General features: G+C 71.8%; 54 protein-coding genes (2 of these 54 only partly in view). 19 read left to right on the top strand and 35 right to left on the bottom strand.

Annotation, left to right across the window (positions count from 1 at the left end):
* Both ACFPZN_RS20170 and ACFPZN_RS20165 read right to left on the bottom strand, forming a co-directional pair.
* On the bottom strand, positions 1-719 hold the 5' portion of the coding sequence (locus tag ACFPZN_RS20170) for a cytochrome P450 (RefSeq protein ID WP_378283581.1). The gene continues 532 nt to the left of window position 1, outside the view; only the first 719 of its 1251 coding nucleotides appear in the window; it begins with the start codon at positions 717-719; the stop codon falls past the left edge of the window.
* Positions 720-757: 38 nt separating this feature from the next.
* Positions 758-2170: an aldehyde dehydrogenase family protein gene (locus tag ACFPZN_RS20165; RefSeq protein WP_378283580.1), complete on the bottom strand. Its 1413-nt coding sequence runs from the start codon at positions 2168-2170 to the stop codon at positions 758-760.
* Between the two features lie 223 nt (positions 2171-2393).
* Here ACFPZN_RS20165 and ACFPZN_RS20160 point away from each other — a divergent pair, with 223 nt between their 5' ends.
* Positions 2394-3626 carry a TetR/AcrR family transcriptional regulator gene (locus ACFPZN_RS20160; protein ID WP_378283579.1) on the top strand — a complete coding sequence of 411 codons (1233 nt, stop codon included), beginning with the start codon at positions 2394-2396 and terminating at the stop codon, positions 3624-3626.
* A gap of 58 nt (positions 3627-3684) precedes the next feature.
* Here ACFPZN_RS20160 and ACFPZN_RS20155 read toward each other — a convergent pair whose 3' ends face one another.
* Together ACFPZN_RS20155 and ACFPZN_RS20150 are read right to left on the bottom strand one after the other, a co-directional pair.
* Positions 3685-4902: an amidohydrolase family protein gene (locus ACFPZN_RS20155; protein ID WP_378283578.1), complete on the bottom strand. Its 1218-nt coding sequence runs from the start codon at positions 4900-4902 to the stop codon at positions 3685-3687.
* Positions 4903-4920: 18 nt separating this feature from the next.
* On the bottom strand, positions 4921-6648 hold the full coding sequence (locus ACFPZN_RS20150) for an N-acyl-D-amino-acid deacylase family protein (protein ID WP_378283577.1): 1728 nt from the start codon (positions 6646-6648) through the stop codon (positions 4921-4923).
* 136 nt (positions 6649-6784) lie between these two features.
* Between ACFPZN_RS20150 and ACFPZN_RS20145 the strand changes: the two genes are divergently transcribed.
* Positions 6785-7468 (top strand): TetR/AcrR family transcriptional regulator, encoded by a 684-nt coding sequence (locus ACFPZN_RS20145; protein ID WP_378283576.1) that lies wholly within the window; start codon positions 6785-6787, stop codon positions 7466-7468.
* Between the two features lie 65 nt (positions 7469-7533).
* Here ACFPZN_RS20145 and ACFPZN_RS20140 read toward each other — a convergent pair whose 3' ends face one another.
* The 3 genes from ACFPZN_RS20140 to ACFPZN_RS20130 form a co-directional block, all read right to left on the bottom strand.
* Complete coding sequence (locus tag ACFPZN_RS20140) at positions 7534-8034, bottom strand: hypothetical protein (protein ID WP_378283575.1); 501 nt, start codon at positions 8032-8034, stop codon at positions 7534-7536.
* A 158-nt stretch (positions 8035-8192) separates the two neighbouring features.
* Positions 8193-8624 carry a DUF3237 family protein gene (locus ACFPZN_RS20135; protein WP_378283574.1) on the bottom strand — a complete coding sequence of 144 codons (432 nt, stop codon included), beginning with the start codon at positions 8622-8624 and terminating at the stop codon, positions 8193-8195.
* A gap of 14 nt (positions 8625-8638) precedes the next feature.
* Positions 8639-10288, bottom strand: a complete 1650-nt coding sequence (locus ACFPZN_RS20130; protein WP_378283573.1) for a CocE/NonD family hydrolase — start codon at positions 10286-10288, stop codon at positions 8639-8641.
* A 90-nt stretch (positions 10289-10378) separates the two neighbouring features.
* Between ACFPZN_RS20130 and ACFPZN_RS20125 the strand changes: the two genes are divergently transcribed.
* Complete coding sequence (locus ACFPZN_RS20125; RefSeq protein ID WP_378283572.1) at positions 10379-11032, top strand: TetR/AcrR family transcriptional regulator; 654 nt, start codon at positions 10379-10381, stop codon at positions 11030-11032.
* 110 nt (positions 11033-11142) lie between these two features.
* On the opposite strand, the gene ACFPZN_RS20120 is transcribed toward ACFPZN_RS20125, so the two are convergent.
* The 6 genes from ACFPZN_RS20120 to ACFPZN_RS20095 all read right to left on the bottom strand — a co-directional run bounded on the left by ACFPZN_RS20120 (position 11143) and on the right by ACFPZN_RS20095 (position 16978).
* On the bottom strand, positions 11143-12027 hold the full coding sequence (locus tag ACFPZN_RS20120) for an SDR family NAD(P)-dependent oxidoreductase (protein ID WP_378283571.1): 885 nt from the start codon (positions 12025-12027) through the stop codon (positions 11143-11145).
* Positions 12028-12055: 28 nt separating this feature from the next.
* A complete protein-coding gene (locus ACFPZN_RS20115; RefSeq protein WP_378283570.1) occupies positions 12056-13246 on the bottom strand; it encodes a cytochrome P450 in 1191 nt (396 codons plus the stop codon).
* Complete coding sequence (locus tag ACFPZN_RS20110; RefSeq protein ID WP_378283568.1) at positions 13243-13455, bottom strand: ferredoxin; 213 nt, start codon at positions 13453-13455, stop codon at positions 13243-13245. The genes ACFPZN_RS20115 and ACFPZN_RS20110 overlap by 4 nt, the downstream gene beginning before the upstream one ends.
* A gap of 158 nt (positions 13456-13613) precedes the next feature.
* A complete protein-coding gene (locus ACFPZN_RS20105; RefSeq protein ID WP_378283567.1) occupies positions 13614-14246 on the bottom strand; it encodes a TetR/AcrR family transcriptional regulator in 633 nt (210 codons plus the stop codon).
* Positions 14247-14549: 303 nt separating this feature from the next.
* Positions 14550-15866 (bottom strand): acyl-CoA dehydrogenase family protein, encoded by a 1317-nt coding sequence (locus ACFPZN_RS20100; RefSeq protein ID WP_378283566.1) that lies wholly within the window; start codon positions 15864-15866, stop codon positions 14550-14552.
* Between the two features lie 53 nt (positions 15867-15919).
* Positions 15920-16978 carry a phosphotransferase family protein gene (locus ACFPZN_RS20095; RefSeq protein WP_378283565.1) on the bottom strand — a complete coding sequence of 353 codons (1059 nt, stop codon included), beginning with the start codon at positions 16976-16978 and terminating at the stop codon, positions 15920-15922.
* A gap of 129 nt (positions 16979-17107) precedes the next feature.
* Between ACFPZN_RS20095 and ACFPZN_RS20090 the strand changes: the two genes are divergently transcribed.
* Entirely contained in the window at positions 17108-17749 is a 642-nt protein-coding gene (locus ACFPZN_RS20090; protein WP_378283564.1) for a TetR family transcriptional regulator, read from the top strand.
* 18 nt (positions 17750-17767) lie between these two features.
* Here ACFPZN_RS20090 and ACFPZN_RS20085 read toward each other — a convergent pair whose 3' ends face one another.
* A complete protein-coding gene (locus ACFPZN_RS20085; protein ID WP_378283563.1) occupies positions 17768-18610 on the bottom strand; it encodes a mycofactocin-coupled SDR family oxidoreductase in 843 nt (280 codons plus the stop codon).
* A gap of 90 nt (positions 18611-18700) precedes the next feature.
* On the opposite strand from ACFPZN_RS20085, the gene ACFPZN_RS20080 reads away from it, so the two are divergent.
* Positions 18701-19609, top strand: a complete 909-nt coding sequence (locus tag ACFPZN_RS20080) for an alpha/beta fold hydrolase (RefSeq protein WP_378283562.1) — start codon at positions 18701-18703, stop codon at positions 19607-19609.
* 77 nt (positions 19610-19686) lie between these two features.
* On the opposite strand, the gene ACFPZN_RS20075 is transcribed toward ACFPZN_RS20080, so the two are convergent.
* From ACFPZN_RS20075 to ACFPZN_RS20060, 4 genes are read right to left on the bottom strand one after another with little or no spacing between them, the layout of a single operon-like run.
* A complete protein-coding gene (locus ACFPZN_RS20075) occupies positions 19687-20451 on the bottom strand; it encodes an SDR family NAD(P)-dependent oxidoreductase (RefSeq protein ID WP_378283561.1) in 765 nt (254 codons plus the stop codon).
* Positions 20448-21308 carry an enoyl-CoA hydratase-related protein gene (locus ACFPZN_RS20070; RefSeq protein WP_378283560.1) on the bottom strand — a complete coding sequence of 287 codons (861 nt, stop codon included), beginning with the start codon at positions 21306-21308 and terminating at the stop codon, positions 20448-20450. Before ACFPZN_RS20070 ends, ACFPZN_RS20075 begins: the two co-directional genes overlap by 4 nt.
* Before the next feature lie 31 nt (positions 21309-21339).
* A complete protein-coding gene (locus ACFPZN_RS20065) occupies positions 21340-21768 on the bottom strand; it encodes a MaoC family dehydratase (RefSeq protein ID WP_378283559.1) in 429 nt (142 codons plus the stop codon).
* Positions 21768-22256 (bottom strand): FAS1-like dehydratase domain-containing protein, encoded by a 489-nt coding sequence (locus ACFPZN_RS20060; RefSeq protein WP_378283558.1) that lies wholly within the window; start codon positions 22254-22256, stop codon positions 21768-21770. Before ACFPZN_RS20060 ends, ACFPZN_RS20065 begins: the two co-directional genes overlap by 1 nt.
* Positions 22257-22396: 140 nt before the next feature.
* Here ACFPZN_RS20060 and ACFPZN_RS20055 point away from each other — a divergent pair, with 140 nt between their 5' ends.
* Complete coding sequence (locus tag ACFPZN_RS20055) at positions 22397-23539, top strand: acyl-CoA dehydrogenase family protein (protein ID WP_378283557.1); 1143 nt, start codon at positions 22397-22399, stop codon at positions 23537-23539.
* A 21-nt stretch (positions 23540-23560) separates the two neighbouring features.
* Complete coding sequence (locus ACFPZN_RS20050; RefSeq protein ID WP_378283556.1) at positions 23561-25216, top strand: class I adenylate-forming enzyme family protein; 1656 nt, start codon at positions 23561-23563, stop codon at positions 25214-25216.
* Here ACFPZN_RS20050 and ACFPZN_RS20045 read toward each other — a convergent pair.
* The 12 genes from ACFPZN_RS20045 to ACFPZN_RS19990 form a co-directional block, all read right to left on the bottom strand.
* Complete coding sequence (locus tag ACFPZN_RS20045; protein ID WP_378283555.1) at positions 25157-26284, bottom strand: serine hydrolase domain-containing protein; 1128 nt, start codon at positions 26282-26284, stop codon at positions 25157-25159. The genes ACFPZN_RS20050 and ACFPZN_RS20045 overlap by 60 nt on opposite strands.
* A 72-nt stretch (positions 26285-26356) precedes the next feature.
* Positions 26357-27508, bottom strand: coding sequence for an acyl-CoA dehydrogenase family protein (locus tag ACFPZN_RS20040; protein ID WP_378283554.1), 1152 nt, complete (start codon positions 27506-27508; stop codon positions 26357-26359).
* Positions 27509-27609: 101 nt separating this feature from the next.
* Entirely contained in the window at positions 27610-28521 is a 912-nt protein-coding gene (locus ACFPZN_RS20035; protein WP_378283553.1) for an SDR family oxidoreductase, read from the bottom strand.
* Positions 28522-28552: 31 nt separating this feature from the next.
* Entirely contained in the window at positions 28553-29119 is a 567-nt protein-coding gene (locus ACFPZN_RS20030) for a nuclear transport factor 2 family protein (protein WP_378283552.1), read from the bottom strand.
* A 15-nt stretch (positions 29120-29134) separates the two neighbouring features.
* Positions 29135-30319, bottom strand: coding sequence for an acyl-CoA dehydrogenase family protein (locus tag ACFPZN_RS20025; protein ID WP_378283551.1), 1185 nt, complete (start codon positions 30317-30319; stop codon positions 29135-29137).
* Between the two features lie 25 nt (positions 30320-30344).
* On the bottom strand, positions 30345-31463 hold the full coding sequence (locus ACFPZN_RS20020) for an acyl-CoA dehydrogenase family protein (RefSeq protein ID WP_378283550.1): 1119 nt from the start codon (positions 31461-31463) through the stop codon (positions 30345-30347).
* Between the two features lie 28 nt (positions 31464-31491).
* Positions 31492-32271 (bottom strand): enoyl-CoA hydratase/isomerase family protein, encoded by a 780-nt coding sequence (locus ACFPZN_RS20015; protein ID WP_378283549.1) that lies wholly within the window; start codon positions 32269-32271, stop codon positions 31492-31494.
* Positions 32272-32282: 11 nt separating this feature from the next.
* Positions 32283-33038, bottom strand: coding sequence for an SDR family oxidoreductase (locus ACFPZN_RS20010; RefSeq protein WP_378283548.1), 756 nt, complete (start codon positions 33036-33038; stop codon positions 32283-32285).
* Positions 33039-33099: 61 nt separating this feature from the next.
* Entirely contained in the window at positions 33100-33504 is a 405-nt protein-coding gene (locus tag ACFPZN_RS20005; protein WP_378283547.1) for a Zn-ribbon domain-containing OB-fold protein, read from the bottom strand.
* Positions 33505-33512: 8 nt separating this feature from the next.
* The gene (locus ACFPZN_RS20000) at positions 33513-34673 is read right to left on the bottom strand and encodes a thiolase family protein (protein ID WP_378283546.1); all 1161 of its coding nucleotides are present in this window, start codon (positions 34671-34673) and stop codon (positions 33513-33515) included.
* A 30-nt stretch (positions 34674-34703) separates the two neighbouring features.
* Positions 34704-36269, bottom strand: a complete 1566-nt coding sequence (locus ACFPZN_RS19995) for an AMP-binding protein (RefSeq protein WP_378283545.1) — start codon at positions 36267-36269, stop codon at positions 34704-34706.
* Positions 36270-36365: 96 nt separating this feature from the next.
* A complete protein-coding gene (locus tag ACFPZN_RS19990; protein ID WP_378283544.1) occupies positions 36366-37247 on the bottom strand; it encodes a crotonase/enoyl-CoA hydratase family protein in 882 nt (293 codons plus the stop codon).
* Between the two features lie 97 nt (positions 37248-37344).
* Between ACFPZN_RS19990 and ACFPZN_RS19985 the strand changes: the two genes are divergently transcribed.
* The 5 genes from ACFPZN_RS19985 (at position 37345) to ACFPZN_RS19965 (ending at position 43187) form a co-directional block, all read left to right on the top strand.
* The gene (locus tag ACFPZN_RS19985) at positions 37345-38115 is read left to right on the top strand and encodes an enoyl-CoA hydratase/isomerase family protein (protein ID WP_378283543.1); all 771 of its coding nucleotides are present in this window, start codon (positions 37345-37347) and stop codon (positions 38113-38115) included.
* A 71-nt stretch (positions 38116-38186) separates the two neighbouring features.
* Entirely contained in the window at positions 38187-39305 is a 1119-nt protein-coding gene (locus tag ACFPZN_RS19980; protein WP_378283542.1) for an acyl-CoA dehydrogenase family protein, read from the top strand.
* A gap of 124 nt (positions 39306-39429) precedes the next feature.
* Positions 39430-41016 (top strand): acyl-CoA synthetase, encoded by a 1587-nt coding sequence (locus tag ACFPZN_RS19975; protein WP_378283541.1) that lies wholly within the window; start codon positions 39430-39432, stop codon positions 41014-41016.
* Positions 41017-41055: 39 nt separating this feature from the next.
* Entirely contained in the window at positions 41056-42306 is a 1251-nt protein-coding gene (locus ACFPZN_RS19970) for an acyl-CoA dehydrogenase family protein (RefSeq protein WP_378283540.1), read from the top strand.
* A 59-nt stretch (positions 42307-42365) separates the two neighbouring features.
* Complete coding sequence (locus tag ACFPZN_RS19965; RefSeq protein WP_378283539.1) at positions 42366-43187, top strand: enoyl-CoA hydratase/isomerase family protein; 822 nt, start codon at positions 42366-42368, stop codon at positions 43185-43187.
* Positions 43188-43231: 44 nt separating this feature from the next.
* Here ACFPZN_RS19965 and ACFPZN_RS19960 read toward each other — a convergent pair whose 3' ends face one another.
* On the bottom strand, positions 43232-43993 hold the full coding sequence (locus ACFPZN_RS19960; protein ID WP_378283538.1) for a FadR/GntR family transcriptional regulator: 762 nt from the start codon (positions 43991-43993) through the stop codon (positions 43232-43234).
* 308 nt (positions 43994-44301) lie between these two features.
* Here ACFPZN_RS19960 and ACFPZN_RS19955 point away from each other — a divergent pair, with 308 nt between their 5' ends.
* The 4 genes from ACFPZN_RS19955 (at position 44302) to ACFPZN_RS19940 (ending at position 48438) form a co-directional block, all read left to right on the top strand.
* Positions 44302-44754 (top strand): Zn-ribbon domain-containing OB-fold protein, encoded by a 453-nt coding sequence (locus ACFPZN_RS19955; RefSeq protein ID WP_378283537.1) that lies wholly within the window; start codon positions 44302-44304, stop codon positions 44752-44754.
* On the top strand, positions 44751-45899 hold the full coding sequence (locus ACFPZN_RS19950) for a thiolase family protein (RefSeq protein WP_378283536.1): 1149 nt from the start codon (positions 44751-44753) through the stop codon (positions 45897-45899). Before ACFPZN_RS19955 ends, ACFPZN_RS19950 begins: the two co-directional genes overlap by 4 nt.
* Before the next feature lie 95 nt (positions 45900-45994).
* Positions 45995-47305, top strand: a complete 1311-nt coding sequence (locus ACFPZN_RS19945) for an acyl-CoA dehydrogenase family protein (RefSeq protein WP_378283535.1) — start codon at positions 45995-45997, stop codon at positions 47303-47305.
* Positions 47302-48438, top strand: coding sequence for an acyl-CoA dehydrogenase family protein (locus ACFPZN_RS19940; RefSeq protein ID WP_378283534.1), 1137 nt, complete (start codon positions 47302-47304; stop codon positions 48436-48438). Before ACFPZN_RS19945 ends, ACFPZN_RS19940 begins: the two co-directional genes overlap by 4 nt.
* 105 nt (positions 48439-48543) lie before the next feature.
* Here the strand turns inward: ACFPZN_RS19940 and ACFPZN_RS19935 are convergent, their stop codons facing one another.
* The 3 genes from ACFPZN_RS19935 to ACFPZN_RS19925 all read right to left on the bottom strand — a co-directional run bounded on the left by ACFPZN_RS19935 (position 48544) and on the right by ACFPZN_RS19925 (position 51253).
* Entirely contained in the window at positions 48544-49248 is a 705-nt protein-coding gene (locus tag ACFPZN_RS19935; RefSeq protein WP_378283533.1) for a hypothetical protein, read from the bottom strand.
* Positions 49248-50549 carry a phenylacetate--CoA ligase family protein gene (locus ACFPZN_RS19930; RefSeq protein WP_378283532.1) on the bottom strand — a complete coding sequence of 434 codons (1302 nt, stop codon included), beginning with the start codon at positions 50547-50549 and terminating at the stop codon, positions 49248-49250. Before ACFPZN_RS19930 ends, ACFPZN_RS19935 begins: the two co-directional genes overlap by 1 nt.
* 179 nt (positions 50550-50728) lie before the next feature.
* Positions 50729-51253 carry a DoxX family protein gene (locus ACFPZN_RS19925; RefSeq protein ID WP_378283531.1) on the bottom strand — a complete coding sequence of 175 codons (525 nt, stop codon included), beginning with the start codon at positions 51251-51253 and terminating at the stop codon, positions 50729-50731.
* Positions 51254-51362: 109 nt separating this feature from the next.
* Here ACFPZN_RS19925 and ACFPZN_RS19920 point away from each other — a divergent pair, with 109 nt between their 5' ends.
* Positions 51363-52550 (top strand): amidohydrolase family protein, encoded by a 1188-nt coding sequence (locus tag ACFPZN_RS19920; protein ID WP_378283530.1) that lies wholly within the window; start codon positions 51363-51365, stop codon positions 52548-52550.
* 92 nt (positions 52551-52642) lie between these two features.
* Here ACFPZN_RS19920 and ACFPZN_RS19915 read toward each other — a convergent pair whose 3' ends face one another.
* Positions 52643-53488, bottom strand: a complete 846-nt coding sequence (locus tag ACFPZN_RS19915; RefSeq protein WP_378283529.1) for an SDR family NAD(P)-dependent oxidoreductase — start codon at positions 53486-53488, stop codon at positions 52643-52645.
* 195 nt (positions 53489-53683) lie between these two features.
* Here ACFPZN_RS19915 and ACFPZN_RS19910 point away from each other — a divergent pair, with 195 nt between their 5' ends.
* Together ACFPZN_RS19910 and ACFPZN_RS19905 are read left to right on the top strand one after the other, a co-directional pair.
* A complete protein-coding gene (locus ACFPZN_RS19910) occupies positions 53684-54940 on the top strand; it encodes an ABC transporter substrate-binding protein (protein WP_378283528.1) in 1257 nt (418 codons plus the stop codon).
* Positions 54941-54947: 7 nt separating this feature from the next.
* Positions 54948-55454, top strand: the start of a protein-coding gene (locus ACFPZN_RS19905; protein WP_378283527.1) for an ABC transporter permease subunit. Its footprint extends 2211 nt past the window's final position; 507 of the gene's 2718 nt are visible here — the first part of the coding sequence; its start codon is at positions 54948-54950; the stop codon falls past the right edge of the window.

The following is a 55454-nucleotide window of genomic DNA, read 5'->3' as shown; positions in this document are numbered from 1 at the left end:
CCCTCGCCGTCGATCCGGGCCTGGACGAGGTTGGTGAGCAGGTCGTCGGAAGGATGCTCGCGCCGGTGCGCCGCCAGATCCTTGGCGAGCGAGAAGAGGTAGATCGCCTCCTCCATCTTGAGCTTCATCGCCTCCTCCGCCGGCAGCCTGGAGACCTCTCCGGCCCCGAAGAGGTTGTCCGCCGCGCGCGCCACCCTCCCGCGCTCGGACTTCGGCACGCCGACCATGTCGGAGACCGTCTCCATCGGCAGCCGCCTGGAGCACGCCTCGACGAAGTCGATGTCGCCCGCGCCGACGAGGTCGTCCACGATCAGCCGGGCGTTCTCGGTGATCCGGTCGTCGATCTTGCGGATCTGCTTGGGCGTGAACGCGGCGCTCACCAGGCCGCGGTGGCGGGTGTGCTCGGGCGGGTCCATGGCGAGGAAGTACGAACCGCCGGTGCTCCGCGCTCCCAGCGGGTCGAGCGTGAACCCGTGGCGGGACTGGAACGTCTCGCTGTCCCTGCTGACCGTGGTGATGTCCTCGACCCGCGTCACCGCCCAGAAGCCCTGCTCCTCGTGCGGCGCCGGATAGGAGACCGGCGGATGCCAGCTGACCGGGGCCTCGGCGCGCAGGCGCGCGAACGCCTCGTCCCGCTCCTGGAACGACCTGCTCCAGAACTCGTCGGAGGAGATGTCGACGCCGGTGGTGAAGGGGTGGGACGTACTGAACAGGCCCATGGTGACGCTCTTCTCGCCTCGGGGGTGGGGGGTCGGCTCTACGCGGCCGGGGGGACAGTCAGGACCTGGGTCTCGGTGAAGCCGTACAGGCCCCAGATCCCGTTCTCGACGCCGACCCCGCTCCATTTCGCGCCGCCGAACGGCAGGTCGGGGCGGACGCCCGCGCCGTGGGCGTTGATCGAGACCTGGCCGCAGTCCAGGTCGGCGGCGACGGCACGGGCCCGGTCGACGTCGGCGGACCAGACCGAGGCGGTCAGGCCGTAGGGGGTGCCGTTGGCGCGCTCGATCGCCTCGTCCACGTCGCCGTAGGCGATGACGGGCAGGGCCGGCCCGAACTGCTCCTCGTCGACGATCGCGACCCCGTCGGACACGTCGGCCAGGACCGTCGGTCGGTAGAAGTAGCCGGGACGGTCCAGGGGCGCGCCTCCCGCCGCCGCCCTGGCCCCCTTGCCGAGGGCGTCCTCGACCAGCCCCGCGACCCGGTCGTACTGCGGCCGGTTGTTGATCGGCCCGATGCGCGCGCCCTCGACGGTCCCCGCGTCGACCTTGACGGCGCGGGCCTTCTCCGCGAGCGCCTCGACGACGTCGGCGTAGATGCTCCGGGGCGCGTAGACGCGCTTGACCGCGAGACAGATCTGCCCGCAGTTGGCGAACGCTCCCCAGAAGAGGCTGTCGGCGATCCGCCCGGGGTCGGCGTCGTCGAGGAGGATCGCCGGGTCGTTGCCGCCCAGCTCCAGCGTCAGCCGCTTGAGGTCGTCGGCCGCCGTCCGCGCGATCACCTTGCCGGTCGGGGTCGAACCGGTGAAGCTGATCTTGCGGGGCACGGGGTGCGAGGTCATCCGCGCGCCCAGCGGATCGCGGCCCGACACCACGTTCAGCACGCCGGGCGGGAGGGCGCGGGCCAGCGCCTCGCCCAGGGCCAGCGTCGCCAGAGGGGTGTAGGGCGACGGCTTGAGCACCATCGTGTTCCCGGCCCGCAGCGCCGGGGCGATCTTCCAGGACGCCAGCGCCACCGGGAAGTTCCACGGGGTGATGGCCGCGACGACGCCGAGGGGACGGCGGACGACCTCGGCGTAGCCGTTCGCGTCGTCCTGCACGACCTCGCGGGGCACGTCGAGATCGGCGTAGTAGCCCAGCCAGTAGACGGCGCCCATCACCTCCATGCGCGCGTCGTCCAGCGGCTTGCCCTGCTCCGCGGTGAGCAGGGCCGCGATCCGCTCGGTGTCGGCCTGGACCGAAGCGGCGGCCTCGCGCAACGCCGCCCGGCGGCGCTCGTCGTCGCGCCGCCACTCGCGGAACGCGGCCTGGGCGGTGCTCATCGCCAGGTCCAGCTGCTCCTCGGTGCAGTCCGGCGCCTGCGCGAACACCTCGGCCGTCGCCGGATCGATCACACCGAACGTGCTCTTCGCCTCCGCCGGCACGCCGCCGATCGTCATGCCCGGGTCTGCCATACGTCCTCCTCGGGGCCGCCCACGGCCGGGGACACACAAAATATGAGACTCTTAATTCAAGTGCAATACCTCGCCAGATCCGTTTGGTGGCGATCGGAAACAAGACTCGGATTTCGCCTACCTCACGGCAGGAGGCGAAGAACGGCTACAGTGATCCCACCCGCCTGATCCGGTGCGGACCGTGGAGTGAGCGAGGTCGGCGAGCGAGAACCGAAGGCGGACGATGGCGGACGAGGGACAGCGGCGCCCCGGCAAGCCCGGCGGCCGAATGCCCGCGTTCAAGCAGGCGAGGTACCAGCAGATCCTCGACGCCGCCCTGGAGGTCCTGCACGACGCGGAGTACGAGCAGATCAAGGTCGACGACGTCGCACGGCGCGCCGGTCTGGCCAAGGCCACGCTCTACCGCTACTTCACGTCCAAGGACCAGCTGTACGCCGTCGTCCTGCGCCGGTGGGACGAGCATGAGCACCAGCGCCCCCTGCCCCCGTCAGAACCCGGTGCGGCCCGCGTCCGCGGCCGGGCCGAGGCCACGATCGCCGCGTACGAACGGCACCCGCAGTTCTTCAGACTCGACGTCCAGCTCTTCTCCAGCGAGGACGCGGAGGTCAGGGCCCAGCTGTCGGCCCTGGCGGCGCGCACCCACCAGCTGTACGCCGCGGACTTCGCCGCCCACGGGGTCGCCTCTCCGCACGACGCCGCGGCCATGCTCCAGGCGATCGCGCGTTCGGCACTCACGAACGCCGTCTTCCACGGCGCGCCGTTCTCGACGGTCCATAACCGAGTCGCACGCTTCATAGACCTGTACGAGCCATCGGGGGAAGGCCGCCCCGTCCCTGAAACCGCCCCCCTCGCCGAACCGGCCGCGATCGCCGGTGAACCGCTGTCCGGATCCAAACGCCAACGGCACGACCGGATCCTGCGCACCGCCCGGGAGGCACTCGAAGAGCAGCCGTACGAGCACGTCCACATCTCCGAGATCGCACAGCGGGCCGGCATCGCGCTCGGCACGCTCTACCGGTACTTCGCCTCCAAGGAGTACCTCTACGCGATCGTCATCCACGAATGGTTCTTGACCAGCCGCTTCCTGCTGCCCTTCGACGACCTCTCCCCCGCGGAACGGATACGATCACGCATCCGCGCCGCCGTGGACGCCTTCGAGGCACGCCCGCGCTTCTTTCGCCTCAACTCCCTGCTGTACTCCGCCCTGGACCCCGCGGTCCAGGGCGTCATGAGGGCGATCTTCTCCCATGCCAGACGCCTCTTCGCGAACGACTTCCGCGCCCTCGGCGTCGCAGACCCGGACGACACCGCCGCCATGCTCTGGGCCATCCTCCATTCCCTGACGAACGCGGCCCTGTCCTATGACACCAGCTTCCCCGAGGTCCACCGCATCGCCGACGAGTTCGTCGCCCTCGCCGTCCAGAGCACCCGCGCTCCGCTCGCCGCGGACACATAGGTCACGACCGGCCAGTATTCGCCCGTGCGCGAACGCGTCCGGCGTCGGGGGCGCCGCCTCAGCGCGGGAAGGTGAGTTCCCGCGCGTTGTCATGCATGATGCGCCGTTGTTCCGCAGGGGTGAAATCGGCGACGTTGACGAGGAAGTCTTTCGGTGCGGCATAGCCTTCGCCGTGGGGCCAGTCGGAACCGAAGAGAATGCGCTCGACGGGGATGTGGCGGGCGAGATCGCGGACGTCCTCCTCGACGAACGGCGCGACCCAGCAATGTTCGATGAACTGGTCGCGGGGGCTGGTCCTGAAGCCTTCGCCGTGGCCCAGGTAGTCGAGGGCATGCAGCAGCGACGGCACCCAGGCGCAGCCGTTCTCGATGAAGGCGATCTTCAGCTTCGGGAATCGCTCGAAGAGCCGGTGGGCGACGAGGACGTAGGCGAAGTCGTGGACGGTCCTGTGCTTGGTGAGCCCGGAGAACGTCGATGACTGGCCCAGGTGCTGGGTGTCGCCTGGCGCGATGCCGCCCATGTGCGCTTCGCCCCAGACCTCGCCCATCAACGCGTGCACCGGCGTGTACGTTTCGTCCGCGCCGTCGTGGGTGGCGACCACCACGCCTGCCTCCGCGGCCAGATGCCAGAAGCGGTCGAACATGGGGTCGGCCGGTGACCGGTTGCCGTCACGGGTGACGGCGGCACCGTGCCGTATGTTCACCACCCGGGCACCGCGGTCAAGGCACCACTCAAGCTCGCGCAGTGTCGCTTCCGGGTCGCACATGGTGATGAACGGCACACCGAAGATACGGTTCTTGTAGGCGAACCCCCACTGCTCCTCGAGCCACCGGTTGAAGGCCCGGTAGCACTCGATCGCCGCCTCGATATCGGTGTGCAGCAGCGGCTCGATCACCACGCCCTGAGAGGGGAACATCCAGGCGTGTTCGAGGCCCTGAGCATCCATCACCTTCAGCCGGGCGTCGCGCTCGTACCAGTCGGGATGGTCCGATGCCTTCTCGGTGAATCCGGACAGGAAGACCTCCCGGCTGGTACCGCCTTGGAAGTACTCCAGGAACGCGCCGGGCAACGGACGCGGATGCACGTCGGCCGGGCCGGGAAGCGACGTGGTCTGCACGCCGTCCACCAGGTAGCGGACGACCCCGTCGATCTCGGCGAGCTGGACGCCGCGGTCAGCGAACTTCGGGTCGCGGTGGCGCGTGAACGCGTCGCTCGTCTCCCAGTAGTGGTTGTCCGCGTCGAACAGCTTGGAGACCATTGCGCTTGACTCGGTCATGTCGGCTCCCAATCGTCGTCACGCAGTGCCGTGGCGGAGCAGTTCGCCGGGGGTTTCGTCGGTGCAGACGCCGTCGACGAAGGTCGTCCTGCCGTTCACGATGATCCGGTCGTAGCCGACGGCCTTCTGCACCAGCCGCCACTCACCGGCCGGATAGTCGAACAGCCGCTCCTGCGGCAAGGCATCGACCGTGTCGGGGTCGTAGACGATGACGTCGGCCGGCTTTCCCTCGGCGATCGAACCCCGGTCGCGCAGCCCGACGGCCATGGCCGGATAGGCGGACAGGCGCCAGTGCGCCTCTTCGAGTGACATGATCTCGTGCTCGCGCACCCAGTGGCCCAGCAGTTCGGTGGCGAAACGGCCCGTGGTCACGAACTTGGTGTGCGCGCCGCCGTCGCTGATGCCGGGCAGCGCCACGGAGCAGGAGGTCACCTCCCGGACCGCCTGCGTGTCCATGTCGATCATCGTCGTGCCGAACCCCACGTTGAGATCGCCCGCGACGGCGATGTCGAGCATGGCGTCGACCAAGGACTTGCCCTCCCGAGCCGCGATCTCACCGATCGTGAACCCCTCGTAGCGCTCCTTGAGCGCCGGCGCGTCCTTGGCGTCGCTCGTGATCCAGTTCACGGTGATCTCGGCGAGCGGGTAGCGGGCGGCGCCGAAGCCGCCTTCGAGTTCATCGACCGCCGCGCGCAGGGCCGGGCGGCGTCCGGGGTCGGAGAACTTGGCGATCTTCTCTTCGAGCGTGCCGAGGCAGGCGTCCTTCCAGGCGGGGAAGATGTCCATGAGGTTGTAGTTGTCCAGGACGATCTCGGACTGGAAGCGCACGATCTGGGCCGAGGCGAAGACCCGCAGGCCGTCCTTCCGGTTCAGCTCTTCGAGGCGGTCGATGGTCGCGAGGTGGGGGAACTGCGACTCGCCGTGCTGGCTCACCGAGCCGGTGGGCGCCAGCGCGTTCCAGATGATCGGACGGCCGCTCTCCCGGGCGATCAGCGCCGCCGTCTCGAGCTGTCCGGTGATCTGGGTGGTGCCCCGGCCGATCGTGCGCAGCGCCCTGGAGAACGCCGTGACCTCGCGTTCGGTCATCATGTCGGTGACCATCGGTGTGCCGTCGTGGTCGAGCTGGACGTTGTACAGGTCACCCGAGATCTGGGAGCTCCAGCCGGCGCCGCCGGCCTCCATCCCCTCGACGAGAAGCCGGCACATGACCTCCAGTTCCTCGTCCGACGCCCGGTGCGCCTTGGCCTTGTCCACACCGACGACATAGGCGTACAGCGGTGCCAGGGGCACCAGCGACATCACGTTCACGCCCTTGGGCGTGCGGTCGACGCTGTCGAGGAACTCGGGGTAGGAGACCCAGTCCCAAGGCATTCCGGCTCGCATCGTCTTGACCGGCACCGCCTCGTTGCGGGACAGGCTGAGCATCGCGCGGTCCTGGTCCTCCGGCCGACAGGGCGCGAAACCGAAACCGCAGTTGCCGATCAGAACCGTGGTGACGCCGTGCCAGCCCGACATCGTGCACCACGGATCCCAGAAGATCTGGCTGTCGTAGTGGGTATGGATGTCGACCACGCCGGGAGCGACGATCTTGCCGGAGGCGTCGACCACCTCCGCTCCCTCGGAGGCGTCGACGAGGCCGATCTGGGCGATCTTGCCGTCCTTGATCGCCACGTCGGCCCTGTAGCGGGGGGTGCGCAGACCGTCGATGACGGTGCCGCCCTTGATCACGATGTCGTACGCGGCCATCTTGTCGCCTCCAGTGATCCTGACCGTCTCCTTGGAATCGCGCGTGACTCGCAGCGCAAGCTAACATACTTGTTGAGCGTTGAACAAGTAACTTGGAGCCGAGCACCGTGGACAGCGAACCCAGTACTCTGCCGTCATGAACCCGGCCGCACCCCAACGTCGGACTCAGGTCGAGCGAAGGAACGACTCCGAGGAGGCCCTGCTCGAGGCGGCCGCCGATCTGGTGGCCGAGCGCGGCATCGAACGCGCCTCGCTGGCCGGCATCAGCGACCGCGCCGGGGCGAGCCGCGGCCTCGCGAGCCACCACTTCGGGTCGAAGGACGCGCTCATGGCCCGGCTCGCACAGCGGGCGCAGAACACGATCAACGACGCGATGACCGCGGCCGTCACACGAAGTGGGCGTCTCGTCGGGGACATCCCAGGTCTCGAACTCCTGCGAAGCACGGTCGACACCTACCTGGAGCGGTTCGAGAACCCCACCAGCGAGGACCGCGCTCTGATCGTCATGTGGGGCGCCACCTTTCCGGCGGAGGCGTCACCGAAGGGCATGCTCGACGCCGACCAGCGCAGCCACGACGGCTGGACCGCAATGATCGAACAGGGCCAGCGCGACGGCTCCGTCCGGACGGACATCGACCCCTCGATCGGGGCGATACTGCTGCAGGCACTCATTCGGGGCTTGGCGGCAAGCCTCCTCGACTCCCCTCCGGCCGGCAAGGGCCAGGTGCGCGAGGCGTGCCAGGCCTGGATCACCTCAGCCTTCACCGCACCCCATGAAGGCACGACCGCTCCGCCCGGCAGCTCCCCCGGCAGCCCCTGACAAAGCCGCGCTGGTCGGGGCCCACCAACGCTGTAAGTCCGAGGTGCTGGACGCTTCCCGTCAACTCAGCCTTCGGAAGGGTGATCGATACGGGGCGGGAGGGGGCGGCCCTTGTCCGAGTCCGCTCCGAAAAGAGGCGTCGTTCCGGACACGCTGAGATAACCGTCCACACTCTGCCGGACCGAGATTCCGAACCCATCGGTGGTTCGGGTATAGCCCGCGCGCGGGCTGGTATCCCTATCGGTTCGCGTCGGCCAGCCCTTTTCTCGCCAGGCATCCAGCACCAGCTCGAAATACCGGTCGGAGTTCTGGGGGGTGGCGCCGATCACCCAGTACGCGATGTCGAAGAATGCCAGGTGATCAGGATCATCGGCATCGACAGCGGAGGTGATGCCACCATGGAGGCCGGCCTTCGGAAGATCGGGATGTCGTCGCGCCAGCGCCGAGCCGGCCGGGAGGGCCCGGAGTGTCCGGACGAAGTGCCGCAGCAACTGTGCGCGGGCCGCGGCCTCGGTGGTCGTCGGCGCCATATCGTCCTCGTCCCATCGAAAGTTCGGCTGCACCACGGTGCCTGGTCCCCGCCGCGTGCCTGGAGGCCCGTGAGATCTGCACCCTTCCATGGTGCTGCCGCGGTACTCAACCCGGGCCCCGGGGCGGGCGACGACTACCGGCCCCTTCGTGGGCAGCCCCAGAGATCTCCGAAGGCGAGGTCCGCGAACCGGGCCTAGATGGCGAGGACGCGGCTCACCTCGATGCTCACCTGCCCCGCCTCGCTTCCCACCCGTAGTTCCCCTAGGAAGAAGCCGGTCGCGAGCCAGGTGGGGCCGCCTTCGGGCACCTCGAAGACGGGACGGGTGGGCATCGACACGCCGCCGGCCGGGGTGTCGAAGTATCCGAGTCCCTCGTTGATCACGGAGATCACCGCGCCGTCCGCGGAACGGATCTCGTAGCGGGCCCAGACATGCACCGCGCCGTCGGGGCGCACGACGTTCCAGTCGGCGCCGCCGGGCAGCACGGTGCCGGTGAGCGCGGGGCCGTCGACGCTACCGCCGAGGATGGGTATCACCCTGCGGTAGCCGGCGTGGGTCCTGCCGACCTCGCGCGGCTCGCCGACCTCGACGGTGAGGGTGAACGCGGGTTCCAGCGTCAGTGCCATGGGGGCGGTCCTGTTCAGTTGCCGGCGACGGGCAGCACAAGCCGGGACGGTTCGCCGTCGCCGTGGCGGATGGTGTGCGTCGCGGGTTTGAGCGTGGAGCCGGTGCCGGGGTTCTCGCCGGTGCCCAGGTTGCGGGCGAACTGCGGGTGTGACCCGCCGGCGACCAGCAGCCGCAGCCGGTGGCCCGCGCGGAAGCGGTGCGCGGTGTGGCGCAGGGCCAAGCGCACCGGTCCGGGCTCGCGGTCCGGGGCCAGCCGCTGATAGGCCTCGGTGACGTTGCGCGAGCGGCCCTTGGCGTCCACCTCACTGAGCCGGACGAACAGGTCGGCGTGCGGGTTGTCGGTGGAATGCGCCAGCTCGACCTCCGGGCCGCCGAGCACCTCCAGGTCGTGCTCCAACGGGTCGCTGGTGAAGGCGAGCACGTCGGGGCGGGCGGCGAGCCTGCCGTCATCGACCATGCCGCCGCCGGCGAGGATCGGCCCGCCGAAGGTGGGCGTCGGATCCGCGGGGTCGAAGGTGAACGTCGAGGCGGCGTCCCCGGCGGGGGCGGAGGCGAGCAGGTCGCCCCCGTGGTGCAGGTGCAGGGTCTGGGCGGTGCCGGGCGGCGGCCAGGCGGGCAGGTCACGCCACTGGCCGGCACCAGTGACGTGGATCCGCACGGGCGCGGGCCGGCGGCGCCCGCCGCGGCCGGCGATGTGCTCGTCGAGCCAGTCCAGGGTCTGCGCGGTGGTGGTCCGCGCGCCCTTGGACATGACCTGGATGTGCGTCCACGGGCCGATGGTGAGTGCGACGTCGACGCCGCGTTCGTGCAGCCGGGTGTACTGCTCCACGGTCTGGTCCAGGAACAGGTCCTGCCAGCCGCTGATCAGCAGCACCGGCACGCTCGTACGCTCCAAGGCCGCGGCGTGCTGCATCGGCTTCCAGTAGGGGTCGGTGAGGTCGGGGCGGGTGACCCGGTGGCGGTACCACGGTGCCCCGCCGGCGAAGTGCGCCTCGGCCGCGTCGGCCAGCGGGAGGGCGTCCAGGACGGGCCGCAGCCTGCCGCGGCTCCGCGCCCGGTGCACCGCGGCGCGCAGCCCGCGCGCCTCCTCCTGGTGGGCGATCCCGTCGCTCCACTCCAGCAGGTCCAGGTTGAACGCCCCGGTTCCCCAGGCATGCCGGCTGAAGTCATGCGGCCCGACCGAGATCACCGCGGCGGCCAGCTCCGGCGGCGGGTCGGCCAGCAGCGCCCACTGGGTGTGCCCCAGGTATGAGCCGCCGAGGGTGCCGAAGGTACCGCTGAACCAGGGTTGCTCGCGCATCCAGGCGACCACGTCCTGACCGTCGGCGGCCTCGTCGCGCATCGGGTCGAACTCGCCGCCGGAGCCGAACGTGCCCCGGCTGCTGACGAACAGCACGCGGTACCCGCGTGCGGCGAAGATCCGGGCCATGAGCAGCGAGAACGGCAGGGACCTCCCGTAGGGGCCGCGGACCAGGAGGGTCCCCAGCGGCTCGGTGGACGGCCTGTACAGATCCGCGGCGAGCTCGACGCCGTCGCGCATCGGCACCCGCACCGGAGAGATCGTGTAGTCCGGGCGGGCCCGGGTGACCCCGAGCAGCCGCAGGACGAGCCGTTCCGCCCGGCGTCCGGCGACCCGGGCGCCCGACCCGACGATCTGTGCCATACGGCCTCCTCGACGAGCAACGCGTCGACCGATGCTAACACTATCCGGAGGCACTCATTCCGCTTTGTCGGAGCGAGATAGAGTTCCGGCATGCCGACCTCCTCCCCGCGTGCCCCGCGCCGCGACGCGCTGCGCAACCGGGAGCGGGTGCTGACCGCCGCCGAGCGGGTGTTCGCCGAGCGCGGCCTCAGCGCCACCCTCGAGGAGGTGGCGGCCAGCGCCGGGGTCGGCGTCGGCACCGTCTACCGGGGATTCCACTCCAAGACCGCGCTCCTGGAAGCGGTCTTCGAACGGCGCCTCGATGCCGGCACCGAGCTTCTGGACGAGTGCCGGCGGCGCCCCTCGGCCTGGGACGGGCTCCGCGAGTTCCTGCGCCGCAGCCTGCTGCAACAGGCCGACGACCGCGGCCTGCACGAATTCCTCTACACCGTCGACACCGACCGCACCCGCTTCGACCGGCTGCGCGCCCGCATCGAGCCGCCGCTCACCGATCTCATCGAGCGCGCCAAGGCCGAAGGCGCCCTCCGCGCGGACTTCCGGGCCACCGACGTACCGCTGCTGATCCTCATGTTCAGCCGGCTCGCACACACCGACAGGACGCTCGGCCCGCCGATGGCCCGCCGCTACCTGGAACTGCTCCTCAACGGCCTGGCTCCGGGCGCCGACCGCGGCCCCATCGAACCGGCGCTCAGCGACGACGCGCTCGGCGACTGGCTCACCGGCATCGGCAGAGCGAGGCCGTAGACCATACCGACCGTCCGAGGACGCCCCTGGGCACCGGGGCGTCCTCGGACCCGGGCTGATGAGCGCGGTACCTGAGGCCGTTCCGACAGGTCCAGGCCGGTGTGGCCTCGTCAGGCCTCGCTGATCTCCTCCGCCAGCCGGGGCGGCAGCACGCCGGCGTCGCCGCCCAGGTCGCCGGGGAAGATGATCGAGGTCCGGGCGAGGTTGCCGCCGTCGGTCGCGGGCAGGCACACCCCGGAGATGTACGCCGACTCGTCCGAGACCAGGAACAGCGCGGCGTTGGCGTTGTCGCGCAGCGTCGGCGGACGGTCGAGCTTCAGCGGGATCGAGGTCGCGGCGGCGTCCCACGGCTGCATCTGCTCGTAGCTCTTCCCGAGCACCTCGGCATCGGGCGGCATCGCGAAGTTGGCGCTCATTCCGTGCGCCGGGCACAGCGCGTTGACCCGGATGCCGTCACCGCCGAGTGACAGTGACATGCCCTTCACCAGCCCGTTGACGCCGTGCTTGGCCGCGGCGTAGCCGGGGAAGCCCGGGTAGGCCACGTAGCCGGCCATGGAGGAGACGGCGAGGATGGTGCCGCGCCGCTGCCGTTTCATCACCGGGACCGCGGCGCGGGCGGCGAGGAAGACGCCGGTCAGGTTGGTCGCCAGCATCGAGGTGAAGCCCTCGACGGAGATCTCCTCGAACGCCAGCGTGCCGAACCCTTCCTCGGGCACCCCGGCCGAGCACATCAGCACGTCGAGCCGCCCGTAGGTGTCCACGGCCAGTGCGACCGCGTCGACGCTGTCCTGCGGCTCGCGCACGTCCGCCTTGGCCCCCACGGCCTGACCGCCGGCGGCGGTCACCTCGTCGACGACGCGGTCGACGCGTTCGGGGATCAGGTCGGTGACCACCACCGCCGCGCCCTCGGCGGCGAACAGCAGCGCGCTCTCCCGCCCCAGGCCCGATCCGGCTCCGTTGATCAGGACGACCTTGCCGTCCAGCCGTCCGCTCATACTGCTTCTCCTCGTCATTCCGCCCGGCTCAGCGGACCGGGAAGGTGATCGGCAGGCGGATCGCGCCGCGCACGCCGTGGTTGGTGTAGACGACCCGGTCGCCCGGGGTGATCTCGTAGTCGGGGACGCGCCGGTGGAACTCCTCGATCGCCAGCCGCAGTTCGAGGCGGGCCAGGTTCGAGCCGAGGCACCGGTGCGGGCCGGCCGCGAAGCCGACGTGCGCGTTGCGCGGGCGGGCGAAGTCGACGGTGAGCGGGTCGGGGAACGCGGCCGGGTCGGCGTTCGCCGCGGCCCAGACCACCTCGACCTTCGACCCGGCGGGGAAGCTGCGGCCGCCGACCTCGATGTCCTCGGTCACCCACCGGTGGGCCAGGGGCACCGGCGACTCGAAGCGCATCAGCTCCTCCACCACCCGGGGCAGCAGCCCGGGGTCGGCGACCACCCGCCGGCGTTCGGCCGGATGCTCGGCGAACCAGGCCAGCAGGCAGGACAGCGCGGAGGTGACGGTGTCCAGTCCCGCGATCACCAGCAGGTAGCAGACGTCGATGATCTCCTGGTCGGTGAGCCGCCGGCCGTCGTGCTCGGTGGTCAGGAAGCCGCCGATCAGGTCGTCGCGGGGCGGTTGCGCGCGGCGTTCGGCCAGCACGGCCTCCAGGTAGGCGTACATCCGGTCGCCGGCGGCGCGCATGCCGGCCTGCTGCTCCTCCTCGGTCGCCCCTTGCGGCCGGACGACGGCCTCCTTGAACCGCAGGAAGACGGGAAGGTCCGCCGTGGGCAGTCCGAGCAGGTCGATGAACAGGTGGGTGGGCAGCGGCCCGCACAGGGCGGGCATCAGGTCGGCGGAGCCCTCGTCCGCGAAGGCGTCGATCAGCTCGTTGGTGCGGGCCCGGATCACCGGTTCCAGCCGCGCGACGCGCTTGGGCGTGAACAGCGGGTCCAGCAGCCTGCGGTACTTGCGGTGGACGTCGCCGTCCAGGTCCAGGGGGATCAGCGGGCGCTTGCCGCCGAGGTTGAAGTGCACGCCGTCGGTGGCGCGGACCGCCGGATGGCGCAGGAAGTCGGCGACCTCCTGCCGGGCGGCCACGACGAGCGTGCCGTCGCGGCGCACCGGGCAGCCGCTCCCCGCCAGCTCGGTGAAGGCCGCCTGCGGACGCCGCTCGTCCCAGGAGTCGAGTTCGTGCGCGGCGCAGAAGATGGGGAAGGCCGGCTCGTCCTTCATGCTCGTGTCTCCTCGGTCCGGGGCTCGATCGCGATGGCCTGCTCCGGGCATCCGCCCGTCGCCTCCCGCGCCGCCGTGCCCAGGTCCCGGGGCACCGGATCGGCCAGGACGCCGGCGCGTCCCTCGTCGTCCAGATCGAACAGGTCCGGCGCGTTCATCACGCAGAGCGCGTGCCCCTGGCATCGGGTGCGATCCACCGTGACCCGCATACGCCTCAGCTCCTTCCGGGCGCCGGCAGGGATGGCATCCCTGCCGACAAATCAATTGAAATAGCTGAATGATTGCGTGATAGGTCACACTGCCAGGCTCAGCGAGGGGCGTCAAGATATCGCTGCTATCTTCCGGGACCTCGGATCCGGGTCGCGGGTCAGGCTTCCGGGATCGAGGCCCCGCGCAGGATGAAGCCGGACATCTCCTCGACGATCCGTGCGCGTCCCGGCCGGTCCTCGGCCGGGAACAGCGCCTGGTCGAGAACGGACACGCCGAAGATCAGCGCGAAGGCGAACCGCACCGCGTAGGCGGGCTCCATGGTCGTGCCGCCCTTGGCCCCGCTCTCGAGCGCGACCTCGCTCTGCAGGCGGTCGAAGACCTCGCGCAGGAACGACGCCGTCGCGGCGGCCAGTTCCGGCGCGTCCTCGGCGGCCGCCCCCGACATCGCTCCCAGCAGCGCGCGGTTCTCCAGGAGGAGCCGGTACAGGCCGTCGACGAAGACCTCGGTGTCGTGGGCGGAACTGTCCGCGCCGTGCCCCTGCTCGGCCCAGCGGCGGACGTAGCCGGCGACGAAGTCGTGGAACGGCTGGTAGGCCGCCTCCACGAACAGGGCGGCCTTGGAACCGAAATGCCGGAAGACCTGCGCCTGGGTGACGCCCGCCCGCTGCGCGATCTGCCGGGTGGAGACCCGGGCGTACCCGTGCTCGGCGAACAGGTCCCGCGCGGCCCGCAGCACCAGGGCCCGGACCGTCGACGGGCTGCGCCGCGATCTCGGCGGAGGAGAGTCCATCACGGGCCATCATCGCCCATCGGCGTCGCCGGCCCGTCAGGGACCCCGGCCGGCCCCGCGCGATCGTCACCCGCCGGCGGACACCGGAACCGTCGGCCGTTCACCCCGCCCTGTACCGCACAAAGAGGCGTTTTCCCAGCTCATCACCCTGGTGGTGCGAGCTGATCCGCTCGGCGCTGGGGCCCGGCGTCGACGCGGAGGCGGCGCTGTGGACCCTCGTCTGGACGGTCCACGGCTACCTGCGGGCCGGATATCTGGACCGATCGGGCCGACGCCGCCCACCGAGCGCCCCCGAGCTTCCGCTCACACCCCGGCCTCTCGCGCCTCGGCGGCCTGGGACGCGAGGGCCTCGGCGTGCTTCTCGCGGGCCGCCGCGACGCGGGCGGGCAGCCACTGGGTGGGCCAGTCGCCCGGCGCCGGCTCCCGCTCGCGCAGGATCAGCCGCGCGGCGGTCGACAGGTGCACCTCGGTCGGACCGTCCCAGATGCCGTAGCCCGGGGTCAGCTGCCACAGCGTCGAGAACGGCATCTCGTCGGACACTCCCAGGGCTCCGTGCAGATGCATCGCGCGGTGCACGACATCGTGCGCGACCCTCGCCGAGAGGACCTTCGCCACGGCGATGTCACGCCGGACCTCGGGGGTGTAGCCCTGCCCCTGGTCGATCCGCCACGCGGTGCGCAGCACGAACAGCCGGAACTGCTCGATCTGGGCGTAGCTGTCGGTGATCGCCTGCTGGACGAGCTGCTGGTCGGCCAGCGAGCGGCCCCGGGTGGTCCGGCTCAGGACCCGCTCGCAGGCCATGTCGAAGGCGTACCGGGCCTGCCCGACGGCGCGCATGGCATGGTGGACGCGCCCGCCGGACAGGCGGGTCTGGGCGATCTCGAAACCCTGGCCGGGCTCGCCGAGCAGGGCGTCGGCGGTCACCCGCACGCCGTTGTAGCGCAGCAGCGCGTGGTCGATCGCCTCGGCGGGCTCGCCCATGTACCGGGTCGGGCGGACGGTCTCGATGCCGGGGGTCTCGCGGGGGACCAGGAACATCGACATCCGGCGGTGCGGGGCGGCGTCGGGGTCGGTCACCGCCATGACGATGAGGAACGCCGCCTGCTCGGAGTTGGAGGTGAAGAACTTCTCCCCGTCGATGACCCAGCCGTCGCCGTCGCGGACCGCGCGGCACCGGAACCCGGTGGGGTCCGAGCCGCCGTGCGGCTCGGTCATCGAGAACGCCGAGAACAACTCCCCGGCCAGCAGCGGCCGCAGGTACCGCTCCTTCTGCGCGGCCGTCCCGTAGTGCGCCAGGACCTCGGCGTTGCCGGTGTCGGGGCCCTGGACGCCGAAGATCGTGGGCCCCCACTGGTAGGGCGCCAGGATCTCGTTCATCAGGCTGAGCTTGACCTGGCCGAACCCCTGGCCGCCCAGTTCGGGGCCGAGGTGGCAGGCCCACAGCCCGCGCCGGCGGACCTCGTCCTTGAGCGGGTCGATCACCTTCTTCAACCAGGGCGGCGGAACCCGGTGGTGGTGGTGCGGCCAGAGCACCTCCAGCGGTGCGACCTCCTCCTGGACGAACTCGCGCATCCACTCCAGACGGGAAGCGAACTCAGGCTCGGTGTAGAACTCCCACATGACCGTTCCTCCTCAGAAAGTCCGCCGGTAGAGCCCGCGGCCCGGTCCGCCCATCACAGCCCCCGCTCGCCACGGGCGAACCGCGCCGCGGCGACCATCAGCCGCGGGACCATCACGGCCATGCTGTTCTTCTCCTCCGGCACGCCCCGCCGCGCCTCCCGCGCGTAGGTGCCCTCCAGGATCACGCCGAGTTTGAACAGGGCCAGGCACGCGTAGTACGGCAGAGCGGAGAGGTCGCGCCCCGACCGCCGCGCGTAGCGCGCGACGAGTTCGGCACGGGTGGGGTCGCCGTCCGGCCGGCCGGGCAGCGCGGTCAGGACCAGCTCCTCGCCCGGGTCGGTCCAGCGCGCCACCAGGTGGCCGATGTCCAGCAGCGGGTCGCCGATCGTGCCGGTGTCCCAGTCGATGACCGCGGCGAGCCGCGGCGGAGGGGCCGGGGCGACCATGACGTTGAACGGGCTGTAGTCGCCGTGGATGAGGGCGGGAGCACTGCCGGCCGGGCGGTTGCGCTCCAGCCAGCCGGTGACGAAGTCCAGCTCCGGCAGGTCCCGCGTCCGGTACCGGTCGAGCTGGGCCAGCCATCGCGGCACCTGCCGTTCCAGGAAGCCCTCCGGCTTGCCCAGCCCCTCCAGTCCCCGCGCGCGCCAGTCGACCTCGGCCAGGTCGACGAGCGCGTCCACGTAGGCCTCCGCCAGCCCTCGCCGGAGGGCCGGGTCCGATCCGAACGGTTCCGGCATCTCGAAACCGGGCGTGAAGCCGGTGATCTTGTCCATCACCAGGAACGGCGCGCCGATCACCTCGGGGTCCTCGCAGAGCAGGCGCGGCGCCGGATGCGGGACGGGCGTGCCCTCCAGCGCGGTGAGGATCCGCCACTCGCGGACCATGTTCGAGGCGCTCGCGTCGTTCAGCACCGCGGGCGGTCTGCGCAGGACGTAGGAGTCCTCCCCCAGGCGCAGCTCGAACAGGGCGTTCCCGATGCCGGTGGCCGTCCCTATCCGGGTCACGGTCAGCGGCGCACCCGGTTCGCCCAGGCGCCCGCCGAGCCAGCCCGCGAGAGCGGTGGCATCGAGTTGCAGCGGCGTGCTCGCCGCGGCGGCGGCCGATCCGGTCATGAGCGCCCTCCAGGGCCGGCTTGTCGGTGACAGTGGCTGACAATAGAGTCGGCCACTGACATCGTCAAGGGATCGACGCACGGAACGTGCCATGCTGATCCACCACGACCACGCATGCCAGGAGGCGTCATGCTCCCCGATCGCCCCGCCGGCGGCGGGCTGGACACCGATCCGGCTCCGGATGCCGGCGGCCCCGCCGAGGACTTCCGCACCCGGCGCAGGCGCCTCGTCCAGGACGAGGTGGCCCGGATCGCCATCCGGCTGTTCCTGGAGCGCGGCTACGACGCGGTGTCCGTGGACGAGATCGCCGAAGCGGCCGGGATGTCGCAGCGCACCTTCTTCCGCTACTTCCCGACCAAGGACGAGGTGCTGGGGCGCTACCGCGGCTCGCTGCGCCAGGGCCTCGTCCAGGCGCTCAAGGCGCGGCCCGAGGGCGAGGGACCCGTCACCGCGCTCCGCGCGGCCTACGAGCAGACGTCCCGCGTCGAGCCCGGTGACCGGCCCAGGGTGCACGCGGTGGCCCGCGTGCTGGTGGCCGCGCCCGACCTCTGGGCCAGGGATCTGGGAGAGACGGTCCTCGACGAGTCGGTCCCGGCGGAACTGGGCCGCCGCGTCGGCGCGGCCGGCGGTGACATCCGCCCGGCGGTGGTCGCCGCGGCCGTCTCCAGCGCCGCGATCGTCGGCTGGAACCAGTGGGTGCGTTCCGACGGGAGCGGCGACCCCGCCGCGATGGTGGTCGCCGCCATCGACCTGCTCGGCCTGTCGGACTGAGCGATCAACGGAGGACGCTCAGACCTTGGTGGCCCCCATGTCCAGGGTCAGCTGGGTTCCGGTGACCGACCGGGACAGGTCGGACGCCAGCCAGAGCACCCCGTCGGAGATGTCGCGGGGCTCGGCGATGGGGAGGTCGGGCAGCAGGCTGGCGAACGACGCCCCGTAGGAGGGATGCCGGGAGAGCACCTCGTGCACGTTCGCGTCCTCTCCCATCGGGGTCAGCACGCCCCAGGGGTGCACCGAGTTGACCCGGATCCCGTACTCGCCGAGTTCGGCGGCCGCGGACTTGGTCAGTCCCACGACGCCGTGCTTGGCGGCGCTGTAATGCCCCTGGCCCGGCAGGGACTTGATGCCCGCGACCGAGCTGACGGTGATGATCGACCCTCCGTTGCCCGCCTCGATCATGTGCGGCACGGCCGCCTTCAGCGTCCGCCACACCCCGGTCAGATTGACGTCGATCATCGTCCGCCACTGCTCGTCCGAGATCTCCCAGAACCGGCCCCAGTTGCAGATGCCCGCGTTGGCCACGACCACGTCGAGCCGGCCGTCCAGCCGCGCGACGGCCTCCTTCAGCACGGCCCCGAGCGCCGCGGAGTCGCGGACGTCGGCCTCGTGCGCCACGATCGGGGCGCCCTCCGCTTCGACGAGCCGGACGGTCTCCTCCAGATCGGCCGGGCCGGACGCGGGGTAGCCGTTGTCGGCCGAAACGGGCGCGCAGACGTCCACCGCGATGATCGCGGCGCCCTCCCGCGCCAGCCGGACGGCATGGCTGCGCCCCTGTCCGCGCGCCGCACCGGTGATGAACGCGACCTTGCCCTGCAGCAGCATGGCATCCGCTCCGATCTCGTGTCGATCCAACCGTTGATAGAGTAAACTAATTTAATCATTTTCTTACGGTGATAGCTGTAGCAGTCGGGGACGTACATCCACGGCAGAAGGAGACGCCCGGTGGGCACAGGGCAGGCGGCGACGCTCAGGATCGAATGCGACGACAAGGTCACGCTGGTCGCGGACGCGCATGGAGACCCGGCCGATCCGCCGGTCGTGCTGCTGCACGGCGGCGGTCAGACCCGGCACTCCTGGCGCGCCACCGCCCGGGACCTGGCCGGGTCCGGCTGGTACACGCTCGCCGTGGACCTGCGCGGCCACGGCGAGAGCGGCTGGTCGCCGGACGGGCGGTACGGGCTCGACAGGTTCGCGACCGACGTCGTGCGGATCGCCGAGTTCCTCGGGCGCCCTCCCGTCCTGGTCGGAGCGTCCCTGGGTGGCAACTCCTCCCTGGCGGCCCTCGGGCACCACCCCGAGCTGGCGCTCGGCCTGATCCTGGTGGACGTGTCGCCGTTCCTGCAGCCCAAGGGCACCGGCCGCATCGGCGCGTTCATGCGCAGCGGGTCCGAAGGCTTCGCCTCCCTGGAGGAGGCCGCCGACGCCGTGTCGGCCTACCTGTCGCACCGGCCGCGTCCCCGCAACGTCGAGGGGCTGCGCAAGAACCTCCGCGAGGAGAACGGCCGATTCTTCTGGCACTGGGATCCGGCGTTCCTCAGGAGCAGCGAAGACGAGGCCGTCCAGCGCGACAGGCTCATCGACCCCGCGCGGCTCGGCGCCGCGGCGATGTCGCTGCGGGTGCCGACGCTGCTGGTGCGGGGCGGCGAGTCCGACGTGCTCAGCGTCGCCGACTCCCGGCGCTTCCTCGAGCTGGTGCCGCACGCGGAGTTCAGCAACGTCCAGGGCGCCCACCACATGGTCGCCGGAGACGACAACGCCGTCTTCGACCGCGTCCTCGGAGAGTTCCTCGAACGCCGCGTCCGGTCCCGCCTGAACCTCTTCGCGCAGGCGGCCCTGGACCGCGGGGAGTGACCGATCGCCCCGCGGCCGTCCAGAGACACGACGGACCCCGGCCACGGGAGCGGCCGGGGTCCGGTGGCGCATCGGGCTCAGCCCAGGATCGTGCGGCCGCCGTCGAGCATCAGCGTCGCGCCCGTCAGGTAGGACAGGTCATCGCTGACCAGGGCCGCGACGGCGCGTCCGATGTCCGGCTCCGGATCCCCCATGCGCCCCAGCGGGATCTGCCGGATGACCTTCTCGAAGCGTTCCGGATCGGCGTCGCGGTACTCGGCGGCGGCCGGGCTCAGGGCGGCGGGGCAGACGGTGTTGACCCGGATGCCGTACCGCCCCCACTCGCGGGCCGCCGTCCGGGTGAGACCCCGGATCGCCTCCTTGGCCATCGCGTACGAGCCGAACGCGGGATCGCCCAGCACCGCGGTGGAGGAGCCGAAGTTGACGATGCTGCCGCCCTCCTCGCGGAGATGGGGCAGTGCCGCCCGCATGGCGTGGAAGGTCGCCAGCGGACCGGTGCGGTAGGCGAGGTCGATGTCCTCGTCGGTGGTGTCCTCCAGCAGCCGCTGGACCGAGGACTGGGCGTTGTTGACCAGGACGTCGAGCCTCCCGAAGGCCGCGAGGCACTCGGCGACCATCCGTTCGACGTCCTCGCGCCGCCCCACGTCCCCGCTCACGGCATGGGCCCTGGCCCCCCGCTCCGCGATCTCGGCCACGACCGCGCGGAGCTTGCTCTCCGTGCGGCCGGTGACGACCACCGCGGCGCCCTCCTCGGCCAGGGCCAGCGCGACACCGCGTCCCACGCCCTGCCCCGCCCCGGTGACGAGCGCGACCTTCCCTTCCAGCCGCGTGCCGCCGCTCATCCGGCCTTCTCCCCGTCGGCCGGGCGCGCTTCCTCGCCGAGGCCGGCGAACCGAGGCGGCCGCCGTTCGATGAAGCTGCGCACCCCCTCGCGGTAGTCGGGCGCCTTCCTGGCCTCCAACAGCAGTGCCAGGGCCTCCCGGTGGCCTTCGGAGAACCCGCGGTCCTGGTCGTCCCGCAACTGCCGCTTGATCAGCGACATGGCGTACGGGCTGCTCTGGCGGGCGAGCTCGCCCGCGTACTCCAGCGCCGCCGGCAGCAGGTCCGCCGGCTCCAGGAGGCGGTTGACCAGTCCCATCGCCAGGGCCTCGGTGCCGGTCACCGGGCGGGACGACAGCAGCAGGTCGCTCGCGTGCCCGTATCCCACGACGCGCGGCAGGACCCACGCGACGCCGTCCTCGGCGACCAGCCCCCGGCGGCTGAAGGCCGCGGCGAACTTGGCGCGCGGCACGGCGAAGCGCACATCGCACATCAGCGCCTGGTTGAACCCGATGCCCGCGCAGCCGCCGTTCACCGCGGCGATCACGGGCTTGGAGCAGCCGAGCGGGCGCGTGCGCGGCGGAAGCCGGTGGGTCGGGTACGGCTTCGCCCCGGACGAGGCGGCGTCCAGCACGCTCATGTCCATGCCCGGGCAGAAGCTGCGGCCGGCGCCGGTGAGCACGACCGCGCGCACGTCCGGGTCGGACTCGGCGCGGTCGAACAGCTCGTTGTAGAGCAGCTCCATCTCGAGCGTCCACGCGTTGTGCCGGTCGGGCCGGTTGAGGGTCAGCACGAGCACGCCGTCATCGGTCAGCTCGCTGAGAATGACCGGCTCCTCGCCGGCGTCTCGGGCCTCCGCCTCGGAACGGATGTCGGTCATCGTCGTCTCCCCGCTTCGCGTCGCCACGTGGTCAGGCCGGGCCGTCGAGCCTGGCCGCCGCCGTGCCCGCGACCACCTCGACGCCGTCCTGGTTGACGGTGCGCAGCGACACCTCGGCCACGGGGCCGTGGTCGCCGGCGGTGATGTCCTCGACGGTCGCGGTGACGGTGAGCGTGTCCCCGGGCCACACCTGGGCCTTGAAGCGGACGCCGAACCGCAGCAGGTTCTCCCTGCCGAACCATTCGGTGAGCACGCGTCCCGTCATGCCCATCGTCAGCATCCCGTGCGCGAACACGCCGGGGTAGCCGGCGCTCCCGACCGCGAACTCCTGGTCGGTGTGCAGGGGGTTGAAGTCCCCGGACGCCCCGGCGTACTGCACGATCTGCGTGCGCTTCAGATCCTCGGCGACGACGCGCTCACGGGTCTCGCCGACCTTGATCTCATCCCTGGAGACGGCCATCAGTTCCCTCCCTTTCCGCCGCCGGCGGAGGGGCCGGACACCGGCCCCTCGGGCACCACGCCCACCGAGCGGGCCGTGACCACGAGGTCGCCGCCGGCGTCCCGGTACTCGGTGATCGTCTCGGTGAAGCGCAGGAGGCCGGCCCGGCCCTTCTTCTCCCAGGCGCGTCCCGGCCGGGTCTCGGCCGTCAGCACGTCGCCCGCGCGCACCGGCCGGTGGTACTCGAAGTGCTGCTCGGCGTGCAGGCCGCCGCCGCCCTCCCGGGCCGTCCCCGGGCCCGCGCCGGACCCGAACCACTCCTCGCCGGGCTTGGGCCGCAGGGGGTGGTCGTCGTCGAAGTGCGCCGAGGCCATGACGAAGGTGGGCGGCGCGACCGCGTGCGCCTCCGGGTCGGCCAGCTCGGCCTCGTAGGCCGGATCGTGGTCGCCGACGGCGCGGGCGAACGTGAGCATGTGCCCGGGTTCGACCGGGAGCCTGATCACCGACATGTGTCTGGTCCTTTCACGACGGCCCTTCAGCCGCTACCGGAAGCGTCTATGAATCATTTAGCTATATACACTAATCTATCGTCACCCTGTGCGGCCAGTGGCCGCGGAGGCCGGTTTCCCCTGCGTCCCGGAGGCAGCAGATGCGTCGAACGATCTTCACCGCGGAACACGACCTGTTCCGCGAGACCGCCCGCGCCTACTTCGAGCGCGAGTGCGCTCCCCGCACCGAGGAGTGGGAGCGCGCGGGCCAGGTCACCAGGGAGGCGTGGACGGCCGCCGGCAAGGCCGGGCTGATCGGCTGGGAGTTCCCCGAGGAGTACGGCGGCCAGGGCGTCCGCGACTTCCGCTACAACGCGATCATGGCCGAGGAGATGGCCGCGACCGGTTCGGTGGGCATCGGGCTGGGACTCCAGAACGACGTCATCCCCCCGTACCTGATGAACCTCACCACCGACGGGCAGAAGGCCCGCTGGCTGCCCGGCGTCGTCAGCGGCGAGACCATCTGCGCGCTCGCGCTGTCCGAGCCGGGCGCCGGGTCGGACCTGAAGGGCATCCGCACCACCGCGCGCCGCGACGGCGGCGACTGGGTGATCGACGGCTCCAAGACCTTCATCACCAACGGGATCCTCGCGGACCTGGTGGTGGTCGCCTGCAAGACCGACCCCGAGGCCGGGCACAAGGGCATCAGCCTGATCGTCGTGGAGCGCGGCGCCGAGGGGTTCGAGCGCGGCCGCAAGCTCGACAAGGTCGGCATGAAGGCGCAGGACACCTCCGAGCTGTTCTTCCGGGGGGTGCGGGTCCCGGCCGAGAACCTGATCGGGCAGGAGGGCCGCGGCTTCTACCACATGATGGGCAACCTGCCCACCGAGCGGCTGGCCATCGCCGTCTCCTCGCTCGCCGCGGCCGAGCGCGCCTTCAAGATCGCTCTGGCGTACGCGGGCGAGCGCACCGCCTTCGGGCAGACGATCGGCGGCTTCCAGGCCACCAGGTTCGCGCTCGCCGACGCGCGCGCCAAGCTCGACGCGGCCCGGGTCTACGTCGACGGCTGCACCATGGCCCTGGTGGAGGGGCACCTGACCGCCGAGGACGCGGCGGCCGCCAAGTACTGGACGTCGGAGACCGCGTGGGGGGTCATCGACCGCTGCATGCAGCTCTTCGGCGGCTACGGCTACGTCAACGAGTACGAGATCGCCCGCATCTGGCGCGACAACCGCGTCCAGCGCGTGTTCGGCGGCACGTCGGAGATCATGCAGGAGATCGTCGGCCGCTCGCTGGGTCTGTGACCGCTCCAGGAGGGCACTGCCATGCCGAAGAGCGAAGACCCGGCGCCCTTGACGATCGCGCACCGTCCGGCGGACGAGGAGGAGCCCCTCTGGGAGACGACGGTCGGCGCCCTGCTCCGCGACATGGCCGCCCTGCACGCGGGCCGAGCCGCCCTGATGTGGCCGGAGGGGGAGGAGCTCCGCGAGATGACCTGGCGGGAGCTGCTGGAGTCGGCCGAACGCGCGGCCGGGCTCATCCTCGGACGCGTCTCCCCCGGCGATCCCGTCGCCGTCTGGTCGGCGAACTCGGCCGACTGGGTGGTGCTGGAGTACGGGGCGGCGCTGGCCGGCACGCCGCTGGTGCCGGTCAACACCGCGCTCACCGATGCCGAGGCCGCCCACCAGCTCCGCGACTCCGGCGCCCGGCTGCTCCTGGCGGCCGAGACCTTCCGCGGGAGGGCGCTGCGAGAACGCGCCACGGCGCTGGCCGCGGAGCTCCCGGCACCGTGCCCGGTCCTCGGCATGGACGCCCGGCGTTCCGCTCCGCGGCCGGAGCCGGGCGCCCTGCCCTCGCCCGCGCCCGGCTCGCCGTTCCTCATCCAGTACACCTCCGGCACCACCGGAACCCCCAAGGGGGCGGTGCTCAGCCATCTGGCGTGCGTGAACAGCGGCCGTTTCGGCATGGCCGCGCTGCACGAGCCCGGCTCCCACGAGATCTACTGCAGCCCGCTTCCGCTCAACCACGTCGGCGCCTCGGTCTGCGCCGTGCTCACCGCCGCCTCGGTCGGCGGCACCTACGTCCTGGCCCCCTCGTTCGACGCCGCGACCGTCCTGCGGCTGGTCGAGCGGTCGCGGGCCACGATCCTCGGGCTCGTCCCCACGATGATGACCGACATCCTGGCCTGCCCCGACCTCCGCACGCGCGATCTGAGCAGCCTGCGCGTGGTCTGCGGCGGGGGCTCGACCGTGCCGCCCGAACTCATCCGGCGCCTTGAGGACGGACTGGGCGCACGGCTGGCCATCGCCTACGGGCAGTCCGAGAGCCCCTACGCGACGTCCACCGGCCTGTCCGACGACGATGTGACCAAGGCCGAGACGCTGGGACGGCCCTGCGCCCACCGCGAGGCCCGCATCGCCCGCCTCGGCTCCGGCGAGACGGCGGAGCTCGGCGAGCACGGCGAGCTGCTGATCCGCTCGCCGCTGAACATGACGGGCTACCACGCCCGTCCCGAGGAGACCGCGCGGACCCTCGGCGCCGACGGCTGGCTGCGCACCGGCGACATCTGCAGCATGGACGCCGGCGGTGTGCTGCGCGTCCACGGCCGCAGCAGGGAAGTGATCATCCGGGGCGGGGAGAACATCTATCCGCGCGAGGTGGAGGAGGCACTGCTGGCGCATGACGCCGTCGCGGACGCGGCGGTCGTCGGCCTGCCCGACGAGCGGCTCGGCGAGAAGGTGGCGGCCTTCGTCCGGCTCGTTCCGGGGGCCGCCGCCGGGCCCGGCGAGCTGGAGTTCTTCGCCCGGTCCCGGCTCGCGGCGTTCAAGGTCCCGCGGGTGTGGGACTTCGTCGAGGGCTTCCCGCTGACCGCCTCGGGCAAGATCCGCAAGCATGTGCTGCGGGAGGGGCTGCTGAACCGCTCAGAGGAGGTCCGCGGCCAGGTCGGCGACCTCGGTCAGCAGAGCGGTCCCCCAGGGTGAGAGGTCGTATCCGGCCAGCGGGTAGCCGTTGCACAGCCAGGCGAACGACAGGCCCGTCTCCGGGTCCAAGAAGGCCAGCTGGTAGGCGGCCCCGCTGTTGCCGTAGAGGGCGGGCGAGCCGGTCGAGGGCAGGTTGCCGCCGGCGTCGGGGCCGGCGACCGTCACGAACAGGCCCATCCCGACGCGCTTGCTGCCGCCGCCGTAGAGCTCGTCGCCCGCGGGACGCTCGGCGAAGCGCATCCGCCTGCCCTCCTCGACCGCCTCGCGCCGCCACAGCCCGGAGTGCTCCAGGGCCTGGTAGAACAGCGCGACGTCCGCGGCCGTGCCGACGAGGGAGTGGCTGGGTTCGCCCGCGGCGAGGACGTCGGGGTCGGACAGGTACCAGGCGCCCCAGGGGTCGGGCTCCTGGTCCTCGCCGGTGCGGTCGGTGGCGATCATCGGGGCGACGGTGTCCTTCTGGCGCTCGACCGGCACGCCCAGCTCCAGGCTGCGCAGCCCGAGCGGCCCCGCGACCCGCTCGTGCAGGTAGTCCGCGAACCGCCGGCCCGTGCGCCGTTCGACGATCTCGGCGATCAGCCACGCGGCCGAGGTCAGATGGAACTGGAACCGGGTGCCGGGCGGGTAGTCCAGCCGCCAGCGGCCGAAGGCGGCGAGCCGCCGGTCGCGGTCGCGCATCCTGGGGTGGCCGAGCGGCGCGAACGGGAAGCCGGCGGTGTGGGTGAGGACGTGCTCGACCGTCACCGCCTCCTTCCCGTTCGGCGCGAACTCGGGGATGATCTCGGCGACGCGCTCGTCGAGGCGCAGCAGCCCCTCCCCCAGCAGCTTCCACACCACGCCCGCCACCACGGACCGGCCCACGGACTGCAGGATGTACCGGGTGCCGGGATCGGCGTCGCCCCAGGTCTCGAACGCCACCAGGCGGCCCCCGCGGGCGACGGCCAGCTGGGCCGACGGCAGCGGCCCGTGCTCGACCTCCGGCCTGACCCGGTTCAGCAGCGCCTCCAGCTTGCCGGGATCGACCCCGGCGGCCGAAGGGTCCACGATCGTACGGTCGATCGGATCGCTCATGGTGCGCCCCTCCCGGGTGGCTGCTTCGGCCGGTCGGCCCGTGGTGTCGGCCCGTGGTGTCAATACGCGTGCTCAGTACGTGCGCAGGCCCATGCTGCGGGCGATCCCGTTGCGCTGGATCTGGCTGGTCCCGCCCGAGATCGTGGCGACGATCGACTCCCGGTAGCGGAAGCTCATGACGCTCTCGGTGGAGAACCCGTGCCCGGCGCACACCTGCATGCCCAGCCGCGCCGCGTTGACGTAGGTCTCCGAGCCCTTCAGCTTGGCCATGGACCCCTCCCGGGTGCACGGCCTGCCCTGCGCCAGGAGCCAGGCGGCCCGGTAGGCGAGCAGGCGCGCGGAGTCGATCTCGGTCTGCAGGTCGGCCATGGCGTGGGCCAGGGACTGGAAGGTCCCGATCGGCCGGCCGAACGCGTGCCGCTCGCGGGAGTACTCCAGCATCTCGTCCAGCGTGGCCTGGGCCGCGCCCAGGTAGCCGCCGGAGATGATGACCTTCTCCAGTTCGATGTTGGAGAGCATCACCTTCCAGCCCTCGTCCTGCGGTCCGACCAGGTTCTCCTTCGGCACGACGGCGTCGTTGAAGAAGACCTCGTTGGTGCCCAGGATGTGCCGGGCGAGCGTGGGCGTGCGCCTGACCTCGACGCCGTCGGACGCGGGGTCGACCAGGAGCAGGCTGATCCCGCCGTGCTTGGGCTCGCGCGGGCCGGTGCGCACGTAGGTCGCGATCGTGGTGTCGGGCAGCCCGCCGCCGGTGCACCAGGCCTTCTGGCCGTTGACCAGGTAGTGGTCTCCCCGGTCGTCGGCCTGCGTGCGGAGCGCCGCCGCGTCCGAGCCGGTGTCGGGCTCGCTGAGCCCGACGGCGAGCCGGTGCCGCCCGGTCATGACCTGTTCGCGGATGAAGGCCCGCTGCGCCTCGTTGCCCCACCGGAACACGGTGAGCCCGGGGATCAGCACGCCGATGTAGCACATCGCGACGTCGAAGCTCGCCCGGCCCAGCTCCTCGGCGATGAGGATCAGCTCCAGCGGTCCGCCGCCGTCGCCGCCCTCCTCCTCGGCGAAGGGGAGCGCGAACCAGCCGAGATCCGCCATGCCCTCGAACAGCTCGGGCGGGACGGTGGACCGCTCGTCCCACTCCTTGGCCCGCTCGGCCGGGCAGACGTCGTCGACGAACCGGCGCGCGGTCGCGCGCAGCATCTCCTGTTCGTCGGTCAGGGCGAAGTCCACGATGCACCCACCTCAATCACACTAAGAGTTTATTTAGTTAGATTATTCTATGAGATTGAGGCGGCCTGCAAGCCGAGGGGCGGCCGGCGGCGGGACGTGCCTCAGCCCGCGGCGCGCTCGCCCAGCCCGTCGGCGTTGGGCGCGGCCTCGGCCACCAGTCCCGGGACGACGCCGGTGAGGGCCGCGGGCTCCCACCGGTCCGCGGAATCGGCCGACGGGCCGGCGACCCAGCCCTCCAGCACCGTGATCCGGTTCCCCATCGCGCCGAAGACGCGGCCCGTCACGTCCCTGGAGGCGGCCGAGCCCAGCCACACCACCAGCGGCGAGATCGCCTCCGGGCTCAGGTCGCCCTTCGCCGCCGCGTCCCGCATGAACGCGATGTCCTCGGTCAGCCTGGTCAGCGCCGTGGGCGCCACGGCGTTGACCGTGACGCCGTAACGGGCCAGCTCCGCGGCCGCGATGATCGTCAGACTCGCGATCCCCGCCTTCGCGGCGCCGTAGTTCCCCTGGCCCACGCTCCCGAACAGCCCCGACGGCGAGGTCGTGTTGATGACCCGGGCGTCCACCGCCCGGCCGCCCTTGGCCTGCTCGCGCCAGTACGCGGCCGCGTGGTGCAGCGGCGCGAAGGTGCCCTTGAGATGCACCGCGAGCACGCTGTCCCAGTCACGCTCGGTCATCGACACGACCATCCGGTCGCGCAGGATGCCGGCGTTGTTGACCAGCACGTCCAGGCCGCCGAACGCCTCCACGGCCTGGCCGACCAGCCGCCGCGCGCCCTCCCAGGACGAGATGTCGTCGGTGTTGGCCACGGCCTCGCCGCCGGCGGCGACGATCTCGTCCACCACCTGCTGCGCCGGGCCGCCGGAGGCGCCGCCGCCGTCACGCCCGCCACCGAGGTCGTTGACCACGACCCTGGCCCCCTGGGCGGCGAACGCCAGCGCGTGCGCCTTCCCGAGCCCGTTCCCGGCGCCCGTGATGACGACGACGCGCCCCTCGCACAGTTTCTCGGACATGCACTGGCTCCTCAGATAGTGAATGCACGGCTCACGGCCGTCCCGTGAGCCCCTCGACCGCCGGATCGCCGTCCCAGAAGGGCGCCCAGGACGCGAACCCGGCGGGCAGCGGAGGCTCGGAGGCCCCCTCCCAGCCGGTGAAGCCCACCGCCTGGGGGCGCTCGGTCACGTCGGCGGCGTACCAGTGCTTCTCGCTGCGGCGGGAGAAGTACCACTCGCCGTCGAGGCGGACGTAGTCGTCCAGGTAGCAGATCGCCATCACGATCCACCGGTCGCCCACCTCGTGCTCGGCCCGGCAGTAGACGGCGCCCGTCGCGTGGTCGCGATCGGTGAACTCGATGCGGTGCCCGCAGATCTGGTGCACCGACCGGTAGAAGCCGCGCACGAGGGGCTCGATGTACGCGCGCAGGACCTCACGGCCGCGCCCGTGACGGCCCATGTCCACGTCCGGGCGGAAGCAGGCGACCCACGCGTCCAGGTCCCTGGAGTCGACCGCGAGCGCGTAGCGGATGGGCAGTTGCCCGATGGCCAGACGGGACTCGATCCGGTCGATCCGTTCCAGGAGATCGGGACTGTCAGGCGATGGGGGCGTGGTCATCGAACCGACCTCCGTTCACACCGGCCTCGGATCTCTCGGGAGGCCGAGCACCTGCTCACCGATGATGTTGCGCTGCACCTCGCTCGATCCGCCGTAGATGGTCTCGGCGAGCGAGATGAGGAACGAGCGCTGCCGGGTGTCCAGGCCGTAGCCGTCCCCGACGATCTGCCCGGCCGGTCCCGCGATCTCCGTCGCCAGGTGCCCCATCCGCTGGTGGTTGGTCGAGGCGTAGAGCTTGGCCGTCGTCGCCTGCGGCCCGGGGGTGCGGCCCTGGAGCAGCTCGGCCACCGTGCGCAGGTTGGTGGTACGCATGATCCGCACCGACATCCAGGCGTCCAGGATCGACCGGCGGTGCATCGGGTCGTCCAGCGCGCCGCGGTCGCGGGCCAGTTCCAGCAGCGCGTCCATCTCCCGCTCGAAGGTGAGCTGCAGGGGCAGCAGTGTGGTGCCGCGCTCGATGCCGAGCGTCCCCATCGCGGTCCGCCAGCCCTGGCCCACCTCGCCGACGACCATGTCCGCCGGCGTCCGGGCGTCGGTGAAGAACACCTCGGCGAACTCGTCCTGACCGGCCAGGGAGCGGATGGGACGGATCTCGACACCGGGCTGGTCGGCCGGGATCAGCAGCATGCTGAGGCCCTTGCTCCGCTTGGAATCGGGGTCGGTCCGGCACAGCGCGTACAACCAGTCGGCGTGCATGCCGAAGGTGGTCCACACCTTCTGGCCGTTGACGACCCACTCGTTTCCATCGAGCTCCGCACGGGTGCGCACGGACGCCAGGTCGGACCCGGCACCGGGCTCGCTGAACCCCTGGCCCCACAGTTCCTCGACGGCCAGGATGCGCGGGAGGAAGCGTTGCTTCTGCTCCTCGCCGCCCATCGCGATCAGCATCGGGCCCAGCAGGTCGAGGCCGTTGCCGGTGGCCCGGTAGGGGGCCCCGGACCGCGCGTACTCGTACTCGAAGACGATCTCCTCCAGCAGGCCCAGGCCACGGCCGCCGTACTCCCGGGGCCAGCCGACGCCCAGCCAGCCCCCGGCCGACAGCTCCCGGTCCCAGGCGAGGCGGACCTCCCACGCCTCACCGTCGGTCGGGCCTCCGACCCCGCGGTGCGCGGCGAACTCGCCGACCAGGTGCTCGGCCAGCCAGGTGCGCACCTCCTCGCGGAACTCCTCGGCCTCCGCGCCGAACTGCAACTCCATCATCGCTACCTCCTCGCGAACCGCGCGGTCACAGGCCCAGCGCGGCGGCCAGGAGCTCGCGGTGGTGGGCGGGCGATCCCAGCAGCGCCTCAGCGCTCTTCGCCCGCTTGAAGTACAGATGCGCCGGATGCTCCCAGGTGAAGCCGATGGCGCCGTGCACCTGGACGCTGCCGGCCGCCACCCGGCTGAAGACCTCCGAGCAGTAGACCTGGGCCAGGGCCGCGGCGACGCGGATCTCCCGCTCGTCGCCCGACTCCAGGGCCCACAGCCCGCCGTAGGCGGCCGAACGGGCCGACTCCAGCTCGGTGAGGAGGTCGGCGCACAGGTGCTTGACCCCCTGGAACGAGCCGATCGGACGGCCGTACTGCACCCGGACCTTCGCGTACTCGACGGCCGTCGCGAGCGTGGCCGCCGCGCCGCCGACCTGCTCGGCGGCGAGCAGGATCCCCGCGGTGGCCAGGGTGCGCTCGACGACCGGCCACGCCGTCCCGGCCCGCCCGACCAGCCGCGCGGGCGTGCTGACGAACTCCAGCCGCGCCTGCTCGCGGGTCTGGTCCAGGGTCGGCAGCCGTGTCCTGGTGAGGCCGGGGGCGGTGGCCTCGACCGCGAACAGGCTGACGCCGTCCTCGCCGCGCGCCACGACCAGCAGCAGGTCGGCGAGGTGCCCGTCCGGGACGTAGGTCTTGACGCCCGACAGCGCCCAGCCGCCGCCGACGTGCGAGGCGGCGAGCCTGACCTCGTCCTCGGTCCAGCGCCCGCCCTCCTCGGTCAGTGCGAGCGTCGCCACGGTCGTCCCGGCGCAGATGCCCGGGAGCAGGTCCTTGGCGGCGAGTTCGTCATCGGTGCGCAGGAGCGCCTCGGCGGCGAGGGCGACCGAGGCGAAGTACGGGGCGCACAGCAGCGCCCGTCCCATCTCCTCGAAGACGATCCCGAGCTCGGCGTACCCGAAGCCCGCGCCCCCGTACTCCTCGGGGACGGCGAGCCCCTGGAGCCCGAGCTCACCGGCCATGCGCCGCCATACCGGCGGGTCGTAGCCCTCGCCGCCCTCGGAGATCCGCCGCACGTCGGTCTCGGCCGAATGCGCGGCGAGGAACGAGCGCACGATCGTGCGCAGCTCCTCCTGCTCCTCGCTGAAGCTGAAGTCCATGGTCATCTTCCTCGTCTCGGCCGCGGGTTCACCGGCCCTGGAACTCGGGCTCGCGGCGCTCGCGGAACGCCTTCAATCCCTCTTCGCGGTCGAGGGTGGTGAACAGCGCCGTCACGGTCTCCCGCTCGTAGGCGATCGCGGTGTCCAGGTCCATCCCGAGCCCGCGATCCACCAGGTGCTTGCCCGCCTCCAGTGCCCGCGGCGCACCGGCCGCCAGCCGCTCGGCGAGTTCCAGCGCCGCGTCGAGCGCTCCCCCGGGCGGGGCCAGCTCGTTGACCAGCCCCACCGCGTGCGCGCGCTCGGCCGTGACGGGCTCGCCCGTGAGGATCATCTGCTTGGCGATCGCGGGCGGGGCGAGCCTGGGCAGGCGCTGGGTCCCCGCCGCGCCGGGCAGGACGCCCAGTTTCATCTCCGGCACGCCCAGCCGCGCGCCGGCCTCGGCGACCCGCAGGTCGCAGGCCAGGGTGAGTTCGAGGCCGCCGCCGAAGGCGAACCCGTGGACGGCGGCGACCGACGGCTTCGGGTACGCCTCCAGCAGGCCGAAGACGTCGGTGGTCCGGTGGACGAAGGCCCGGAAGTCGTAGGGGCCCGCGCAGGCCCCGATCTCGTCCAGATCCGCTCCGGCCGAGAAGGCGCGCCCCGCACCGGTGATGACGAGCGCGCGGACCTCGCGTTCGCCGCGCAGCCGGTGCAGCTCCGACTCCAGCCGGTCCAGGGTGGGCGTCCCGATGGCGTTGAGCTTGCCGGGGCGGTTCAGCGTGAGGACGGCGACACGGCCCCGCACCTCGGTCGTCAATACCTGGGTCATCTCGGCGTTCCTCACAGCATCGTCAGGCCGCCGCTGACCGACAGCGTCTGGCCGGTCATGTACGCGGCGGCGTCCGTCGCGAGGAACGCCACGACCCCCGCGACCTCGGCGGGCTCGGCGGGGCGCCGGAGCGGGATCGCGCGGATCGTCGCGTCGTACATCTTCTGGCTGTAGTCGGCCACCTGGCCGAGCAGCGCGGTGTCGGTCGGGCCCGGGCACACGGTGTTGACCGTGATGCCGTGCCGGGCGACCTCGCGGGCCAGCGCCTTGCCGAAGGCGATCACACCGCCCTTGGTGGCCGAATAGACCACCTCGCCGGAGGAGCCGACCCGGCCGGCGTCGGAGGCGATGTGGACGATCTTCCCGGTGCCGCGGGCGATCATGTCGTCGAGCACGGCGCGGGTCACGGTGATGGTGCCGCGGAGGTTGACCGCGATGATCCGGTCCCACTCCTCCTCGGTGCCGTCCACGAAGCTCTTGATCACGTCCACGGCCGCGTTGTTGACCAGGACGTCGACCGGTCCGAGCGCGTCCTTGACGGTGCTCACCGCGGCGCGGACCGCGGCCCCGTCGGAGATGTCGGCGGCGACGCCCACGGTGCGGACGCCATGCCGCGCGGCCACCGCGGCGGCGCCCTTCTCGGCGGCCCCGGCGTCCACGTCGCACACCGCGACGGCGGCGCCCCGGGCGGCGAGCGCGTCGGCGATCGAGGCGCCGATGCCGCGCCCGGCACCGGTCACCATCGCGACCCTGCCCTGCAGTTCCACATCTCCTCCTGGCTGGACGTGCTCGGAACCGACCCGCCCACAATACAGTTAAATAATTTAATTATCTACTCGATGCTTCGGGATGCTCCTCCGGGACGAAGCACGGCAGCGTGATGGTGCCGTCCAGCTCGCGGAAGGACACCCGCACCCGCGCCCCGATCGCCACCGAGTGCGGCTCCACGTCCACGACGTGGGAGAGCAGCGTCCCCCCGTCGTCGAGGTCGATCACCGCGAGGGCGAAGGGCACCTCGAAGCCGGGACCGGGAGCCCGGTGCACGACGGTCACGGAGTAGACGGCCCCGCGCCCGCTCGACGGCTCGTAGCTCCAGTCCGCCGACAGGCAGCCGGGGCAGACGGGCTCGGGGACGAAGAAGCGCGTCCCGCAGTCCGCGCAGCGCGGAATCAGCAGCTCTCCCCGGCGGGTCCCCTCCCAGAAGGGACGGGTCAGCTCCGTCGGCACGGGCACCGGCCGACTCATCGGCCCTCCCCCAGGACGGCCATCTCGTAGTGCTGCGCGCCCGAGCCCGCGTTGCCCACGACGGCGAGCCGCGCGCCCTCGATCTGGTGCACCGCCGTACCGCGCAGTTGCCGTACGGCCTCCACGACCTTGAGCGTCATCTGCTGGGTTCCGTTCCAGGAGTAGGAGAGGCAGCCGCCGTCCGGGTTCACCGGGTGCTTGCCGTCCAGCGCGATGGCCCCGCTCTCGGCGAGCGGCCCGCCCTCTCCCTCCGCGCAGACCCCCAGCGCCTCCAGCTGACGGATGATCTCGAAGGAGTTGGGGTCGTAGAGGGAGAAGACGTCGATGTCATGCGCGCCGACGCCGGCCATCCCGTAGGCGCGGGACGAGGCGTCCCGGCCGATCTGGCCGACCTCCCGGTAGAGGGCCGGGTTGGCGTAGGCGGCCTGGTGGTACTCCATCCCCCCGCCCAGCACCGCGACCGGGGAGTGCGGAAGGTCCCGGGCGCGGTCGGCCGTGGTCACCACGAACGCGGCGCCGCCCTCCCCGACGATGCAGCAGTCGAGCAGGTGGAACGGGGTGGCGACCATGCGGGAGGCGAGCACGTCCTCGGCCGTGTAGGGCCCCTTGCCGTACATCATCGCCTCGGGATTGGACGAGCCGTTGTTGCGGATCGTGGCCGCCACCTCGGCGAGCTGGCGGGAGGTGGTGCCGTACTCGTGCATGTGCCGCGCGGCGACCAGGGCGAACTGCGCGACCACGTAGGAGCCCCAGACGTCGGTGAACTCCAGGGGCTCGTCACCGGCGCCCACGGGCGCGTTGTCCGGCCCACGGGACACCAGGCGGCAGCCGCCCACCACGACCGTGTCGGCATACCCCGCCGTGACCGCCGCGGCCGCCTTCAGCAGCCCGCGCGCACCGGCGTTGTCCAGCATGGAGTCACTGGTCCAGCGCAGGTCCCGGCCGAACAGGCGGGCCCAGGAGCTGCCCTCGCCCGCGACGCCGCCGGGTCCGGGCCAGTCGAGCTGGGCGCCGTCGATGTCGGCCGGGGTCAGCCCGGCGTCGGAGATCGCCCCGCGGACCGCGTCCAGGGCCAGGTCCATCGCGGTCCGGTGCGGCAGCGACAGCCCCTGCTCGGTGGCGTGGATCCCGACGATCACGGCCTTCCGGTCAGCCATGCCGCCTCCTCGGCGTCGCGTCCATGGCGGTCAACGGCCCGCCCCCAGGGTGTCGGCGCCGGGGTATCCGCCGCCGCCGAAGCGCTCGTCCAGCGCGTCGTAGTCCTTGCCCCCCGCGGCCGTGCGGGGCAGCGCGCCGAGGAACTCGACGGTCTTGGGCTTCTTGTACGAGGCGATGCGCTCGCGGCAGTGCTCGATCAGCTCCTCCGCACCGGCCCCGGCACCGTCGTGGAGGACCACGACCGCCTTGACGTCCTGCGCCCAGCGCTCGTTCGGAACGCCGATCACCGCCGCCTCGCGCACCGCCGGATGCGACTCCAGGCAGTTCTCGACCTCGGCGGGGAAGATGTTCTCGGCCGCGGACTTGAGCATCCGGGTCGTGGTGCCCAGGAAGCTGATCGTCCCGTCGGCCTCCCTGCGGCCGAGGTCGGTGGTGTGCCACCAGCCGTGCCGGAACCGCTCGGCGTTGATCTCGGGACGGTTCCAGTACCCCAGGTGCACCAGATCCCCGCGCACGCAGATCTCCCCGGCCTCCCCGACCGGGCGCTCCCGGCCCTCGCCGTCCAGGATCCGGACCATCGCGAACGGGCCCGGCCGGCCCGCGTTCCCGATCCCCGCCCCGCCGGACGCCGACGTGACGGCGAGACCGGTCACCTCGGTCTGCCCGTAGACGCGTCCCTCGCCGCCGCCGTTGCGGGTGAAGCGGCTGGTGTCGGTCGTCGCCATGCCCTGCCACAGCTGCGGGGCGATGCTCGCCCGCAGGAACGAGAGGTCGTGCCCCGCCTCCTTGTTGAGCTCCACGAGGCTGGCGATGGTCGGCGGCATGAGGTAGGCGTGCGTGCACCGCTCGCGGACCAGCAGCGGCAGCAGCAGCTCGGGGTCGACGCGGCGCACCACGACGTTCTTGCCGCCGTGCACGAACACCGGCATGCCCCAGATCTGGTAGTTGCCGATGTGGAACATCGGCCCGGCGTTGAGGAAGGCCGCCTCCTGGCCGATGTCGCCCATCCACGCGGCGTTGGCGCCCATCGCCAGCAGGTTGCGGTGCGACAGCATCGACCCGCACTGGCGGCCGCTGATCGCCGCCGTGTAGATGACCATGAGCGCGGTGTCGGGGTCGACGTCCCGGCCGGGGTCCCCGGCGGCGCCGGAGGCGAGGAACGACTCGTAGGAGTCCGCGCCGTCGCCGTCGTGGCGCAGCCAGAGCGTCGTGCGCTCCGCCGCCTCCCCGCCTGTCACCGCGCCCCGCGCTTTGGCGACGGTCTCGCCGATCTCCTCCTGCTGCCAGACGATCACCTTGGGATCGAAGTCCTCGATCGCGAAGACCATCTCCGGCACCGCCCAGCGCCAGTAGCCCGGGCAGACCATGGCGCCGATCTTGGCCGCGGCGCCCAGCAGCTCGTAGACCCTGAACGAGTTCTGGCCGAGCCACAGGATCCGGTCCCCGGCCCCCACGCCCGCGGCGGTGAGCGCGGAGGCCAGCCGGTCGGTCCTGGTGTCGAGCTCCGACCAGGTGAGGCGCAGGTCGCCGTCGACGAGCGCGTCGGCGTCGGCGAAGGAACGGCGATGCTCGCGGATCACATCACCGAAGGTCATGCGACGGATCGTGGTCACAGGCACTCCTGTACGCAGGGCGGGTTCTGAATGGTCATATCCGATTTAATAGTATAACTATTTAGCTGAAGTGATCCGCTACCGGTCCTCGTCCAGCGGGCGGAAGTCCTCCTCGTCCCACCACGGATAGATCGGCGGCATGTCGGAGCTCACCCTCCCCGGGAAGTCCGGCGGACGTTTGGCCAGGAAGGACTCGATGCCCTCGGTCGGATCCGGGCCGCCGCCGAGCTGGCTCATGATCCGCGAGTCGAGCCGGTGCGCCTTCATCGGATGCGGCTCGCCGAGCATCCGCCACATCATCTGCCGGGCCAGCGCGACCGACACCGGGGCGGTGTTGGCGGCGATCTCACCGGCGATCACGCGGGCCGCGGGCAGCAGGTCGTCCGGCTCGTGCACGGACAGCACCAGACCGGCGGCGTGCGCCTCCCCGGCACCGAAGAGCCGCCCGGTGGCGACCCACTCCATCGCCCGCTGCATCCCCACAGCCCTGGGCAGGAACCAGCTGGACGCCGACTCCGGGACGATCCCCCGGCGGGCGAAGACGAAGCCGAACCGCGCCTCGGTCGAGGCGAGCCGGATGTCCATCGGCAGGGTCATGCTCGCCCCCACCCCCACCGCGGGCCCGTTGATCGCCGCGATCACCGGCTTGGTGCAGGCGTACAGGCGCAGGGCGACCAGGCCGCCGACGTCCCGGTGGGCGGCGCCCGCCTCCCGGTGGTCGAAGGAGCCGCCGCCCGCGCTCACGTCGGCGCCCGCGCAGAAGGCCCGCCCCGCGCCGGTGACGATCACGGCCCGCACCTCGTCCTCGCGGTCGGCCCTGTCGAGCACGGCGAGGAGGTCGGCCGTCATCCGCGGCGTGCAGGCGTTCAGCCGGTCGGGGCGGTGGAGCGTGACCGTGAGGACACGGTCGGTCAGGTCCGCCAGCAGCGTCTCGTACTCTCGCCCGGGCCGTTCGCTCACGCCCACCCTCCACCGCACCACTGGAAGCACTTCCGTATATTTAGTTAGACCATTCAACTATGATGACCTTTAGTTGGGCAACCCTCGTGGAGGTGCGATGTACGACCTGTCCCCCGAGCTCGTGGTGACCGCGCACGGGCCGGTCCGGCTGCTGGAGCTGAACCGGCCCGACGAGCTGAACTCGACGAGCGAGGGCCTGCACACCGCGCTGGCGGAGGTGTGGGACCGCGTCGCCGCCGACGCCGAGGCCCGCGCCGTCGTGCTCACCGGGCGCGGGCGCGCCTTCAGCGCCGGCGGCAACTTCGAGGTGATGACCCGGGTCCAGCGCGACGAGGCGTTCCGGGACCAGAACGTCAACGAGGCCCGCCGGATCGTCGCCGGCATGGTGCGCTGCCCGCTGCCGGTCGTCGCGGCCGTCAACGGCCCGGCCGTCGGGCTGGGCTGCAGCCTCGCCCTGCTCAGCGACCTGGTGGTCATCGCGGAGGACGCCCACCTGGCCGACCCGCACGTCCAGGTGGGACTGGTCGCCGGCGACGGCGGCGCGCTGGTGCTGCCGCTGATCGTCGGGCTGGCCCGCGCGAAGGAGCTGCTCTTCCTGGGCCGCAAGGTTCGCGCCGAGGACGCCGTCCGCCTGGGCCTGGCCAACTCGGCCGCCCCCAGGGACGAGGTGCTGGAGGAGGCGATGAAGCTCGCGCGGCGCCTGGCGGAGCTGCCCGCCCAGGCGCTGCGCGGCACCAAGCGCGCCGTGAACCTCCACCTCGAACAGGCGATGTCGAGCGTGCAGGAGGCCGCGCTGCTCGCCGAACGGGAGACCATGCACTCCGCCGAGCACGTGGCGATCGTCCAGAAGCTCCTGTCCAAGGACTGATCACCGCTCCTCCCCGAGCCCTGCCCGCAACCGCCGTCACTTCACGGCACCGACCGCATCAGGAGTGGAAGATGGACTTCGCCTTCGACGAGGCCCAGGAGGAGCTGCGCCGGACGGTGCGCGCGTTCCTGGAGGCCACGGCGCCGGAAGCCGAGATGCGCCGCGCCATGGAGACCGAGGCCGGCCACGACCCGGCGCTGTGGCGCCGGATGGGAGCCGAGCTCGGCCTGCAGGGGCTCGCCGTGCCGGAGCGGCACGGCGGCGCGGGCGCCGGGCCCGTCGAGGTCGGGCTGGTGATGGAGGAGATGGGGCGCGCCCTGCTGTGCGCGCCGTACCTGGCCTCCGCGGTACAGGCCACGACGGCGCTGCTGCACAGCGACGACGAGGGGGCCCGGTCGGACCTCCTCCCCGCCCTGGCCGCCGGCGAGCGGATCGCGACGCTGGCCCTGACCGAGGACTCGGCGCGGTGGGACCGCCAGGGCGTCACGCTGACGGCCCGCGCCGACCAGGAGGGCGGCTGGCTGCTCGACGGCCACAAGACCTTCGTCCTCGACGGCGCTCAGGCCGACCTCGTCCTGACCGTGGCCCGGACCGCCGACGACATCGGCGTCTTCCGGGTGGACGGCGACGCCGACGGGCTCACGCGCACCGTCCTGCCCACCCTCGACCCCACGCGGCGCCAAGCCCGCCTCGAATACCGGGGCGTCCGGGCGCGGCGGTTGCGCACGCGGGGCGACGCGTGGGAACTGGTCGAGCTGGTTCTGCACCACAGCGCGGCGGCACTGGCGGCCGAGCAGGTGGGGGTGGCCTCCCGGGCGCTGGAGATGGCGGTGGAGTACGCGAAGGTCCGGCACCAGTTCGGCCGCGCGATCGGTTCGTTCCAGGCCGTCAAGCACCTCCTGGCCGACGTGCTGATGGAGGTCGAGTCCGCCAGGGCCGCGGCCTACGCCGCGCTGCTGTCGGCGCAGAACGGCGACGCGAACCTGCCCGCGGCGGCGAGCCTGGCCAAGGCGTTCTGCTCGGACGCGTGCGTCAAGGCCGCCCAGGACTGCATCCAGGTCCACGGCGGCATCGGGTTCACCTGGGAGCATCCCGCGCACCTGTACTTCAAGCGCGCGAAGACCTCGCAGCTCCTGCTGGGCGACTCCGCCCACCACAGGGAGCTCCTGGCGACGGCGATCGGCGTGTGACCGGGGCACCGTCGGCTCGCTTATAGAGTTAACTTATTGATCTAATATGCCTTCACCGTGCCGCCGGGGCCGCCGGAGGAGATCGGGAAGCGCGGGCAGCGACCGGGCACCGCCAGGAGGAGCCATGTATCCAGGAACGTTCGCCAGATCGTCCCCCGCCCTGCCGGCCGTCGTGATGGGCGGCTCCGGCGAGGTCGTCACCTACCGCGACCTCGACGCCCGGTCGAACCGCGTCGCCCACCTGCTGCGCCGCCAGGGTCTGCGGCCGGGGGACGCGCTCGCGGTGCTGAGCGGCAACCGGCCCGAGGTCTTCGATCTCGCCTGGGCCGCCCAGCGCGCGGGACTCCAGCTGACGATGGTCAACCACCACCTCACCCCCGAGGAGTCGGCCTACATCGCCGGCGACAGCGGCGCCAAGGTCGTGGTGATGACGCGGGAGCTCGCCGGCACGGCCTCGGCGCTGACCCCCGAGGCGCTCCCGGGCATCGAGCGCCGGCTGATGATCGGCGGCACGGTCCCGGGCTGGGAGGCGTACGAGGAGGCCGTCCGGGACCTGCCGGACACCCCGATCCCGGACGAGTGCGAGGGCGACATCATGCTCTACTCGTCCGGGACGACCGGCCGGCCCAAGGGCATCCGCCGTGAGGTGAGCGCGGCCCCCATGGGCACCTACCCGGACGTCCCCGGACACTGGCTCCGCGAGACCCTGGGCATGCTGCCCGGCGACGTCTACCTGTGCCCCGCCCCGCTCTACCACGCCGCTCCCCTGGCCTGGTCGATGGCCTGCCACCGCACCGGGTCGACCGTCGTCGTCATGGAGCGCTTCGACGCCGAGGAGGCGCTCCGGCTGATCGAGCGGCACAGGGTGACGCACGGCCAGTGGGTGCCGACCATGTTCGTCCGCATGCTGAAGCTGCCCGAGAGGATCCGCCGCCGGTACGACCTGTCGAGCCTGCGCTGGGCGGTGCACGCCGGCGCCCCCTGCCCGGTGCCGGTCAAGCGCCGGATGATCGAGTGGTGGGGGCCGGTCCTGTACGAGTTCTACTCGGCCACCGAGGGCATCGGCGCCACCGCGATCACCTCCGAGGAGTGGCTGCGCAGGCCGGGCTCGGTCGGGCGGCCGCTCATGGGGCGCCCGCACATCCTCGACGAGCGGGGCCGTGAACTGCCGCCCGGCGAGGTGGGCGTGATCTGGTTCGAGGGCGGCACGCCCTTCGAGTACCGCGGCGATCCGGGCAAGACGGCCGCGGCGACGGACCGGCGCGGCTGGCGGACGGTCGGCGACATGGGCCGGCTGGACGACGACGGCCACCTCTACCTGACCGACCGCGCCATCAACATGATCATCTCCGGCGGGGTCAACATCTACCCGCAGGAGGTGGAGGACGTCCTGGTCGAGCACCCCGACGTCGCCGACGCCGCGGTCCTCGGCGTGCCCGACGCGGAGATGGGCGAGCAGGTCAAGGCGGTCGTCCAGCTGGAGGAGGGCGGCCCGGCGGACGGCGGCACGGCCGCCCGGCTGTTCGAGCACTGCCGGGCGCACCTGGCGGGCTACAAGTGCCCGCGCTCGATCGAGTTCACCGGCGAGCCGCTGCGCACCCCGGCCGGAAAAATCCGCAAGGAGCCCCTGAAGCGGCGCTTCGGCGCGGGGCCGGGCCCCTTCACCCGGTCCGGGAACGGGCCCACCCCGGACTCGAAACCAGCATCCTAGTACAATCATTTAGCTACTAAGCCGCAAGGAGAGGGCCCCGTGGACATCAGCTACCCGCCCGAGGCCGAGGCGTTCCGCGCGGAGGTCAAGGACTTCCTCGCCGAGCACCTTCCGGCCGACTGGCCCGGAATCGGAGCCCTGGACGAGGAGCCCGCCTGGGAGTTCGCCCGGAAATGGCGCGCGCTGCTCGCCGAGCGGGGCTACCTGGCGGTCGCCTGGCCGGAGGAGTACGGGGGCCGCGGCCTGTCGAAACTGCACCAGGTGGTGCTCATGGAGGAACTGGCCCGCGCGGGCGTCCCCTTCGGCCTGCCGCAGGACACCTTCGGCGTCAAGATGCTGGCGAACACGCTGCTGCGCTGGGGCACCGAGGAGCAGAAGAAGCACTTCCTGCCCCGGATCCTGAGCGGCGAGGACACCTGGTGCCAGGGCTACTCCGAGCCGGACGCCGGCTCCGACCTGGCCTCGCTGACCACCCGCGCGGTGCTCACCCCGGCCCGCCGCCCCTCCCTGGACGGCGGCGAGTGGGTGATCGACGGGCAGAAGGTGTGGACCTCCGGGGCCCACCAGGCCGACTGGATCTTCGTCCTGGCGCGCACCGACCAGCGGGCGCCCAGGCACCGCGGCATCTCGTTCCTCCTGGTGCCGCTGGACCAGCCGGGGGTGGAGGTGCGGCCCTTCCGGATGGCCGGCGGGCAGATGCACTTCAACGAGGTGTTCTTCACCGGCGCCCGCACCCGGGCCGACCTCGTCGTCGGAGGCGTCGACAACGGCTGGACGGTGGCGCAGAGCCTGCTGGGCGTCGAGCGCGGCGAGGAGGCCGCCACCAACCCCATCCTGTTCAAGGCCGAGCTCGAGCGCCTGATCGAGCTGGCCCGGCTGTACGGCAAGGACCGCGACCCCGTGATCCGCCAGCGCATCGCCTGGTGCTGGTCGAAGGTGGAGATCATGCGCCATCTGGGCCACCGGATCCTGACCGGCTGGCTCAAGGGCGCCGAGCCCGGTCCCGAGTCGTCCATCGCCAAGCTGTACTGGAGCGAGTACCACCTCCAGGTCACCGACCTGGCCATGGACATCATGGGCATGCACGCCCAGGTGCCCACCGGCCGGCCGCCGCTGCGGACCTACCGCACCGACGACCCCGGCGCGGCGAACTCCTCCGGCTCCTGGTCGGCCACGTACCTGATCGCCCGCTCGGGGACGATCTACGCCGGAACCTCCCAGGTGCAGCGCAACATCCTCGCCGAGAAGGTCCTCGGCCTGCCGCGCGAACCGCGTCCGGCACCGAAGTGAGCACGGGTCCTCCCACCACAGGCCGTCAGCCCATCCGCTCCGTCCGAACAGGAGATCCCATGACCGACCCTTACGACGGGTTCAGCTCGCTGAAGTTCGACCGTCCCGCCCCGGGCGTGCTGCGCCTCGTCCTCGACGCCCCCAATCTCAACGCCGTCGATCCGCGGATGCACCGCGAGCTGGCCGACGTGTGGCCGGTGATCGACCGGGACGAGGAGACGCGCGCCGTTCTCGTCCGGGGCGCCGGCAAGGCGTTCTCCGCCGGCGGCACCTTCGACTCCATCGAGGCGATGACCGAGGACTACGCGGTGCGCGTCCGCGTGATGCGTGAAGCCCGGGACATGGTCTACGGGGTGCTGGACTGCGCCAAGCCGGTGGTGTCGGCCATCCACGGGCCCGCGGTCGGAGCCGGGCTGGTGATCGGCATGATGGCCGACATCTCCATCGCCGGCCGTACAGCGAAGATCGTCGACGGGCACACCCGGCTCGGCGTCGCCGCGGGCGATCACGCCGCCATCTGCTGGCCGCTGCTGTGCGGCATGGCCAAGGCCAAGTACTACCTGCTGACCTGCGAGACGCTCACCGGCGAGGAGGCCGAGCGGATCGGGCTGGTCTCCAGGTGCGTCGACGACCCCGAGGTGCAGGACGAGGCGCTGCGGGTGGCCACGAAGCTCGCCGCGGGCTCGGTCAGCGCCATCAGCTGGACCAAACGCTCCCTCAACCACTGGTACCGCTCCGCCGCCCCCATCTTCGAGGCCTCCCTCGGCCTGGAGTTCCTCGGGTTCGGCGGGCATGAGGTCCGCGAGGGCCTGGCCTCGCACCGGGAGAAGCGCCGCCCCGACTTCGAGGCGGTCGCCCGGAAGAACCCGCTGGACCTCTGAGGGCACGGCGGCGCATGTGCGGTGGGTGCCGGTCGCGGCGGGTGTCAGTCGAGGAGTTCGAGGAGGGTCTTGGGGCCGGCGGCGTTGACCACGTCATCGGCGGCGGTGATGTGGCGGTGCCACAGCTTGGCCGCCTCCTCGGCCTTGCCCGCCTCGATCAGGTTCACCAGCCGCACATGCGCCCGGTGCCCCTTGCGCGCCTGCGCCGTGTGCTCGGGGTTGGTGCCCTCCACGGCGACGTGCGCGGCGTTCGCACGGTCGACGATGTACCGCAGCATGCCGGCGAGCAGGATCAGGGTCTGGTTCCCGGTCAGCTCCACCAGCAGCCCGTGGAACCGGTCCTGGGCGGCCACCAGGGCGTCGGGGTCCTCCAGTGCGGCCTTCTCGGCCTCCAGCGCCTCCCGCAGCTGGGCCACGGCACCCGCCGGCGGCTTCTGCGCCAGCACCCGCACGCACGCGGGCTCGATGATCGCGCTCGCCCCGAACACGTCGCCCACCGACGTCTGCCGGTACTCCAGGATCAGCCCCGCGTACCGCGCGGCCACCTCGGGGTCGGGGGCGCTCACCCGCGCCCCGCCGTGCACCCCGCGGCGCACCGTGATCAACGATTCCGACTCCAGCACCCGGAACGCCTCGCGCAACGTGGGCCGGGACACCCCGAACTGCTCCATCAGGGCCGACTCCGACGGCAGCGCGTCCCCGATCGCCAGCTCGCCCCGGATGATCTGGCGGCGCAGCGAGCCCGCGACCAGCTCGGCCGTCTTGGGCACCCGGACCCGGCGCCCGACCCGCGCGCGCGCCGGCACCGTTGTCGCAGGGAGTTCCGCCGACGGAACAGATCGCGCCACCTCAGCCACTTCCGACACCCCTCCGCACACCCTGCAACAACAGTCAGATGATTTTGACTAGCACAACAAGCCTAGCAGGGCACCCATGACACGGCCGTTCCGGTCAACAGCGCGCCTCCGTGACGCACACCACTCCGGCGCGCCCCCGGCCCGCCCGGCCGGCACAGGCACTAAAAAGGCTAACTAATTTACATATCTATCTCTTTTTCGCTACCCTGCGGACAGGATGACATCGCCGGGCCCGGCCCGGAGTGAAGGAGTCGTCGATGACGAAGACCAAGGCCAGGCCGGTCGCCGAGGAGCTTTTCACCTGGCCCTCCGACGAGCCGAGGCTCATCGGCTCGCAGTGCGCCGGGTGCGGGCTGGTGGCCTTTCCGGCGGCCGGCCACTGCGCGCGCTGCGGAAGCGGCGAGGCCGCGCGCCGGACGCTGTCGAACCGGGGAACCCTCTGGACGTTCACGACCCAGGGGTTCCGCCCGCCGTCCCCGCCCTACGACGGCAACGACACCGCCGAGACCTTCCAGCCGTACACGGTCGGCTACATAGAGCTCCCGGACGGCGTGCTGGTGGAGGCCCGGCTGACCGAACCCGACCCGCGGGCCCTGACCATCGGGCAGCCGATGCGCATGGTGGTGGTCCCCTACAGCGTCGCCGACGACGGCACGCAGATCCTGACGTTCGCGTTCGCGCCCGCCGGCGCCACCGCCGAGGAGGCATGATGGAAGCGGTCATCATCGGTGTGGGCCTGCACCCCTTCGGGCGGTTCCCGGGCAAGTCGGCGATGGACATGGGCGCCGAGGCCGTCCGGCTCACGCTCGCTGACGCGGGCGTGACCTGGCCCCAGATCCAGGGCGGTTTCATCGGCAGCCTCGAGGTGGCCAACCCCGACGCGATCGTGGGCCGCCTGGGCCCGACCGGCCTCCCCCTCCGCGGGGTGTTCAACGGCTGCGCGACCGCCGGCATCGCCGTCTCGATGGCCGCCAAGGCCATCGAGACGGGCGAGCACGACCTGACCATCGCCATCGGCATGGACAAGCATCCCCGCGGGGCGTTCGCGGCGCACCCCTCGGTGGCGGGTCTCCCCGACTGGTACGGGCAGACCGGCATGTTCCTCACGACCCACTTCTTCGGCATGAAGATCAACCGCTACATGCACGACCACGGCATCACCGAGCGGACCCTGGCCAGGGTCGCGGCCAAGAACTTCCGCAACGCCTCCGGCAACGAGAAGGCGTGGCGGCGCACCCCGCTGTCCGAGGAGGAGATCCTCGCCTCTCCGGTCCTCAACCACCCGTTGCGGCAGTACATGTACTGCGGCCCGGACGAGGGCGCGGCGGCCGTGGTGCTGTGCCGCGCCGACCAGGCGCACAAGTACACCTCCACTCCCGTGCGCGTCCGGGCCAGCGTCATGCGCAGCCGCAGGCTGGGGGCCTTCGAGGTGCAGAGCCCCTCGATGCCCGCCGGCGAGCCCGCGCCGAGCCCCAGCGTGGACGCGTCCCGGGCGGCCTACGAGGCCGCGGGCATCGGCCCCGAGGACGTCCAGATCGCCCAGCTCCAGGACACCGACGCCGGCTCCGAGATCATCCACATGGCCGAGACCGGGCTCTGCAAGGACGGCGAGCAGGAGCGTCTCATCGCCGAGGGCGCGACCGAACCCGGCGGCCGGCTCCCGGTCAACACCGACGGCGGCCTGATCGGCAACGGCGAGCCCATCGGCGCGTCCGGGCTCCGCCAGATCCACGAGATCGTCCACCAGCTGCGGGGCACCGCGGGAGCGCGGCAGGTCCCCGGCGCGCCCCGCGTCGGCTACACCCACCTCTACGGGGCGCCGGGAGTCTCCGCCGTCACCATCCTGTCCACCTGATCACCCGAGGGGCGGCGCCGGGCGACCCCGCGTCGCCCGGCCCGCCCCCGACCACCTGACCGCGCGGTCGAACGAAACGTCCAAGGAGCACATCGATGGCCCACGACACCGGCGGCGGCGCCGGCGACCTGCCGGCGTTCACCGCCGAGGTCCGCGCCTTCCTCGACGCCCGCGCCCCGGGCGCGGCCGGGCGCGAGGGAGAAGGCACGGCGTTCGCCTGGGGTACGGGCGACGACCGCATGGCCTACTTCAGCTCGGATCCGCCCGACGTGGAGAAGCGCAAGATCCAGGAAGCGCGGGACTGGCAGCGCACCCGCTACGAGAACGGCTTCGGCTGGATCACCGGTCCCGAGGAGTACGGGGGCCGGGGGCTGACCCCGGTGCACGAGATGGTCTACAACGCCGTCGAATCCGAGTACGGCGTGCCGGACACCGGCGTCCTCAGCGTCATCGGGCTGGGGATGATCGGGCCGACGATCCTGGCCCACGCCCAGCCGCACGTCAAGGACCGCTGGCTGCCCGAGATGTACCGGGGCGACGCCATCGCCTGCCAGCTGTTCAGCGAGCCCGAGGCGGGCTCCGACCTGGCGAGCGTGCAGACCCGCGCCGTCCGGGACGGCGACGCGTGGATCCTCGGCGGCCAGAAGGTGTGGACCTCGGTGGCGCACCACAGCCGGATCGGGCTGGCGCTGGCCCGCACGAATCCCGACGCCCCCAAGCACAGGGGCATCACCGCGTTCCTGGTCGACATGACGCTTCCGGGCGTCGAGGTGCGCCCGCTGCGCCAGATGACCGGCGGGTCCGACTTCAACGAGGTGTTCCTCAACGAGGTGCGGGTGCCGGACGATCACCGGCTGGGCGAGGTCGACGGCGGGTGGACGGTGGCGCTCACCACGCTCATGAACGAGCGCGCCACCGTCGGCGGCGACGACGGCGGGCCCGCCGCGGCGGCGCTGTCGCCGGAGCGGCTGGCCGCGGTGATGCGCGCGACCTGGACGCTGGACGACCACGGCGTCCGGGCCCGGGTGGCCGAGCTGCTGGCGGACGTGATGGCCACCGAGCACCTCAACGCGCGGGCGAGGCGGGCGATGCGCGCCGGCGTGGCCCCCGGCCCGGAGATGTCGGTGTCCAAGCTGATGTACGCCCAGAACCTCACCCGGGCCGCGCATCTGGTCACCGACGTGTTCGGTCCCCGCGCCATCGCCGACTCGGGCGAGTGGGGCACCTACGCGTGGTCGGAGCTGCTGCTGGCCACGCCCGCCCTGCGCATCCTCGGAGGAACCGAAGAGATCATGAAGAACATCCTCGCCGAGCGGGTGCTCGGCCTTCCCAAGGAGCCGGGCATCGACACCAGGTCCCCGTTCCGCGAGCTGCGCCGGTCCGGAGCGGAGAAGGGCACGTCATGACGGACGTCGTGGAGCTCTCCGAGACGGAGCTGGACGAGCTGCGGTCCGCGGTCCGGTCCTTCCTCGAGGCCAAGTCGCCGGAGGAGGCCGTCCGCAAGACGATGGAGAGCGAACCCCGGTACGACCCCCAGGTGTGGGCGCAGATGGCCGAGCAGCTCCGCCTGCCCGGGCTCGCCATCCCCGAGGAGTACGGGGGCGACGGGTTCGGCCAGGTCGCCCTGGGCGCGGTGCTGGAGGAGATGGGCCGGGCCCTGGTCTGCTCGCCGTTCTTCGCGACCGTGGTGCTGGCCGCGCGGGCGCTGCTGGCCTCGGGAGACTCCGACGCGTGCGCCCGCCACCTCCCCGGGATCGCCGCGGGGACGACGACGGCCGCGCTGGCGGTCGCCGAGCGCACCGGTGCCTGGGACCCGGTGCAGATCACCACCAGGGCCGTCCGCCGGAGCGAGGCCCCCTCCGGTGGCTGGGAACTGACCGGCACGAAGTCGTTCGTGATCGACGGCGCGTCGGCCGACCTGCTGCTGGTGATCGCGCGCACCACGGCCGGGCCGTCCCTCTTCACGGTCGACCGCGGGGCCCCCGGCTTGACGGCGGAGCCGATGGAGACGCTGGACGCGACCAGGGCCATGGCCAGGCTCCGGCTCGACGGCACCCCCGCCACGCCGGTGGGCACCGACGGCGCGGGAGGCCGGCTGATGGCCCGCGTCCTCGACTTCGCGGCCCTGGGACTCGCCGCCGAGCAGACCGGCGGCGCCGCGCGGTGCCTGGAGAGCAGCACCGCCTACGCCGGCACCCGTGTCCAGTTCGGCCGCCTCATCGGCAGCTTCCAGGCGGTCAAGCACAAGTGCGCCGACATGCTGGTCCAGCTCGAACTGGCCCGGGCCGCCGCACGGGAGGCCGCGCGGCTCGCCGACCTGGGGGACGAGGGGTTCGCCGTGGCGGCCGCCGCCGCCCATCTGACCTGCTCCCGCGCGTACATGTTCGCCGCGACGGAGAACATCCAGGTCCACGGTGGCATCGGCTTCACCTGGGAGCACCCCGCCCACCTGTACTTCCGCCGGGCCAAGTCCTCACAGCTGCTGTTCGGAGGGCCGTCCGCGTCCCACGAACGCCTCCTGGAGAGGCTCGGGATCTGACCCGGCGAGCTCCCCATGGCGTGTCCCAGAGCGTCGACCGGAAACGACGCGGCCCCGGACGGCGTCTCCGCGCCGTGTCCGGGGCCGTGCCCGTTCATGTCCTGCTCAGCCGAAGATCACGCGGGGGTCGTCGCTTCCGCACGCGCAGCGATCCGTGAGCACACGGCCCACCACGTCGAGAGCGATCTCCTGCCGCCCGGTCGCGCGCCGCTCGGAGGCGGCGGCCACGGCGAGGGCGCCGTCCCGTTCCACCACCTCCCATGCCGCGCCGTTGACGTGGGCGCCCGAACGCTCCGCGCACTCGACGGCCAGCGCCGGCCCCAGCGGAGCCATGATCCCGGCCGGCACGCCGGCCTCGCGCAGCCGCTCGGCCGCTCCGGGGCGGGCCAGGACGACGGGGGTGCCGCGGAAGAGGTCACCGATCATGGCCTGACCGCTCAGCGCCTCGAGGGTGTCGGCGGAGAGCCCCAGCACCGCCCGCAGCTCCAGCTCGCGCTGGAAGACCCGGGTACGGGTGTGGTCCCAGCCCATGGCCTCCGCCGTCCCGTAGGTCACTCCGAGATCGCGCAGCGCCTCGATGACCGGCTGGAACCAGACCCCCTCGTGCCCCGAGAAGGTGATGAGGGCGTGGTGGCCGCGTTCGAGGCCCAGGGCCCGCAGCCGCTCCTGCGTCCAGGCCGCGTCGCGGGCGAGATCGTCCCACGTGACCTCGTACTCGGTGATCCCGTCCGGCCGGCTGACGGGGACGATGTAGGCGGTGGCCGGGTGGTCGAGCAGGCAGGCGCGGGCGAGGGTGTCCTTGCGCACCATCACTTCTTCACCACCCTCGGGAACTTGGCCACGCTCCGCACGGTCGACATCAGGTCCTCCTCGGTATGCAGTTCCAGCCGCGCCTCGACACCGGTCCGCTCGCCGATGCCCGCGCGCAGGCGTTCGGCGAGGTCGCCGGTGTCCGCGGTGACCGAGGGGTCGTAGCCCACCCGGACGTGCAGCCGATCCACTTCGCGCGAGGGCCGGACGATCTGGAACACCCCGGCCGCGGTCTCCGGCTCGGCCTCCACGGCCTGCCACACGTCGCGCAGCACCACCGGCCTCCCCTGGACGAGGGTCTCGTCACCGCGCCGGCCGGCCACCCACATGCGCGCGTGCGTGCGCCCGCACGCGCAGCCGTCCCGGCTGAGGCGCACCAGGTCCTCGCTGCGGTATCTGATGAGCGGTGCGGCCCGGTTGTCCAGGTCGGTGGCGACCAGCTCGCCCATCGCCCCGTCCGCCACCGGCTCGGTGGTCGCGGGGTCGAGGCACTCGGCGAAGACCGTGTCCTCCCACAGGTGGAAGCCGTCGTGCTCACGGCACTCCCAGGCGGTGCCGGTGTCGGCCGCGCTCGTGTACTCGTACAGCTCGATGCCCCACTCGTCCTGGACCTTCCGCCGCATCCGGGGGCTGATCGGCTGCCCGGCGCACGCGGCGCCCTTCAGCGACGAGAAGATGTCCTTCAGGTCGTACTTGTCCGCCAGATGCTCCAGCTCGACCAGCTGGGGGTACATGAGCTGGATGTAGGCGGGCCGGTAGCGCCGCACCGCCTCCAGGACCTCCGGCATGCGCCCGAACCAGGTGTCCACGGAGACCACCACCGCGCCGAGGGCGTGGTAGCCGTAGTCCATGAGGTTCCGGAAGGTCCCCGGAGGGCTCAGCACCCGGTCGCCCGGCCGCAGTCCCAGCTCCCACAGGTCGCGCAGCTGGGCGGTGACCAGGGGCGGGGCGCCGTCCCAGATCTCCGCGAAGAACTCCGGATCACCGGTGGTGCCCGAGCTGGAGGTGATCGAGGTCAGCTCCGCGGGGGGCACGCACATCAGCCCGCCGTAGGCGTCTCCGGTGCGCGCCCGGTACTCGCGCACCATGTCCTTGTCGAAGGTCGGGACGCGCTCCTGGAAGTCCTCCAGGGACTTGACGTCCCGCGGGTGCACGCCCTGGGAGTCCCACAGCTCCCGGTAGAAGGACGAGTTCTCGTAGGCGACGGGAAGCAGCTCGAGGATGCGCCGTTCCTGCACCTCCCGGAGCGCCTCCCGGGGCATCGTCTCCACCTCGGGCTCGAGATATCTGTCATCCGGCATATGCCCTCCTCGTTCTGGGCTCGGGGAAGCTGGCTCCGAGTGGGCCCCGGGCGCCCGCGGGGCGGCACCGGTCACGGCCTGAGGAGCGTCGCGCGGCGCGGGGCGTCGCTGATGTGATCTACGACACCGGAATCATCGCCCGAATCGTCGAATCAGTCAACTGATTCAGCGAAATGTTTTCAGCTGCCCGCATCCCGGCCCACCTCGACGTTCCCCGGCCGCCATGTCGCGGCGAGCAGCACCAGCGCGCCGAGCACCCCGGCGCCCACCGCGATCGCCGCCCCCGGCCCGCCGTCCAGGGCGTCGTCGACACCGATCAGCCGGTCGGCCGAGAACCGCCCCGGACCGAGCAGGGCGAGTGCGGCACTGGCCGCGGCCAGGACGAGCACGTACTCGTACCCGTCCTTGAACACGAAGAAGCCGTTCCCGCGGTGCGCCGTGACCCCCGCGACCACCATCGTCCCGATCACGAAGGCGCAGGCCAGCGGGGTGAGGAGCCCGGCCACCAGGGCGGCGCCCGCCGCGATCTCGCCGGCACCGCTCAGCAGCGCGTGCAGCCGCGGAGGGCGCATCCCCAGCGATCCGAACCAGCGGGCCGTGCCGGCGAGCCCGCCCCCTCCCCACAGATGGTTGCATCCGTGGGCCACCATGGTCACGCCCACGACCACCCGCACCAGCAGGGCCGCCACATCCACCGACGCCATCCGCCGTCACCTCCGCCTTCGAGCTCTCCACTTGGGCCCTGAACGCTAGCAAGTTTTATTTATATAGCTATATTGGAGGAACCTGTCCCTGCTAGCGAGAGGACGGCCGATGAGCGGCGCACTCCCCTACCAGATGATCGACTTCGACACCCACTCGTACGAGACCACGGACTGCTTCACCCGCTTCATGCCGAAGGACAGGCTCGACACCGCCGTGCAGCTGGTGAAGACCGCCTCCGGGGACCAGGTCCTGCTCGCCAACCACCGGGTCATCAACGCGCTGGAGCACAAGAACCTGGACAAGGCCTACATCCCCGGCTCCCTGGCCGAGATGCTCCGGCAGCGCTCCCAGGGGGACGAGGCCGACGCCGAGCGGTTCTTCGAGGACTTCAGGGACGAGTACCTCGACCGGGACGCCCGCCTCGCCACGATGGACGAGCAGGAGATCGAGCGGGCCCTGATGTACCCCGGCGGCTGGGGCCTGCTCGCCGAGGCCTACCTCGACGGCGTCGAGCCCCTGTACGACAACCTGCGCTCGTTCAACCGGTGGATGAACGAGGACTGGGGCTTCGCCTACAAGGACCGCATCTACGCGCCGGCCATGCTCTCGCTGCGCGACCTCGACCACGCCGTGGCCGAGCTGGAGGCCGTGCTCGACGCCGGGGCCAGGTTCATCATGATCCCGGCCGGCCCCGCCTACGGCCGCTCCCCCGGCGACCCCTACTTCGACCCGTTCTGGGCGCGCGTGAACGAGGCGAAGGCCAACATCGCCTTCCACATCTCCGAGTTCCACTACCAGGCCAACGTCGCCTCGCACTGGGGCTGGGGCCTGGTCCCGCCCTTCCAGTTCTCCGCCTGGCAGTGGCAGAACACCTACGGCGAGCGGCCCATCACCGACACCCTCTCCGCCCTGATCTTCGACAACCTCTTCGGCCGCCACCCCAACATCAACGTCGTCGTCAGCGAGTTCGGCGCCGAGTGGGTGCCGCACTTCCTCAAGCACATGGACAAGAGCCGCGGCATGGGCCGCAACGGCGTCTGGCTGGGCGGCCAGCTCGCCGAACGGCCGAGCCGCGTCTTCCACCGGCACGTCAAGGTCGTCCCCTACCCCGAGGACGACGTCATCGCTCTCGCCGACCGGCTCGGCACGGTGGACTCGCTGGTCATGGGCTCGGACTGGCCCCACGCCGAGGGGCTGGCGAACCCGCGGGACTACTTCGCGAAGGTCACCGACCTCGGCGAGGAGAACCGCAGGAAGTTCCTGCGCGACAACGCGCTGCCCCTGCTCACCTCCTGAGCGGCCGAGCGACGGGGGCGGGGCCTCCCGCCGCGACGAGAAGCCGTTCCACCCGCGAGAACATCGGCACCGGGTGGAACGGCGATCCCGGATCACATCAGGGGAAGCATGCCCAGCACCGTCGCGGCCGTGGAGCCCGCGTCGACCGGCAGCGTCGCGGCCGTGATCCAGCCGCTCTCGTCGCCGGCCAGGAAGAGCGCCGCCCAGGCGATGTCCCACGCGCAGCCCTCGACCTGCAGCAGGTTCGCCTTGCGCCGCGTCTCGCGCGCCTCGTCCCCGCCGCGGTCGCCGATCGGGGTGTGCAGGTGACCGGGCACCAGGCAGTTCACCCGTATCCCGAAGCGGCCCCACGCATAGGCGAGGTCCGCGGTCAGCGCGATCACTCCCGCCTTCGAGGCGCCGTAGGCGCCGCTGCCGAAGGCGCGGACGGCGGCGGCCGAGGAGACGTTGACGATGGAGCCGCCGCCGGACGCCCGCAGGTGCGGTAGCGCGGCGCGGCACGTGAGCATCGTGCCGCGCAGGTTGACCTCGACGACGCGGTCCCACTCGCGCGTGTCCGGGGCGTCCACGGCGCCGCCGGTGATGCCGGTGTTGTTGACCAGCACGTCCAGCCGTCCGGCCTCGGCCACGAGGGACCGCGCGGCCCGCTCGACCTCCTCTTCACTGGTCACGTCCGCGACGAGCGGTAGCGCGCGCCCGCCCTGCCGGCCGATGAGGGCGCAGGTCCATTCGGCGCGCTCGGCGGAGACGTCCATCACGCCCACGGTGGCCCCCTGGGCGGCGAAGAGGAGCGCGGTGGCGGCCCCCGTGCCGAGGAAGTCGGGATCCGGCCCGCCACCCCCGCCCGCCACCAGCGCGGTACGCCCGCGCAGCCGGTCCCCGCGCAGCGGCAGCGCCGCGGCCCTGCTGCGCCTCCGGTCCGCATCCGAATCGTTCACGACGGCCTCCCAGGGTCCGCAACGCGTGGAATGAACGCATACAGCTTAAATATATAACGAATCTCTTTACTTGCTCTTGTTGTACTGTTACCTTCCTCACACGCGTCTGGTTCACCACCGAACGCGCCTTGGAGCGATCTTCGGGGCCGCCGTCCCTTCCTTCCGCGCTCGGCCCCACCTATGAGGAGACGTCTGATGACCAGACCATTTCGCCTGCTCGGAACCGCCTGCCTCGGCGCCGCGGCGCTCGTCCTCGCCGGCTGCGGCGACGGCGGCGACGGCGCGGCGAGCGAGACCGTCAACCCGGCCCTCACCAAGCCGGAGATCAAGATCGGGCTGATCGTGTCGCGGACCGGGGCCAGCTCCTCCTCGAGCAAGAGCGGCGCCGACGCGGCCCTGGCCTGGCAGCGCTGGATCAACGCCGGCGACGGCATCGCCGGGCACCCGGTCAAGGTGATCGTCAAGGACGAGAAGAGCGACGGCGCCAGCGCGACCGCCGCCGCCAAGGACCTCCTGGCCGACCCGCAGGTGCTGTCGATCACCACCGAGGCCGCCAACACCGAGCACCAGGTGGCGGCCGCGCTCGGCGGCAAGGACGTCCCCGTCATCGGCGCGACCGGCTACCAGACCAAGATCTGGACCGGGTACCCGAACTACTTCCCCACCACGCCGCAGGCGTTCCCCGGCACCGTGCTCGTCCAGTTCGCCGCGGCCAAGGCGGTCGGCGCCACCAAGTGGGCCTCCGTCTACTGCGCCGAGGTCGCCGCCTGCAAGGAGGCCACCACGCTGCACGGACCGGCCGCCAAGCAGTTCGGCCTGCAGCTCTCCGGGTCGGTGGCGGTGTCGACGACGGCCCCCAACTACACGGCCGAGTGCCTGCGGCTCAAGAACCAGGGCACCGACTTCATCCAGATCGCGGTCGCCCCCGCGGCGGGCCGCAAGCTCATCTCCGACTGCCTCGCCCAGGGCTACAAGGGGTACTTCGGGGCCTCGGCCGGCACGGTCAACGCCGAGCTCACCAAGGCGCCGAACGTCAAGCTCGCCGGCGGGATCCAGGGCTTCCCCTGGTGGGCCGAGGACCAGCCGGTCAAGCAGTTCCGCGACCTCATGAAGAAGCACGCCCCCGACGCCGACTTCGAGACCCCCGCCGCCACCAGTGTCTGGGCGGCTCTCGAGGTGACCCGCAAGGCCGCCGCGGGCATCGGCGACCAGCCGACCCGCAAGGACATCATCGCCGGGCTGCACAAGCTCAAGGACGAGGACCTCGGCGGCCTGCTGCCGCAGAGGCTGACCTACGCCGAGGGCGAGAACGGGCCCGCCATCAACTGCCTGTGGATGTACAAGATGGAGAACGGCGAGTTCACCAGCACCTCGCTCTCGGGCACGTCCGGCAACAGCGTCACCGGCGGCACGCTCAAGACCGACTGCATGAGCGCCCCGGCGACCGGCTGAGGCCGAGATGCAGGAACTGATTCCCTTCCTCGTCAGCGGCCTGGCGATCGGCGCCGTCTACGGCCTGATCGGCACCGGGCTGGTCGTGACCTACAAGACGTCCGGGATCTTCAACTTCGGCCATGGCGCGCTGGCCACCGTCGCGGCCTACCTCTTCTACTGGCTGCACATCGACCAGGGCCTCGGCTGGCAGGTGTCGGCGGCCGTGACCGTGCTGCTGGCCGGTCCCCTGATGGGGCTGGTCATGGAGCTGATCGCGCGGCGGCTGGCCCCGCAGCGGGTGCCCATGAAGATCGTCGGCACCGCGGGGCTGATCCTCCTGGTCCAGGGCCTTGGAACGATCAAGTACGGCCCGGACCCCATCAGCGTGGAGAGCTTCCTGCCGAAGGCCGAGGAGTCCTTCGCCCTCGGGTCGGTCAACGTGCACTACAAGTACGTGTTCACCGCGGCGATCGCGGTGGCCGCCGTCGGCGCGCTGTGGGCCCTGTTCCGGTTCACCCGGACCGGGCTGGCG

Origin of the sequence: Actinomadura rugatobispora, assembly GCF_042656285.1 — a bacterium.
Taxonomy (GTDB): domain Bacteria; phylum Actinomycetota; class Actinomycetes; order Streptosporangiales; family Streptosporangiaceae; genus Spirillospora; species Spirillospora rugatobispora.
This window is presented reverse-complemented; position numbering and strand designations above follow the sequence as displayed.

What these genes read in the sequence shown, in the direction of transcription:
- ACFPZN_RS20165 (WP_378283580.1), bottom strand. Translation starts at nt 2,170, where the DNA reads ATGGCAGACCCGGGCATGACGATCGGCGGCGTGCCGGCGGAGGCGAAG.
- ACFPZN_RS20160 (WP_378283579.1), top strand. Translation starts at nt 2,394, where the DNA reads ATGGCGGACGAGGGACAGCGGCGCCCCGGCAAGCCCGGCGGCCGAATG.
- ACFPZN_RS20155 (WP_378283578.1), bottom strand. Translation starts at nt 4,902, where the DNA reads ATGACCGAGTCAAGCGCAATGGTCTCCAAGCTGTTCGACGCGGACAAC.
- ACFPZN_RS20150 (WP_378283577.1), bottom strand. Translation starts at nt 6,648, where the DNA reads ATGGCCGCGTACGACATCGTGATCAAGGGCGGCACCGTCATCGACGGT.
- ACFPZN_RS20145 (WP_378283576.1), top strand. Translation starts at nt 6,785, where the DNA reads ATGAACCCGGCCGCACCCCAACGTCGGACTCAGGTCGAGCGAAGGAAC.
- ACFPZN_RS20135 (WP_378283574.1), bottom strand. Translation starts at nt 8,624, where the DNA reads ATGGCACTGACGCTGGAACCCGCGTTCACCCTCACCGTCGAGGTCGGC.
- ACFPZN_RS20130 (WP_378283573.1), bottom strand. Translation starts at nt 10,288, where the DNA reads ATGGCACAGATCGTCGGGTCGGGCGCCCGGGTCGCCGGACGCCGGGCG.
- ACFPZN_RS20125 (WP_378283572.1), top strand. Translation starts at nt 10,379, where the DNA reads ATGCCGACCTCCTCCCCGCGTGCCCCGCGCCGCGACGCGCTGCGCAAC.
- ACFPZN_RS20120 (WP_378283571.1), bottom strand. Translation starts at nt 12,027, where the DNA reads ATGAGCGGACGGCTGGACGGCAAGGTCGTCCTGATCAACGGAGCCGGA.
- ACFPZN_RS20115 (WP_378283570.1), bottom strand. Translation starts at nt 13,246, where the DNA reads ATGAAGGACGAGCCGGCCTTCCCCATCTTCTGCGCCGCGCACGAACTC.
- ACFPZN_RS20110 (WP_378283568.1), bottom strand. Translation starts at nt 13,455, where the DNA reads ATGCGGGTCACGGTGGATCGCACCCGATGCCAGGGGCACGCGCTCTGC.
- ACFPZN_RS20105 (WP_378283567.1), bottom strand. Translation starts at nt 14,246, where the DNA reads ATGGACTCTCCTCCGCCGAGATCGCGGCGCAGCCCGTCGACGGTCCGG.
- ACFPZN_RS20100 (WP_378283566.1), bottom strand. Translation starts at nt 15,866, where the DNA reads ATGTGGGAGTTCTACACCGAGCCTGAGTTCGCTTCCCGTCTGGAGTGG.
- ACFPZN_RS20095 (WP_378283565.1), bottom strand. Translation starts at nt 16,978, where the DNA reads ATGACCGGATCGGCCGCCGCCGCGGCGAGCACGCCGCTGCAACTCGAT.
- ACFPZN_RS20090 (WP_378283564.1), top strand. Translation starts at nt 17,108, where the DNA reads ATGCTCCCCGATCGCCCCGCCGGCGGCGGGCTGGACACCGATCCGGCT.
- ACFPZN_RS20075 (WP_378283561.1), bottom strand. Translation starts at nt 20,451, where the DNA reads ATGAGCGGCGGCACGCGGCTGGAAGGGAAGGTCGCGCTCGTCACCGGG.
- ACFPZN_RS20070 (WP_378283560.1), bottom strand. Translation starts at nt 21,308, where the DNA reads ATGACCGACATCCGTTCCGAGGCGGAGGCCCGAGACGCCGGCGAGGAG.
- ACFPZN_RS20065 (WP_378283559.1), bottom strand. Translation starts at nt 21,768, where the DNA reads ATGGCCGTCTCCAGGGATGAGATCAAGGTCGGCGAGACCCGTGAGCGC.
- ACFPZN_RS20060 (WP_378283558.1), bottom strand. Translation starts at nt 22,256, where the DNA reads ATGTCGGTGATCAGGCTCCCGGTCGAACCCGGGCACATGCTCACGTTC.
- ACFPZN_RS20055 (WP_378283557.1), top strand. Translation starts at nt 22,397, where the DNA reads ATGCGTCGAACGATCTTCACCGCGGAACACGACCTGTTCCGCGAGACC.
- ACFPZN_RS20050 (WP_378283556.1), top strand. Translation starts at nt 23,561, where the DNA reads ATGCCGAAGAGCGAAGACCCGGCGCCCTTGACGATCGCGCACCGTCCG.
- ACFPZN_RS20045 (WP_378283555.1), bottom strand. Translation starts at nt 26,284, where the DNA reads ATGAGCGATCCGATCGACCGTACGATCGTGGACCCTTCGGCCGCCGGG.
- ACFPZN_RS20035 (WP_378283553.1), bottom strand. Translation starts at nt 28,521, where the DNA reads ATGTCCGAGAAACTGTGCGAGGGGCGCGTCGTCGTCATCACGGGCGCC.
- ACFPZN_RS20030 (WP_378283552.1), bottom strand. Translation starts at nt 29,119, where the DNA reads ATGACCACGCCCCCATCGCCTGACAGTCCCGATCTCCTGGAACGGATC.
- ACFPZN_RS20025 (WP_378283551.1), bottom strand. Translation starts at nt 30,319, where the DNA reads ATGATGGAGTTGCAGTTCGGCGCGGAGGCCGAGGAGTTCCGCGAGGAG.
- ACFPZN_RS20020 (WP_378283550.1), bottom strand. Translation starts at nt 31,463, where the DNA reads ATGGACTTCAGCTTCAGCGAGGAGCAGGAGGAGCTGCGCACGATCGTG.
- ACFPZN_RS20015 (WP_378283549.1), bottom strand. Translation starts at nt 32,271, where the DNA reads ATGACCCAGGTATTGACGACCGAGGTGCGGGGCCGTGTCGCCGTCCTC.
- ACFPZN_RS20000 (WP_378283546.1), bottom strand. Translation starts at nt 34,673, where the DNA reads ATGGCTGACCGGAAGGCCGTGATCGTCGGGATCCACGCCACCGAGCAG.
- ACFPZN_RS19995 (WP_378283545.1), bottom strand. Translation starts at nt 36,269, where the DNA reads ATGACCTTCGGTGATGTGATCCGCGAGCATCGCCGTTCCTTCGCCGAC.
- ACFPZN_RS19985 (WP_378283543.1), top strand. Translation starts at nt 37,345, where the DNA reads ATGTACGACCTGTCCCCCGAGCTCGTGGTGACCGCGCACGGGCCGGTC.
- ACFPZN_RS19980 (WP_378283542.1), top strand. Translation starts at nt 38,187, where the DNA reads ATGGACTTCGCCTTCGACGAGGCCCAGGAGGAGCTGCGCCGGACGGTG.
- ACFPZN_RS19975 (WP_378283541.1), top strand. Translation starts at nt 39,430, where the DNA reads ATGTATCCAGGAACGTTCGCCAGATCGTCCCCCGCCCTGCCGGCCGTC.
- ACFPZN_RS19965 (WP_378283539.1), top strand. Translation starts at nt 42,366, where the DNA reads ATGACCGACCCTTACGACGGGTTCAGCTCGCTGAAGTTCGACCGTCCC.
- ACFPZN_RS19955 (WP_378283537.1), top strand. Translation starts at nt 44,302, where the DNA reads ATGACGAAGACCAAGGCCAGGCCGGTCGCCGAGGAGCTTTTCACCTGG.
- ACFPZN_RS19950 (WP_378283536.1), top strand. Translation starts at nt 44,751, where the DNA reads ATGATGGAAGCGGTCATCATCGGTGTGGGCCTGCACCCCTTCGGGCGG.
- ACFPZN_RS19945 (WP_378283535.1), top strand. Translation starts at nt 45,995, where the DNA reads ATGGCCCACGACACCGGCGGCGGCGCCGGCGACCTGCCGGCGTTCACC.
- ACFPZN_RS19940 (WP_378283534.1), top strand. Translation starts at nt 47,302, where the DNA reads ATGACGGACGTCGTGGAGCTCTCCGAGACGGAGCTGGACGAGCTGCGG.
- ACFPZN_RS19935 (WP_378283533.1), bottom strand. Translation starts at nt 49,248, where the DNA reads ATGGTGCGCAAGGACACCCTCGCCCGCGCCTGCCTGCTCGACCACCCG.
- ACFPZN_RS19930 (WP_378283532.1), bottom strand. Translation starts at nt 50,549, where the DNA reads ATGCCGGATGACAGATATCTCGAGCCCGAGGTGGAGACGATGCCCCGG.
- ACFPZN_RS19925 (WP_378283531.1), bottom strand. Translation starts at nt 51,253, where the DNA reads ATGGCGTCGGTGGATGTGGCGGCCCTGCTGGTGCGGGTGGTCGTGGGC.
- ACFPZN_RS19920 (WP_378283530.1), top strand. Translation starts at nt 51,363, where the DNA reads ATGAGCGGCGCACTCCCCTACCAGATGATCGACTTCGACACCCACTCG.
- ACFPZN_RS19910 (WP_378283528.1), top strand. Translation starts at nt 53,684, where the DNA reads ATGACCAGACCATTTCGCCTGCTCGGAACCGCCTGCCTCGGCGCCGCG.